Origin of the sequence: Candidatus Poriferisocius sp. (genome assembly GCF_965208475.1) — a bacterium.
Lineage (GTDB): Bacteria > Actinomycetota > Acidimicrobiia > Acidimicrobiales > Bin134 > Poriferisocius.
Genome location: NZ_OZ242338.1, coordinates 229,786 through 287,456, shown reverse-complemented (window position 1 = coordinate 287,456; position 57,671 = coordinate 229,786). Strand labels below are relative to the sequence as shown.

General features: G+C 65.6%; 46 protein-coding genes, 1 tRNA gene and 2 pseudogenes (2 of these 49 only partly in view). 26 read left to right on the top strand and 23 right to left on the bottom strand.

All coding sequences use genetic code 11. The annotated features are described in order from the left end of the window. The 5 genes and pseudogenes from ACOGXA_RS01375 to ACOGXA_RS01355 all read left to right on the top strand — a co-directional run. On the top strand, positions 1-829 hold the 3' portion of the coding sequence (locus tag ACOGXA_RS01375; protein ID WP_419925502.1) for a LysR family transcriptional regulator. 74 nt of this gene lie to the left of the window's left edge; the window shows 829 of its 903 coding nt (coding positions 75-903); its start codon lies beyond the left edge, outside the window; its stop codon occupies positions 827-829. Between the two features lie 27 nt (positions 830-856). Continuing rightward, positions 857-2,236, top strand: a complete 1,380-nt coding sequence (locus ACOGXA_RS01370) for an acyl-CoA carboxylase subunit beta (protein WP_419925501.1) — start codon at positions 857-859, stop codon at positions 2,234-2,236. Positions 2,237-2,337: 101 nt separating this feature from the next. Then, positions 2,338-3,606 carry a citrate synthase gene (locus tag ACOGXA_RS01365; RefSeq protein WP_419925500.1) on the top strand — a complete coding sequence of 423 codons (1,269 nt, stop codon included), beginning with the start codon at positions 2,338-2,340 and terminating at the stop codon, positions 3,604-3,606. A 66-nt stretch (positions 3,607-3,672) separates the two neighbouring features. Continuing rightward, a pseudogene (locus ACOGXA_RS01360) lies at positions 3,673-4,002 on the top strand (type II toxin-antitoxin system RelE/ParE family toxin). A gap of 1 nt (position 4,003) precedes the next feature. After that, positions 4,004-4,321: a DNA-binding protein gene (locus ACOGXA_RS01355; RefSeq protein ID WP_419925499.1), complete on the top strand. Its 318-nt coding sequence runs from the start codon at positions 4,004-4,006 to the stop codon at positions 4,319-4,321. 7 nt (positions 4,322-4,328) lie between these two features. On the opposite strand, the gene ACOGXA_RS01350 is transcribed toward ACOGXA_RS01355, so the two are convergent. Genes ACOGXA_RS01350 through lepA form a run of 4 tightly spaced genes read right to left on the bottom strand, consistent with a single transcriptional unit; the run spans position 4,329 to position 9,035 of the window. Beyond that, the gene (locus tag ACOGXA_RS01350) at positions 4,329-5,024 is read right to left on the bottom strand and encodes an RsmE family RNA methyltransferase (RefSeq protein WP_419925498.1); all 696 of its coding nucleotides are present in this window, start codon (positions 5,022-5,024) and stop codon (positions 4,329-4,331) included. A gap of 20 nt (positions 5,025-5,044) precedes the next feature. Then, the gene (dnaJ, locus tag ACOGXA_RS01345) at positions 5,045-6,172 is read right to left on the bottom strand and encodes a molecular chaperone DnaJ (RefSeq protein WP_419925497.1); all 1,128 of its coding nucleotides are present in this window, start codon (positions 6,170-6,172) and stop codon (positions 5,045-5,047) included. Positions 6,173-6,175: 3 nt separating this feature from the next. Continuing rightward, entirely contained in the window at positions 6,176-7,255 is a 1,080-nt protein-coding gene (hrcA, locus tag ACOGXA_RS01340; protein WP_419925496.1) for a heat-inducible transcriptional repressor HrcA, read from the bottom strand. Next, positions 7,245-9,035, bottom strand: a complete 1,791-nt coding sequence (lepA, locus tag ACOGXA_RS01335; RefSeq protein ID WP_419925495.1) for a translation elongation factor 4 — start codon at positions 9,033-9,035, stop codon at positions 7,245-7,247. Before lepA ends, hrcA begins: the two co-directional genes overlap by 11 nt. Before the next feature lie 130 nt (positions 9,036-9,165). On the opposite strand from lepA, the gene rpsT reads away from it, so the two are divergent. After that, the gene (rpsT, locus tag ACOGXA_RS01330) at positions 9,166-9,435 is read left to right on the top strand and encodes a 30S ribosomal protein S20 (protein WP_419925494.1); all 270 of its coding nucleotides are present in this window, start codon (positions 9,166-9,168) and stop codon (positions 9,433-9,435) included. A 4-nt stretch (positions 9,436-9,439) separates the two neighbouring features. Here rpsT and holA read toward each other — a convergent pair whose 3' ends face one another. The 5 genes from holA to ACOGXA_RS01305 all read right to left on the bottom strand — a co-directional run bounded on the left by holA (position 9,440) and on the right by ACOGXA_RS01305 (position 14,694). Then, positions 9,440-10,453, bottom strand: a complete 1,014-nt coding sequence (gene holA / locus ACOGXA_RS01325; protein WP_419925493.1) for a DNA polymerase III subunit delta — start codon at positions 10,451-10,453, stop codon at positions 9,440-9,442. Positions 10,454-10,484: 31 nt separating this feature from the next. Then, positions 10,485-11,327 carry a dihydropteroate synthase gene (folP, locus tag ACOGXA_RS01320; RefSeq protein ID WP_419925492.1) on the bottom strand — a complete coding sequence of 281 codons (843 nt, stop codon included), beginning with the start codon at positions 11,325-11,327 and terminating at the stop codon, positions 10,485-10,487. A gap of 57 nt (positions 11,328-11,384) precedes the next feature. After that, on the bottom strand, positions 11,385-13,166 hold the full coding sequence (locus ACOGXA_RS01315; RefSeq protein ID WP_419925491.1) for a ComEC/Rec2 family competence protein: 1,782 nt from the start codon (positions 13,164-13,166) through the stop codon (positions 11,385-11,387). Between the two features lie 13 nt (positions 13,167-13,179). Next, on the bottom strand, positions 13,180-13,863 hold the full coding sequence (locus ACOGXA_RS01310) for a helix-hairpin-helix domain-containing protein (protein WP_419925490.1): 684 nt from the start codon (positions 13,861-13,863) through the stop codon (positions 13,180-13,182). A gap of 126 nt (positions 13,864-13,989) precedes the next feature. Continuing rightward, positions 13,990-14,694, bottom strand: coding sequence for a tetratricopeptide repeat protein (locus ACOGXA_RS01305; RefSeq protein ID WP_419925489.1), 705 nt, complete (start codon positions 14,692-14,694; stop codon positions 13,990-13,992). A 125-nt stretch (positions 14,695-14,819) separates the two neighbouring features. Here ACOGXA_RS01305 and ACOGXA_RS01300 point away from each other — a divergent pair, with 125 nt between their 5' ends. The 4 genes from ACOGXA_RS01300 to ACOGXA_RS01285 are packed head-to-tail and all read left to right on the top strand — an operon-like array spanning position 14,820 to position 19,180. Continuing rightward, positions 14,820-15,866 (top strand): phosphotransferase family protein, encoded by a 1,047-nt coding sequence (locus ACOGXA_RS01300; protein WP_419925488.1) that lies wholly within the window; start codon positions 14,820-14,822, stop codon positions 15,864-15,866. Further along, positions 15,863-16,741 carry a proteasome assembly chaperone family protein gene (locus ACOGXA_RS01295; RefSeq protein WP_419925487.1) on the top strand — a complete coding sequence of 293 codons (879 nt, stop codon included), beginning with the start codon at positions 15,863-15,865 and terminating at the stop codon, positions 16,739-16,741. The genes ACOGXA_RS01300 and ACOGXA_RS01295 overlap by 4 nt, the downstream gene beginning before the upstream one ends. 28 nt (positions 16,742-16,769) lie before the next feature. Further along, entirely contained in the window at positions 16,770-17,822 is a 1,053-nt protein-coding gene (locus ACOGXA_RS01290) for a TIGR03617 family F420-dependent LLM class oxidoreductase (RefSeq protein WP_419925486.1), read from the top strand. A gap of 53 nt (positions 17,823-17,875) precedes the next feature. Further along, positions 17,876-19,180 carry an ATP-binding protein gene (locus ACOGXA_RS01285; protein ID WP_419925485.1) on the top strand — a complete coding sequence of 435 codons (1,305 nt, stop codon included), beginning with the start codon at positions 17,876-17,878 and terminating at the stop codon, positions 19,178-19,180. Between the two features lie 43 nt (positions 19,181-19,223). On the opposite strand, the gene leuS is transcribed toward ACOGXA_RS01285, so the two are convergent. Continuing rightward, positions 19,224-21,695 (bottom strand): leucine--tRNA ligase, encoded by a 2,472-nt coding sequence (leuS, locus tag ACOGXA_RS01280; protein WP_419925484.1) that lies wholly within the window; start codon positions 21,693-21,695, stop codon positions 19,224-19,226. 92 nt (positions 21,696-21,787) lie between these two features. On the opposite strand from leuS, the gene ACOGXA_RS01275 reads away from it, so the two are divergent. The 4 genes and pseudogenes from ACOGXA_RS01275 to ACOGXA_RS01260 all read left to right on the top strand — a co-directional run bounded on the left by ACOGXA_RS01275 (position 21,788) and on the right by ACOGXA_RS01260 (position 28,351). Continuing rightward, positions 21,788-21,864: transfer RNA gene (locus ACOGXA_RS01275), tRNA-Ala, on the top strand. A 168-nt stretch (positions 21,865-22,032) separates the two neighbouring features. Then, positions 22,033-24,060, top strand: a complete 2,028-nt coding sequence (locus ACOGXA_RS01270) for a peroxidase family protein (protein WP_419925483.1) — start codon at positions 22,033-22,035, stop codon at positions 24,058-24,060. A 416-nt stretch (positions 24,061-24,476) separates the two neighbouring features. Then, positions 24,477-26,282 (top strand): annotated as a pseudogene (locus ACOGXA_RS01265) (DNA methyltransferase); the annotation flags it as partial. After that, entirely contained in the window at positions 26,279-28,351 is a 2,073-nt protein-coding gene (locus ACOGXA_RS01260) for an N-6 DNA methylase (protein WP_419925482.1), read from the top strand. The pseudogene ACOGXA_RS01265 and the gene ACOGXA_RS01260, both read left to right, overlap by 4 nt. A gap of 13 nt (positions 28,352-28,364) precedes the next feature. Here ACOGXA_RS01260 and ACOGXA_RS01255 read toward each other — a convergent pair whose 3' ends face one another. The 5 genes from ACOGXA_RS01255 to ACOGXA_RS01235 form a co-directional block, all read right to left on the bottom strand. Further along, positions 28,365-29,417, bottom strand: a complete 1,053-nt coding sequence (locus ACOGXA_RS01255) for a hypothetical protein (RefSeq protein ID WP_419925481.1) — start codon at positions 29,415-29,417, stop codon at positions 28,365-28,367. Positions 29,418-29,548: 131 nt separating this feature from the next. Next, positions 29,549-32,083, bottom strand: coding sequence for a glycoside hydrolase family 3 protein (locus tag ACOGXA_RS01250; RefSeq protein WP_419925480.1), 2,535 nt, complete (start codon positions 32,081-32,083; stop codon positions 29,549-29,551). Between the two features lie 21 nt (positions 32,084-32,104). Then, positions 32,105-32,521: a type II toxin-antitoxin system VapC family toxin gene (locus tag ACOGXA_RS01245; protein WP_419925479.1), complete on the bottom strand. Its 417-nt coding sequence runs from the start codon at positions 32,519-32,521 to the stop codon at positions 32,105-32,107. Then, positions 32,521-32,814, bottom strand: coding sequence for a type II toxin-antitoxin system Phd/YefM family antitoxin (locus ACOGXA_RS01240; RefSeq protein WP_419925478.1), 294 nt, complete (start codon positions 32,812-32,814; stop codon positions 32,521-32,523). Before ACOGXA_RS01240 ends, ACOGXA_RS01245 begins: the two co-directional genes overlap by 1 nt. A 475-nt stretch (positions 32,815-33,289) precedes the next feature. Next, positions 33,290-34,684, bottom strand: a complete 1,395-nt coding sequence (locus ACOGXA_RS01235) for a DHA2 family efflux MFS transporter permease subunit (protein ID WP_419925477.1) — start codon at positions 34,682-34,684, stop codon at positions 33,290-33,292. A 96-nt stretch (positions 34,685-34,780) separates the two neighbouring features. Here ACOGXA_RS01235 and ACOGXA_RS01230 point away from each other — a divergent pair, with 96 nt between their 5' ends. Then, positions 34,781-36,478, top strand: a complete 1,698-nt coding sequence (locus ACOGXA_RS01230) for an N-acyl-D-amino-acid deacylase family protein (protein ID WP_419925476.1) — start codon at positions 34,781-34,783, stop codon at positions 36,476-36,478. 147 nt (positions 36,479-36,625) lie between these two features. On the opposite strand, the gene rsfS is transcribed toward ACOGXA_RS01230, so the two are convergent. From rsfS to nadD, 3 genes are all read right to left on the bottom strand, one after another. After that, positions 36,626-37,006, bottom strand: a complete 381-nt coding sequence (gene rsfS, locus ACOGXA_RS01225) for a ribosome silencing factor (protein WP_419925475.1) — start codon at positions 37,004-37,006, stop codon at positions 36,626-36,628. Between the two features lie 72 nt (positions 37,007-37,078). Then, positions 37,079-38,215: a LytR C-terminal domain-containing protein gene (locus ACOGXA_RS01220; RefSeq protein ID WP_419925474.1), complete on the bottom strand. Its 1,137-nt coding sequence runs from the start codon at positions 38,213-38,215 to the stop codon at positions 37,079-37,081. A gap of 53 nt (positions 38,216-38,268) precedes the next feature. Continuing rightward, positions 38,269-38,841 carry a nicotinate-nucleotide adenylyltransferase gene (gene nadD / locus ACOGXA_RS01215; RefSeq protein ID WP_419925473.1) on the bottom strand — a complete coding sequence of 191 codons (573 nt, stop codon included), beginning with the start codon at positions 38,839-38,841 and terminating at the stop codon, positions 38,269-38,271. 237 nt (positions 38,842-39,078) lie between these two features. Between nadD and ACOGXA_RS01210 the strand changes: the two genes are divergently transcribed. From ACOGXA_RS01210 to ACOGXA_RS01185, 6 genes are all read left to right on the top strand, one after another. After that, positions 39,079-39,912, top strand: a complete 834-nt coding sequence (locus ACOGXA_RS01210) for a sigma-70 family RNA polymerase sigma factor (RefSeq protein WP_419925472.1) — start codon at positions 39,079-39,081, stop codon at positions 39,910-39,912. 53 nt (positions 39,913-39,965) lie between these two features. Next, positions 39,966-41,339, top strand: a complete 1,374-nt coding sequence (locus ACOGXA_RS01205; protein ID WP_419925471.1) for a class II 3-deoxy-7-phosphoheptulonate synthase — start codon at positions 39,966-39,968, stop codon at positions 41,337-41,339. A 145-nt stretch (positions 41,340-41,484) separates the two neighbouring features. Then, positions 41,485-43,269, top strand: coding sequence for a nitrite/sulfite reductase (locus ACOGXA_RS01200; RefSeq protein WP_419925470.1), 1,785 nt, complete (start codon positions 41,485-41,487; stop codon positions 43,267-43,269). Then, positions 43,257-43,931 (top strand): phosphoadenylyl-sulfate reductase, encoded by a 675-nt coding sequence (locus ACOGXA_RS01195; protein ID WP_419925469.1) that lies wholly within the window; start codon positions 43,257-43,259, stop codon positions 43,929-43,931. Before ACOGXA_RS01200 ends, ACOGXA_RS01195 begins: the two co-directional genes overlap by 13 nt. A gap of 60 nt (positions 43,932-43,991) precedes the next feature. Further along, positions 43,992-44,759 carry an SDR family NAD(P)-dependent oxidoreductase gene (locus tag ACOGXA_RS01190; RefSeq protein WP_419925468.1) on the top strand — a complete coding sequence of 256 codons (768 nt, stop codon included), beginning with the start codon at positions 43,992-43,994 and terminating at the stop codon, positions 44,757-44,759. Between the two features lie 14 nt (positions 44,760-44,773). Beyond that, positions 44,774-46,420, top strand: coding sequence for an AMP-binding protein (locus tag ACOGXA_RS01185; protein WP_419925467.1), 1,647 nt, complete (start codon positions 44,774-44,776; stop codon positions 46,418-46,420). A 17-nt stretch (positions 46,421-46,437) separates the two neighbouring features. Here the strand turns inward: ACOGXA_RS01185 and ACOGXA_RS01180 are convergent, their stop codons facing one another. Beyond that, entirely contained in the window at positions 46,438-46,857 is a 420-nt protein-coding gene (locus ACOGXA_RS01180; RefSeq protein WP_419925466.1) for a hypothetical protein, read from the bottom strand. Beyond that, positions 46,854-47,096 (bottom strand): hypothetical protein, encoded by a 243-nt coding sequence (locus tag ACOGXA_RS01175; RefSeq protein ID WP_419925465.1) that lies wholly within the window; start codon positions 47,094-47,096, stop codon positions 46,854-46,856. Before ACOGXA_RS01175 ends, ACOGXA_RS01180 begins: the two co-directional genes overlap by 4 nt. A 442-nt stretch (positions 47,097-47,538) precedes the next feature. Here ACOGXA_RS01175 and ACOGXA_RS01170 point away from each other — a divergent pair, with 442 nt between their 5' ends. The 4 genes from ACOGXA_RS01170 to ACOGXA_RS01155 are packed head-to-tail and all read left to right on the top strand — an operon-like array spanning position 47,539 to position 52,342. Continuing rightward, entirely contained in the window at positions 47,539-47,784 is a 246-nt protein-coding gene (locus tag ACOGXA_RS01170) for a DUF2191 domain-containing protein (RefSeq protein ID WP_419925464.1), read from the top strand. After that, the gene (locus tag ACOGXA_RS01165) at positions 47,784-48,239 is read left to right on the top strand and encodes a type II toxin-antitoxin system VapC family toxin (protein WP_419925463.1); all 456 of its coding nucleotides are present in this window, start codon (positions 47,784-47,786) and stop codon (positions 48,237-48,239) included. The genes ACOGXA_RS01170 and ACOGXA_RS01165 overlap by 1 nt, the downstream gene beginning before the upstream one ends. A gap of 51 nt (positions 48,240-48,290) precedes the next feature. Continuing rightward, positions 48,291-51,098, top strand: a complete 2,808-nt coding sequence (locus ACOGXA_RS01160; protein ID WP_419925462.1) for an McrB family protein — start codon at positions 48,291-48,293, stop codon at positions 51,096-51,098. Further along, positions 51,095-52,342: an McrC family protein gene (locus tag ACOGXA_RS01155; RefSeq protein WP_419925461.1), complete on the top strand. Its 1,248-nt coding sequence runs from the start codon at positions 51,095-51,097 to the stop codon at positions 52,340-52,342. Before ACOGXA_RS01160 ends, ACOGXA_RS01155 begins: the two co-directional genes overlap by 4 nt. A 69-nt stretch (positions 52,343-52,411) precedes the next feature. Here ACOGXA_RS01155 and ACOGXA_RS01150 read toward each other — a convergent pair whose 3' ends face one another. From ACOGXA_RS01150 to ACOGXA_RS01140, 3 genes are all read right to left on the bottom strand, one after another. Next, a complete protein-coding gene (locus ACOGXA_RS01150) occupies positions 52,412-53,872 on the bottom strand; it encodes a VWA domain-containing protein (protein WP_419925460.1) in 1,461 nt (486 codons plus the stop codon). Positions 53,873-53,893: 21 nt separating this feature from the next. Then, positions 53,894-54,808 carry an AAA family ATPase gene (locus ACOGXA_RS01145; RefSeq protein WP_419925459.1) on the bottom strand — a complete coding sequence of 305 codons (915 nt, stop codon included), beginning with the start codon at positions 54,806-54,808 and terminating at the stop codon, positions 53,894-53,896. A gap of 61 nt (positions 54,809-54,869) precedes the next feature. Next, a complete protein-coding gene (locus ACOGXA_RS01140) occupies positions 54,870-56,126 on the bottom strand; it encodes a glutamate-5-semialdehyde dehydrogenase (RefSeq protein ID WP_419925458.1) in 1,257 nt (418 codons plus the stop codon). Here ACOGXA_RS01140 and murJ point away from each other — a divergent pair. Continuing rightward, positions 56,059-57,671, top strand: the 5' portion of a protein-coding gene (murJ, locus tag ACOGXA_RS01135) for a murein biosynthesis integral membrane protein MurJ (RefSeq protein WP_419925457.1). It continues 235 nt past the right edge of the window; the window shows 1,613 of its 1,848 coding nt (coding positions 1-1,613); it begins with the start codon at positions 56,059-56,061; its stop codon lies beyond the right edge, outside the window. The genes ACOGXA_RS01140 and murJ overlap by 68 nt on opposite strands.

The following is a 57,671-nucleotide window of genomic DNA, read 5'->3' as shown; positions in this document are numbered from 1 at the left end:
GCACACCGTGCAGTCCAATGTGTCCAAGCACATCGCCCGGCTCGAAGAAGAGCTGGGCGCCCGCCTGGTAGACCGCGACGCCGGCACCCTCACCCAGGAAGGGGAGGCGGTGGTGGCCCGGGCCCGGCGCATCCGGGCCGAAACCGATGCCATCGCCGACGACATGGCCGCCATGCGCGACGACATCTCCGGCGTCACCCGCCTGGGCACCATCGACTCCACCGCCCGCTGGCTGATCCCCATCGTGCTCCCCGCTTTGGAGGCCCAGTACCCCAACGTGCGGCTGGAGGTGCTGACCGCTACCACGACCAGCCTCCTTCCCCAGGTGGTATCGGGAGACCTCCACAGCGCGGTGGTTAACCTTCCCCTCCAAGATCCCGATATCCGCATAGAAGAGCTGTTCGAGGAGGATCGCCTGCTCATCGCCCCGCCCGACCATCCGCTGGCCCGAAAGTCTTCGGTCACTCCGGCCGAGCTGAGCCGCCACGAGCTGCTGCTGCCCCCTGTCGGAACCGCTTTTCGAGACGAAATCGACTCGGAGCTCAAGAACCAGGAGGTAAGGCTCACCACCCGGGCCGAGATAGACGGCATGAGGATGATCGCCGCCCTGGTGGTCACCGGATTCGGCGCGGCCATTCTCCCAGCCACCGCCGCCCCCGATGACGGCCCCTGGCGGCGCATACCCATCACCGGTTTGGTGCGGCGCTCGGTGGGAATGATCGTCAGCCGCCGAGTGGCGCCGTCGGCCGTCACCCGAGCGGTGCGCGACGTGATCTTCGAGGTGGTGGGCACCCACGGCTACGACCAAGCCGGGGTGTACCCGAGTTGACGTCGGTGCGCGAGACTGGGCCCAACCATGCCTGAAACCGCCACCGCCTCTGGGAACCGACCGAGCCGTGTACCGCTGCGGGCCGGATCGCCCGGGTCGGCCCGCGCCTGGCTAGATGCCTATGAGGGCCGGGATTGCGTGACCTTCAAAGTGGAGGACAACGACGCCGACCGGGGGGCGCTCAGCCCGGCCGACAGCGAAACCCTGGTGCGAGCCGCTCAGGAGGCCCTCTTGCGGCGGGTCCCCCTGGTAGGGTTCCTCGCCTCTTCGGGAGCCGACGTCGACTCGGGCATCGACGCCACCATGGGGTGGGGCCGGGTGGCCAAAGCGGTGGTTGACTGCTCGGGCCGGGTGCCCACCATCTTCTGCGCCGTCGGACCGGCGGTGTCGGGGCCCGCCCTTCTGCTGGGCCTGGCCGATATCGCCATCGCCACCGAGGACAGCTATGCCTTCGTGACCGGTCCTCGCATGGTCGGCCAGTACACCGGCGAGGTCATAAGCAACCAGACCTTGGGCGGGGCCGGGCAGCTCTCCCGGCGCAGCGGGGTAGCCGCCTTCTTGGTTGAGGACAAAGACGCCGCCTCCGACCTGGTGGGCGAGCTTTTGAGCCTGCTGCCCGCCCACGCCGACGAACTGCCTCCCCGGTGGGCGGTCGACGACCCCGCTGATCGCCCCACCCCAGAGCTCTGCGATCTCTTGCCCGACTCGCCGCTGGGCAGCTACGACGTGCGGGACGTGGCCCGGGCAGTGGCCGATAACGGCGACCTTTTGGAGTACAAGGCCGACTGGGCGGCCAACCTGGTGTGCGCCTTCGCCACCGTGGCCGGACGCCCAGTGGGAATGCTGGCCAACCAGCCCCAGAGCCTGGCCGGAACCCTCGATATCGCGTGCAGCCAGAAAGGCGCCCGGTTCGTGTCATTCTGCGACGCCTTCAACCTGCCTTTGGTCACATTCGTGGACACCTCGGGATTTCAGCCGGGCAAAGACCTGGAATGGCGGGGCATCATCCGCCACGGCGCCCAGCTGGCCTTTGCCTACGCCCGGGCCACGGTGGGCCGGGTGAACGTGACGCTGCGGAAGTCTTATGGCGGCGCCTACATAGTGATGGACTCCCGTCACATGGGCAACGACATCGCCCTGGCCTGGCCCTCGGCGGAGATCGCGGTGATGGGTGCCCGGGGAGCAGTGGAGATCGTCCACCGCCGAGCCGGCCCCGCCGAGCGGGCCGAGCTCGAGGCCGCCTACGAGGAGCGCTACCTGAACCCCTACATCGCGGCCGAGAGGGGCTCGATCGACGCGGTGATCGACCCGGCCGACACCCGGGCCGAGGTGGCCGCCGCCCTGGAGTTGCTGGAGTCCAAGCGGGAGACACTCCCCCGCCGCCGCCACGACAACACCCCCCTTTGACCACCACCCACCGACCAGCACAACGCGCTCTCTGTGGGGCTGGCCCGGCCTCCTGCGATAAGCTGCGGCCGCGCCGGAGGGTGCAGCGAAAGGAGCCGTGCGTGCCTGAGTCCATAACGATCACCGACAATCGGACCGGTGATTCAATAGAGGTTCCGATTGTCAACGGCGGTGTGGATGCCTCGCAGTGGCGCAAGCTCTTACCCAACGTCTGGTTCCTCGACCCTTCCTTCAGCACCACCGCGGCCACCACCAGCGCCATAAGCGAGGTGGATGGCGAGAACGGCATCCTCCGCTACCGGGGCTATCCCATAGAGCAACTGGCGGAGCACTCCACCTTCTTGGAGGTGGCCTACCTGCTTTTGCACGGCGAACTGCCCACCCCCTCGCAATACGACATGTGGGTGGGGGAGATCACCCATCACACATTCATCCACGAGCGCTTTCGCAAGCGGTTCATGGAGTCGTTCCTCCACGACGCCCACCCGATGGGCATGTTCGTGTCCACCATCGCCGCGTTGTCCACCTTCTACCCGGAGGCCAAAGACATCGAGGATCCCGAGAACCGCATGCACCAGATCGTGCGGCTCATCGCCAAGGTGCCCACGGTGGCGGCCGCCGGGGCCCGGTTCAACACCGGCATGCCGTTCGTGTACCCCGACAACGACCTGGACTTCGCCACCAACTTCCTGTCGATGATGTTCAAGATCGCCGAGCCCACCTACAAGTGCGAGCCGGCCTTCCGACGGGCGCTCGACCTGCTGCTGATCACCCACGCCGACCACGGCCAGAACTGCTCCACCAGCACCGCCCGGGTGGCGGGCAGCGCCCACACCGACCCCTACTCGGTGATCGCCGCCGCAGCCTGCTCCCTTTACGGACCCCGCCACGGCGGGGCCAACCAGGCCGTCATGGAGATGCTCCACGACATCGGCGGCTATGACGACATCGACCCGTTCATCAAGGCGGTAAAGGCCGGAGAGACCCGCCTGATGGGATTCGGCCACCGGGTGTACAAGAACTACGACCCCCGAGCCCGCATCATCAAAGAAGCCGCCTACGACGTGTTCGACGTGACCGGCTCCAACCCGCTGTTGGACATCGCCCTCAAGCTGGAAGAGGTGGCCCTAGCCGACGACTACTTCGTCAGCCGCAGCCTGTACCCCAATGTCGACTTCTACTCCGGGCTCATCTACCAGTCGATGGGCTTCCCCACCGAGATGTTCACCGTGCTGTTCGCCATCGCCCGCACCGCAGGCTGGCTGGCCCACTGGGTTGAGCTCCTCGAACAAGACAGCCGCATCGCCCGCCCCCGCCAGGTCTACACCGGCTCCGCCGAGCGCAGCTACGTACCCATCAACGAACGCTAGGCGGCGGCATCTAGATCGGCCGGTTGGCTGCTTGCCAAATAGTAACAATAGCGTTACCATTTATGCATTGCGCAAGCGAAGGAATACGTTGATGTCAGGGGCCGCAGCCCATTTCGCCGCTGATTCGACAGCCTGGATGCGACGGCGGCGGTAAAAGTGACCAGCGCCATCGCACGCATGGAAGCTGGGAATCTCTCCAATGTCGAGAGTGTCGGATGCGGTGTCTCAGAGTGCCGCATACACACTGGCCCCGGTTACAGGATCTACTTCGGCCAGGACGGTGAGACCTTGATCATCCTGCTTGGCGGTGGGACGAAGAGACGCCAGCAAGATGACATCGCACGAGCGCAGGGGCGCTGGCAGGAATACAAACGGCGCAAAGGCAAGGAGGCATAGCATGCCGCTCACTCGAGAATTCAAGGAGACAGTGCAGGCTCGTGCGAAGCGCGACCCGGATTTCCGGTCGGGCCTGTTGAAAGAAGGCGTGGAGTGCATGCTCGCCGGAGATATCGACACGGGCAAGACCATTTTGCGCGACTACATCAACGCAACTATTGGCTTCTCTGAGCTCGGCGAACTCACGAAGAAACAGCCCAAAAGCCTCATGCGGATGTTGGGCCCCCATGGCAACCCCCATGCACGCAACCTCTTTGAGATCATCGGCTGCATTCAACACCACGAGGGAATTCAGCTTGAAGTGAGAGCCACCCGATAGAGCTTGCTCAGCTCACTCCAGTCAGGCCACTCCGGAAAGCGGTGAGGATAGTTGCCGCAGCGATGGCCGCTGTTTCGGAGCGGAGAACTGAGGAACTGATGCGGATGGCGCCTAGTTGGGCGCGCTCGGCGGTGGACCAGCCGCCTTCGGGGCCGATCAAGACAGTTGGGTGATCCAGAGACGGGGGATCGCCGGTGATGTCGGCTCGGATGGCGCCGGGGTGGGTGGCCAGCGAGGCGAAGTCGGCCACTTCGCCGATCTCGGGGAGGCGCACTTGGCGGCTCTGCATGGCGGCCTCCCGGGCCACTCGGCGGAGGCGCTCGGTGTGGCGGACGGCCCGGTCAGGGCCCCAGCGCACCACGCTGTGCTCGGCCGTGAACGGGACGATGGCGTCTACTCCCAACTCGGTCAGCTTCTGAACCACCAGCTCCGGTCGGCCGCCTTTGATGAGGGCGAAGCCGATGGTGAGCTCTGGACGCGGTGCTTCGACGAATACCACCTCGCCGCCGGGATCGGCCTCGGCATCGGGTCCCACCCCCAGTCGGCACACCCGCCACGAACCCGTGCCATCAGAGGCGGTGAAAGTGTCCCCGGGCCGCAGCCGCAGCGACCGGGTCAGGTGGTGGCGATCTTCTTCGCGTAACTCGACGCGCTCTAGATCATCGACAAAGACGTGGGGTCCGTTTGCACCGGTGGGCTTCACAGCTTCTCCCGCGCATTTCGTCATTTCCGCCGGGCTTCGCGGCGTCGCTTCCTAGTGGTGGGCGCCACCTCTTCGCCCCGCAACTCGGCCAGTTGGCGGAGCAGGTCGATCTCGTCGTCGCTCAGCCCGGTGGGCGTCTCCACCACCGCCTGCACCAGCAGATCGCCCCGCCCCCGTCCCTCTAGGCGGGGCACGCCCCGGCCTCTGATGCGGAACACATCACCGCTCTGGGTGCCGGCGGGGATGTCCAAATCCTCCACGCTGTCGAGCGTCTCGTACTTGGAGTTCACCCCCAGGGCGGCTTGAACCATGGTCAGGTTCAGCGGAGCGACCAAATGGTCGCCCTCGCGCTCGAAGCGGGGGTGGGGCCGCACATCGATATGCACGTACAAGTCGCCGGGGGGGCCGCCCCGAGGGCCGGCCGCACCCCGCCGGGTCACCCGCAGCGTGGATCCGTGGCCCACACCAGCAGGCACGGTCACGGTGTAGTCGCGGTCGCCCACCACCCGACCGTCACCCCGGCAGTGGCGGCATGGGTCGGCGATCACCTCTCCGCTTCCCGAACACGCGTCACACGCCGTGCGGGTCACCATCTGGCCGAGGATCGACTGGCGCACCCGCTGCACCTGGCCCATGCCGTCGCACGTGCCGCAGGTAATCGGCTGAGTGCCCTTGGCCGCGCCCCGGCCCTCGCACGGCTCGCACACCGTGGCGGTGCGCACGGTCACCTCGGCCTCGGCACCCAGCACCGCCTCTTCGAAATCGAGGGTCAGCACCGCCTCGAGGTCGGTGCCCCGCTGGGGCCCGGTCCTGGCCCGGCCGGCAGCAGCGCCGAACGGGCTGCCGCCAAATGGACTCGAGCCCCCGAAAAAGGCGTCGAAGATGTCGTTCAGGTTCATGCCCGAGAAGGGATCGCCGCCGCCCGCCGCCCCCGGCGGGGTGCCGAATCGGTCGTAATGGGCCCGCTTCTGGGGGTCGCTCAGCGTCTCATAGGCCAGGGCTATCTCCTTGAAGCGGGCCTCGGCCTCGGCGTCGTCGGGGTTGGCATCGGGGTGGTATTGACGGGCCAGCTTGCGGAAAGCCTTCTTGAGGTCGTCCTCGGTGGCGTCGCGGCCCACGCCGAGCAGATCGTAGAAGTCGGCGGCCATGGGTTAGATGGACGACAGCCGGTCGCCCAGCTTCTGGCTGACCACCGCTACCGCGGCCAAAGCCTGGGGATAGTTCATGCGGGTGGGGCCCAGCACCCCGATGGAGCCCACCGGGCGGCCGGCGACCTCGTAGGGGGCCACGATCAGCGAGCATTCCGCCAAGGGGGCCACCCCGGTTTCCGAGCCGATGGCCACGGTCAGGCCCCGGTCCAAGATGTCTCTCACCAACGACACAACCACAAGCTGCTTCTCCAGTATTCCCAGAACCGACCGCACCGTGTCGGTGGCGTCGAACAGGCCGGCCACGCTGGCCGCCCCTCCCACATAGAGCTGCTCCTCGGCATCGCTCAAATCAGCCAACGAGCCCATGATTCGGGCGGCCAGCGGAGACAAACGGGCCGCGGCGCCCCGATCCCGCAAAGCGGAGGCCGGACGCCCGGCCAGAAACTCGGTGAGCGCGGCGGCGGCCCGGGCCAGGTCCACGACATCGGCGGGCCGGTCCATCTCGATGGTGCGCTTGTCCACCGATCCGTTCTCGTACACCACCAGGGCCAAGATCAACCGCTCCGACAGGTCCACCAGGTTCACCGACCTGATGGCGGTGCTGGAATGCTGAGGGGCCACCACCAAGGCGGCATACGCCGTGAGGTCGGCCAGCAGCGCGCTGGTGTCGGCCAGCATCTGCTCCAGCTCTTTGTGGGTGGTGTCAAAGAAGGCCCGCACCTGCTTGTGCTCGCTGCGGCCGAGAGTGCCGGACACGTCGGTGAGGGAGTCCACGAAGTGGCGATAGCCCTTCTGGGTGGGGATGCGACCTGCGCTGGTGTGGGGCTGGCTCAGATATCCGGCCTGCTCCAGGGCCAGCATCTCGTTGCGAACGGTGGCCGGAGACACCCCCAAATCGGCGATCTCCGAGACATGGGAGGAACCCACGGGCTGGGTGGTGGAGATGTATCCCTCCACCACAGCCCGCAACACCGCGGCCTTGCGGGCCGAGAGCGTTTCGCTGCTAGTACCGGTCAAATCCCGGATGCTCCCATGAACCTCGGATACTACAGCGGTACCGGTGATCGGCTCAGTCGTCAAGGCGGAGCGCGGATATGAACGCCTCTTGGGGGACGTCAACCCGGCCGATGGCCTTCATCTTCTTCTTGCCGGCCTTCTGGTTCTCCAACAGCTTGCGCTTGCGGGTCACATCGCCGCCGTACAGCTTGGCGGTGACGTCCTTGCGAAAGGCCTTCACCGTCTCCCGGGCGATGATCTTGCCGCCGATGGCCGCCTGGATGGGCACGTCGAATTGCTGGCGGGGGATCAGCTCTTTCAGCTTCTCGGTCATGCGCCGGCCATAGGAATAGGCCGAATCCCGGTGGACGATGGAGCTGAAGGCGTCCACCGGCTCGTGCTGGAGCAAGATGTCCACCTTGGTGAGGTCGGCGGCGGTGTAGCCGTCGGGCTCGTAGTCGAGGCTGGCATAGCCCTGGGTGCGGCTCTTGAGCTGGTCGAAGAAGTCCACCACCACCTCGGCCAGCGGCAGCCGGTAGGCCAGCTCCACCCGCTCGGGCGAAAGGTACTCGAGCTTCTTCATCTCCCCCCGGCGGGCCTGGCACAGCTCCATGAGGGTGCCGGTGTGAACGGCGGGGGCGATGATGGTGGCCGCCAGCATGGGCTCTTGAATGCCCCTCACTTCGGCGGCCGGGGGCATGGCGGAGGGATTGTCCACCTCCACCTCCTCGCCGTCGTCCAGCTCTACCCGGTAGGCCACCGAGGGAGCGGTGGCGATGAGGCTGAGGCCGAACTCCCGCTCGAGGCGCTCCCGCACGATCTCCATGTGGAGGAGTCCGAGGAACCCGCAGCGGAAGCCGAAGCCCAGCGCGCCCGACGACTCCGGCTGGTAGTTGAAGCTGGAGTCGCTTACCCGCAACCGCTCCAGCGAGTCGCGCAGCGCGGCGAACTCGTCGCCGTCGATGGGATATAGGCCGCAGAAAACCATCGACTTGGGCTCTTGATATCCCGCCAGGGGCTCGAGCGCGCCGTTGCGGGAGGTGGTGACCGTCTCGCCCGACCGGGCCTCGGCCACGTTCTTCATGCCGGCGATGAGGTAGCCCACCTCGCCCGGCCCCAGTTCGTCGATCGGTGCGGGCTGGGGGCGCCATACCCCGATCTCGTCGGCCTCCCGGTCGGTGCGGGCCTGCATAAACCGGATCTTGGCCCCCGAGCGAAGACGCCCGTCCATCACCCGCACCGAGCTGACCACTCCCCGGTACTGGTCGAAGTGGGAATCGAAGATCAGCGCCCGCAGCGAGCCGTCGGGATCGCCTGCCGGGGACGGAGTGCGGGCCACCACCGCGTCGAGCAGCTCGGCCACGCCCTCACCGGTTTTGGCGCTGATATGCAGCACGTCTTCCGCGGCGACGCCCAGCACCTGCTCGATCTCCTCCGCCCGGCGCTCGGGCTCGGCCGCGGGCAGGTCGATCTTGTTGAGGACGACCACCACCTCCAACTCGTTCTCTATGGCCAGGTAGCAGTTGGCCAGGGTCTGGGCCTCGATGCCCTGGGCCGCGTCCACCAGCAGGATCACCGACTCGCAGGCAGCCAGGGAGCGGCTTACCTCATAGCCGAAGTCGACATGGCCGGGGGTGTCGATGAGGTTGATCACATAGCCGTTGCGGTCCAAGCGGACGCTCTGGAGCTTGATGGTGATGCCCCGCTCCCGCTCCAGGTCCATCGAGTCGAGATACTGGGCCCGCATCTCCCGGGGGTCAACCGCCCGGCAAATCTCCAGCATGCGGTCGGCCAGCGTGGACTTGCCGTGGTCGATGTGGGCGATTATCGAGGTATTGCGGATTCGAGATAGGTCTATGGACACGACAACGAGAAACGCTATCGCCCTTCTCACAAGGTTGATGGATTGTGGCGCGGCGCTTGAACTGCGCGTCGGCGGCTACTGCCCTTCCCATGTGGTTGATGGGGTTGACGGGCGTTAGAGTTGCCGTTCTGTGGCAAACATCAAGAGCCAGATAAAGCGCAACCGCCAGAACGAGAAGCGCCGCCAGCGCAATCGGGCGGTGCGCTCGGAGATCAACACCCGCACCCGCAACGCGGTGGCCGCGGCGGAGCAGGGCGACGCGGCAGAAACGGACGAGGCCGCCCGCATCGCCGTCAAGCGGATCGACAAGGCGGCCAGCAAGGGCGTGTTGCACCCGAACACCGCCGCCCGGCGCAAGTCCCGCTTGATGAAGCAGCTAGCCCGTCTTCAAGCCGAGTAGTCGGCTAGCGGTTGAGGTGGGTCAAGCGGGCGACCAACACCTCCAACACTGCCTCGGGGGGCACCGCGGTGGCCCCCCGGAGGTCCAGGTCGGCTTGGGCTAGCAGCTCGATAGACCGGGCGACTCTGTTGGCCCCCAGCTTGCGGGCCTGCCGGAGCGCCTTGCGGGCCGGGAAGGTGGAGCCCTTGATGCCCAACAGCACAGCCGCCTCCTTCTCATCGGCCGCATTGGCGCCGTCGAGGCGCAGCAGGCGAGTGTGGTGGTTGTGGAGCGTGGCCAGCACCTGCATCTCATTGCGGCCCCCGGCATGGAGCATGCGGCGCAGCTTGTCCAACGCGTCGGCTATGTTGCCCGACTCCACCGCGTCAGTCAGCTCCCAGGGGGGCACCGATCCGGCCTCGCCGACAAAGGGGGCCACGTCACCGGCCTCCAGCGCCCGGCCCGGGCCATAGGCTGCGGCCAGGGTGGCGAGCACCGCGGGCAAGCGGCTCAAGTCCTCTCCCAGATGATCGGCCAGCAGCCGCTTGGCCCCAGCCCGCAGCTTCAGCCCCGCCGCGGCTATCTGCGTGTCCATCCACTGGGCGGCGCCATCACGCCCCCGGGGAACCCCGGCGCCGATCACCTCACCGCCGCAGGATGCCACCGCTTCCGACAGGCGCTTGGGCACCGCACCGAGTCTCTGAAGCGCCGGCCCCTTTTCCCACACCAGCACCAGATCGGTGGTGTCCAGCGGGTTCTCGAGATAGCCGAGCAGGGGGCCGAGGGAATCGCCGGTGGAGAATCGGCCCAGCTCCCGACCCACCACCACCCGTCGGGGGGTGAGGAACGGCGGGGTCTGGGCTGCGTCCACCAGCGGAGCGATCTCGTAGTCCTCCCCTTCTAGATAGGCGGCCTCGGTCAGCTCGGCCACCATTAGCAACCGGTCGCCGCCGCCCACCAACTCGGCCACCCGGTCGCGCACCGCCCCCGACAGCAGCACATCGTCACCTCCGTGCAACAAGACCACGGTGGCGCTCACCGGGACTCCCCTTGAAGCCGGAAGGCCGCGCTCACCTGGACTCCCCCTGATGGGCAAGAACCGCGCTCATGAAGTCGGCCACTCGGCGGGTGCCGGCTACATCGTGAGCCCTGAGGACTCGACAGCCCAAGCCGATGCCGAGGGCATGGGCCGCCAGCGTGGCGTCCCGGCGTCCCCCCACCTCGGTGCCGGTCAGCGCCCCCAAGAACCCCTTGTTGGACACCGACAAGAATAGCGGATAGCCCAACCCGGCCAGCTCGTCGGCCCGGCGCAGCAATTCCGCCGACATCGGTGGGGTCTTGCCCAGGTCGTGCCCCGCATCGAGCATGACCCGCTGCGGGGGAATGCCCGCCTCGACCGCCCACCGGGCCCGCTCCGACAAGAAGCGGCTCACCTCGCCCACCAAGTCGTCGTATTCCGGCGCCGGGTCAGCCACACGCGGGGCCAACCGCACGTGGCAGGCCACCACCGAGGCCCCGGCTTCGGAGGCGGCGCACAGATAGCCGGGGTCGGCGAATCCACTGATGTCGTTGCCCACCACTGCCCCGGCGGCGTAGCTCTCCCTGGCCACCGAGGCCCGCCAAGTGTCGGCTGATAGGGGCAAATCGAAACGCTCGCGCAACGCCGCGATGGCCGGCACCACCCGGTCCATCTCCTCGGCCTCGGTTACCTCCGGGCCAGGTCCGGCCTTGACCCCCCCGACGTCCAAGAAATCTGCCCCCTCGGCCACCAGCTTCTCCGCTTTGGCCAAGAAGGCGTCGAAATCCCAATACTGCCCGGCGTCGTAGAACGAATCGGGCGTGCGGTTCAAGATGCCCATCACCAGAGCCCGGGTGGTCACGTCATAGCGGTGGGGCCCCAGCTCCACGATCACGGGGGCGACGCCTCCATGGGGCTCAACTTGTGCTCTCAGATGGACCGAGCTCCACGATCACGGGGGCGACGCTACACCGCCTGCCGGGACAACCGTTACCACAAGGCCGGAGTCGTGGGACACCACCTCCGCTTCGAGGCCGCCGACCAGCACCCGCTGGCCAGTCCGAACGGTAGCGGCCCCGCCGATGCGGTGGCCGGGAGGGGCGATGATCGCCCCTACCCACATCCGCTCTTGCAGGGTTCGGATCTGGTCGCGTTGGGCCCGAGTGCCGCGGTCGGCTACGGCCAGGTCGACGGCGCCCACGCCGGCTCGCCGCAGATCCTCGAGCAGCCTCTCGGCAGACCGGTTGGAACCCAGCGCGATCACCACGGTCTGGCCTTCCCGCCACACTTCGACCCCGGAGTCGAGCACGGTGTAGAAGGGCGGTTCGGCGATCCGAAGAGCCACCGCGGGCAACAGCAGCACCACCGCCAGCGCGGCCGCCGCCACTGCCCGCAGCAGTCGTCGCCGGGCCAACCACCAGCCCCCGGCGACGATGGCCACGGCAACAAGATGGGGCGCCCGTATCTCTCCCAATCGAGCCGACGCGGCCCACCCGGCCACCGCCTGTATCCAGCCGATGCCCACCGCGGTGGGCCAGTGGATGGCGTGGGCCACCGGACCGCCCAAAAGCCCGGCGGCGACCCCGGCCGAAAGGCTCCACATCATGATCGGTCCGGCCACCGGAGCGGCCAGCAGGTTGGCCGGCAGCGACGCAATCGGCACCCCGCCAAAGGTGGCGACCAACAGCGGCGACACGGCCAACTGGGCCGAGATGGTCACCGCAAGCGCTGCGGCCAGGGTGGGGGGCCCGGGCAGGCGCTCGGCCAGTCGGGGGGCCCACAAGATGATGCCCGCCGAAGCGGCCACCGACAGCCGGAAGGCCACCGAATGCACCAACAGCGGGTCGACCAGCACCAACAGGGCCACCGCTAGGGCCAGCACCCGGCGGCTGGAGGCGTCGCGGCCCAACATGGTGGCGGTGGCCGCGATGGCCGCCATCACCGTGGCCCGCAGCACCGAGGGCTCAAACCGGGTGACCAGCGCAAAAAAACCGATCAGCCCCAGGGTGAGCACCCAGCGACCCCTGTAGTCGAAGCGCTCGATAACCGGGCGGGCCAGGATGAGCACGAAAGCCACGTTCTGTCCCGACACGGCCAGCAGATGGGTGAGGCCTGCGGCCCGGAAGTCGTCGGACACCACCGGCGATTGATAGCGGTCGTCGCCGTACGAAAGCCCGGTGAACAGAGCGTGGCGGTCGTTGTCCAGCGACTGCCCGCCCCGGGCGATGGTGCGACGCAGCCAGTTGGCCAGCCGGTAAGGCAGCGACCCGTCGCGATAGCTGTGGACGCGGTCGATGCTCAGCCGGTTGGCGATGTGGCGGGCCGCCTGGTAGTCGGGCAGCGGCTGGATCGGGCGGACGCGGCCCGAAATGCGAACCCGGTCCCCGGCCAACCGGTCACTCAGGTCGCGGGCGGCTCGGCCGTAGGCCCATGCCTCATAGCGCCGGCCGTCAATCCGCACATCTACCCGCGTCCCCTCGCCGACCGGAACCGGATCAGCCACCAGGGTTGCCTCGCTGTCAATGGCTGCGGGCTCGACGGGGTCTAGACCGGCCCAGGCCCGCGCCCCCAGCGACGAGCCCGTCAGCGCAACGGCGGCGATCAGCACCCACGGCATGCGGAAGGCCAGGGCAGCAATTCCCAGGGCCATCGCCGGGATCAGCGGAACCGCCGCCGACCACCAAGCACCCACTATTGCCGCCGCGGCCAGCACAACTGCGTGACGATCGCTCATCGCAGCCCGGCGCTCACAGGGATACCAGGTCGCGGATCTGCTCGAGCTTGGATGGGCCGATCCCGGACACGGCGAGCAGGCCGTGTACCGAGTCGAACCCGCCTATGCGCTGGCGGTGCTCGATGATGGCCGCCGCGATGGCCGGCCCCACCCCGGGGAGCGATTCGAGCTGCTCGGCAGTGGCGGTGTTGAGATTCAAGGGGCCGGATCGGGCAGCCTCCCCGCCGCCTGCCGGCCCGCTTCCCCCCAGCGGTGCGGGGATGGCGGTCTGGCCGACACGGGGGAAGTACACCCACTGCCCGTCGAACAGCGCGGCAGCCAGGTTCACCCGGTCGTGGTCGGCGTCGCTGGTCAGCCCCCCGGCTGCCTCTACCAGGTCGATGACGCGGGCATCGTCTCGAAATAGGTACACCCCCGGAATCTGGACCGCCCCGGCGGCGTGGACCAGGATCGGCACCGGCTCGGCGACGGAAGCGGGGGTGGTGGGCAGCGGCGTGGCCATTGGGATCACGGCCTCGGGACGGGGAGCAGCGCTAGGACCCACCATGAGGTAGGCCGCTATCCCGATGGCAGCCACGAGCCCGGCGCCCGCAATCACCAGCCGGGGACCGGTGATCAAGTGGCGATAGTCATCCAGCATCTCCCGGACCCGCTCTGCCGGGGTCGGCCGGGGAGGGGGCAGAGGGGGGTCTTCCATGAGCCGTTTCCGGGCGCGACGCGCCTTGTCAGCAACGGGGGAAGCAGCATCAGGGTATCAGCCCGGAATCAGAATCAACAGGGGCTGCGATATTGGGCAATCGCCCCGAACGCAGCTCGTTTCCCGTCAGTAGAGCTGGGTGGTGAGGCGGCGGCGGTAGACGGCAGTGCGGGGATCGTCGGAACCCATGATCTCCAGCAGGTCGACGAACTCCTGTCGGGCAGCCGGGTCGGCCTTCACCCGGCCGAGCAGATCCTCCAGCCGGGCTTCAGCATCGGCGTCGCCGGCCCGGCCGCCGGTGCGGGCCAATGCAGCCACCCGGCGCACTTCGGGGGTCTCGGGGATCCGCTCCAGCAGTTCCAGAGCCTCATCACCCCGCTGTTGGGCCACCAACAGGTCGGCCAATCCCACCACGGCGCCTTCATGGTCGGCGTCCAGTTCCAAGGCGCGCCGCAGAGAACCCTCGTCGCCCGCGGCCACCAACCCGGCCACCTCGCTCTCCAGCTCCGTGGGGAGCAGCCGCTGCACGAACTCGGCCACCGCGGCCTCGCCCTGGGCGCCGACAAACCCGTCCACCACCTTGCCGTCGCGCATGGCGTACACCGCGGGAATCCCCTGCACCTGGAACGCCTGGGCGGTCTGTGGGTTCTCGTCCACGTTTACCTTGGCCAGCTCCACAGAACCGCCGGTAGCTGCCACTGCCTGCTCCAGAATCGGCCCGAGCGTCTTGCACGGCCCGCACCACGGCGCCCACAGGTCAACCACCACGGGCACGGTGTGCGATCGCTCAGCCACCGCGGTCGCAAACGTCGCATCGGTCACATCAGCCATGGACTACCTCTCATTGATCGCTGGGGGAACGCCACCGGTTACCTCTCATTGATCGCTGGGGGAACGCCACCGGCTGCTGCTCGTCAGATGCCGGGGATCGCCACCCGCCCCCGAAGAAAGCTAGCGTGGCCCTTCGCATGGACCACATCCGAGGCATCCGCCACGACGCAGTCAGCGACTGGTTCAAGGCCAACGTGGCCGGCGCGGCCTTGCCGCTGACGTTCGAGCTGATCGCCGGCGGGCATTCCAACCTCACCTTCAAAGCCACCGATGCCCACGGGCGGTGCTATGTGTTGCGCCGGCCCCCGCTGCGCCAAGTCCTGGCCACCGCCCACGACATGGGCCGGGAGCACAAGGTCATCGCCGCGCTGGCCAACACCGACGTGCCGGTGCCCCGGGCGTTCGGTCTGTGCGAGGACGAAACCATAAACGAGCGCCCCTTCTATGTCATGGAATTCGTGGATGGACGGGTTGTGCGCACCCAAGAGCAGGCCTTCGGGCTCGCCCCTGAGCTGCGCCGGTCGGCCTCCCGGTCGATTGCCGACATCCTGGCCCGCATCCACGCCGTGGACGTCGGCCTAGTGGGGCTGGGCGACTTGGGGCGCAAGGAGGACTACATCGCCCGCCAGCTTCGGCGCTGGCTGCGCCAGTTCGAGGAGTCCAAGACCAGGGAGCGTCCCGAGATCCAACAAGTGCACGACCACCTGGTTGCCCGCATCCCTGAGCAGGGACCGGCTGGAATCGTCCACGGCGACTACCGCCTGGACAACTGCATCCTGGGTGAGAGCGGCCAGGTGGTGGCCGTGCTCGATTGGGAGCTGTGTACTCTGGGCGACCGCAACGCCGACATCGCCCAACTCCTGGTGTATTGGGCCGAGCCCAACGACCCCGATTTCGCGTTGGACAATCCCCCCACCTCGGTGCCCGGATTCGCCAGCCGGGCTGAGCTGCAAGACCGCTACCAGCAGGCGTCGGGGCGCGATCTGGACAACTTCGAGTTCTATCTGGCCTTTGCCTATTGGAAGGTGGCCTGCATCCTAGAAGGGGTGTATAGCCGGTACGTCGGCGGGGCGATGGGCGACAAGGCTCCGCCGCGAGGGGCCGACAGCTTCGCCGCCCGGGTAGACGCCCTCACCGAGATGGCCACAGCCGCGGCGGAGCAGGTGGCATGAGCAGCGGCCTGGTCACCGTCCACTTGGACCCCGACCAACTGGACATTGCCGATTCTGTGATGGTGATCGCCTTGGACGGATGGGTGGACGCCGGTTTTGGCATGCGCAGTGCTTCCGAGATCATGCTGAAAGACCACAGCGAGCGGCTGGTGGCCAGCTTCGACGCCGATCTGCTCATCGACCACCGGGCCCGCCGACCCACCATGACCGTGCGAGACGGCCGGGTGGACGACATCAACTGGCCGGCCATCCGACTCCTGGCGGTGAGCGACCTCGACCAGCGGGATTTCTTGATGCTCCACGGCCCTGAGCCCGACTTCCGCTGGCAGGCATTCTGTAGCGCGGTCGGCAGCCTGGTGCAGCAGTTGAGGGTGGCCCGGATCGTGTCGATCGGCGCCTACCCCGCGGCCGTGCCCCACACCCGGCCGGTACGGCTGATGGCTGCCGGCACCTCCCCAGAGCTGATCAAGGGGTTCGGCGCCCCCCAGAGGACCCTGGAGGTTCCCGCAGGCATAAGCGCAGTGTTGGCCAACCAGTTCGAGGCGTCGGGGTTGGAGACGGTGTCGGTGTGGGCCCAGGTGCCCCACTACGCGGCCGGTTCGCCGTTCCCGGCCGGCACCGCAGCCCTGTTCCAGGGATTGCGAGCAGCCGCCGACCTGCGGTTCGACCCGGCCCCGCTGATCGCCGAGGGCTTGGAGGTGTCGAGGCGGCTCGACACCATGATCGCCCAAAACGCCGGCCACCAGCGCCTGCTCGGACGGCTGGAAAGCGCCTACGACTCCGCGTTGAGGGAGCAGAGCACCGAGATCCCCAGCGGTGAAGAGCTGGTCAGGGAACTGGAGCGCTTTCTGCGCGACCAGGACGAGTCCAAATAACCACTGCCACCACCCGAGAGGACAGAGCATGAAGCTAGACGGCGGCCTCGTTACCAGAGCGGCCAGAAAAGGATCGGTTGGGCCACTTGGCGATGCCGCCGACAAAGCCCGCAGCTTGGAGGCGGCCGGCTACGACGGGGTGTGGTCGGCCGAGCTCGACCACGACCCGTTCCTGCCGCTGGTGCTGGCCGCCGAGCACACCAGCCGCATTCAGATCGGAACCTCGATTGCGGTGGCTTTCGCCCGCAACCCCATGGTCTTGGCCAACTTGGGGTGGGATCTCCAGGCCTATTCCGGCGGGCGCTTCATTCTCGGCCTGGGCTCGCAGATCAAGCCCCACATCACCAAGCGATTCTCCATGCCCTGGTCTCACCCCGCCGCACGGATGAAGGAGTTGGTCGACGCGGTCAAGGCGATATGGGATTGCTGGGAGACCGGCGAGCGCCTGTCGTTTCGGGGACAGTTCTACAGCCACACGCTGATGACCCCGATGTTCAGCCCCGGCGCCAATCCCTTCGGCCCGCCACCGATTCATTTGGCCGCGGTGGGCGACCTCATGACCGAGGTGGCCGGCGCGTCGGCCGACGGCTGGATCAGCCACGGATTTACCACACCCAGCTACGTGCGGGAAGTGTCGCTGCCCGCCCTCGAGCGGGGGGCCGCCAGCGCAGGCCGCGATCCCAAGGACATTGAGGTTTCGATGCCCGTGTTCATTGTCACCGGCGAATCAGAGGAGGAAATGGAGTCGGCGGCCCGAGCGGCCCGCCGGCAACTGGCCTTCTATGGCTCGACACCCGCATATCGCCCGGTGCTTGAGCACCACGGCTGGGGCGACGCCCAAGACGAGCTGAACCGCATGTCCAAACAGGGCCAGTGGGCTGAGATGGCCGACGTGATCGACGACACCATGCTGGGAACGTTCGGGGTTGTGGCCGAGCCCCAGAACCTGGCCGGTGCCGTGGCGACCAGCTATGGAGGGCTGATCGACCGCATGACGTTCGGTCAAGGCCTTCGCCCCGACGGACCCTGGGCCAAGGTGCGCGAGGCGCTCCGAGCGATTCCGGGACGATCTTCAGTGTAATCATTATACCAGATTTGGTATAATGATTACACCAAAAATAGTATATTGAGGCCATGGCAGACGAGCCAGGCCGCACCCCTGACGACACGACCCTCACTCCTGCGGGATACCGGAAGCGCATCGCCGAAGCAGAGGCGGACGCTGCCCTGCGAACGGCCCGGGCACTGCTGGTGGAGGGCCCCAAGGGATGCGGCAAGACGTGGTTCGCCAAACGATTCGCTCGCAGCGAGGTGCTCCTAGAGCAAGACCATGCCGCGCTGACGCTGGCTCAGGCCGTGCCCGACCGGGTGCTCGAGGGCGCAACGCCCCGCCTCCTCGATGAGTGGCAGCGAGCCCCGGGGCTGTGGGGGGCCGTCAGGGGGGCCTGCGACGCCCGGGGGGCGCCGGGCCAGTTCATCCTCACCGGGTCTGCTGCCCCCGCTGATGACCTCACCAGGCACTCGGGGGCGCTGCGGGTGCAGAGGCTCGCCCTGCGCACGATGTCGCTCGCTGAACAGGGGCTCTCCTCGCAAGCCGTATCCTTGGCCGGGCTCTTGGACGGCATACCGTGTGAGGCGTCGCCGACGGGCCAGCACCTGCCCGAGGCGGTAGACGCCATCTGCCGAGGCGGCTGGCCCGGCCTGGACTCCATGACACCTCTCCTGGACACCTCCCGGGCTCTGCGCAGCTATCTCGACGACATCGCCCGCACCGACATCCGCCAAGTCGACGGCATAGAGCGCGATCCAGTGCGGGTGTCGGCGCTTATCAGGTCGCTTGCCAGAAATTCGGCCACCGCAGCGAGCCTGAACAAGCTCGCCAATGAGGCCAGCGCCGACGCCCCGCTGAGCCGCCACACCGCACGCTCCTACCTCGACGCACTCCAGCGGCTGCACATCTTGGAACCCCTCCTTGCCTGGCCGACCCACCTGCGCTCCCGCTCGCCGCTGCTCACCAGCCCCAAGCACCACTTCTGCGACCCCTCCCTGGCAACCGCGGCCCTCCGAGCCTCCCCGCAATCCCTCCTCGCCGACCCCAAGGCGCTCGGGTTCCTCTTCGAATCGCTGGTGATCAAAGAGCTGCGCACATACGCCCAAGCGGCTGACGCCGCTGTCTACTCATTCACCGACGCCGCTGGCGCCGAGGCCGATGCCATCGTGGACGCCGGAGACGGCCGGTGGATTGCCGTAGAGGTCAAACTAGGCGGCGACGAGCAAATCCAAGCCGCAGCCCGCTCCCTTTTGGCCGCCACCAAGAAAATAGACGAAACCCGCATGGGGAAGGCCGCGGCGCTCGTCGTGATCACCGCTGCCGACGGATACGCCTACCGCCGAAGCGACGGCATATCAATCGTCCCCATATTCACCCTCGGCCCCTAAGCGACCAATCCGCACAACGCGAAGCGACGGCCTGGGTTGCCCTCTACACCACCACGTTGACCAGTTTGGGGGGGCGGGCGATGACTCGTCGGGGTTCGCCGCCATCGAGGTAGGCCTGCACCCTCTCTGACGCCAGGGCCAGTGCCTCAGCCTCAGCGTCGGCGATGTCGGCAGCCACTTCGATGCGGTCGCGCACCTTGCCGTTGACCTGCACCACCATGGTGACCGTCTCCAGCACCAGCTTGGCCTCGTCGGCGGTGGGCCACGGCTCAGTGTGGATGTTGCCCCCCCGGTGCATCTCCCACAGCTCGGCGCAGATGTGGGGCACCATGGGCGCCATCACCAGCAGCAGCGAGTCGATGGCGAAGGCCAGCGTGTCGTGGCGGGGGCCGTCGTCGGCCTGCACGTAGCGGTAGAGATCGTTGGTGAACTCCATGCAGCCGGCCACCGCGGTGTTGTACGACCAGCGGTCGAACTCCGAGGTGAGGCGATCGATCAGCCGGTGGGTGGCGGCGTCGATGGCCTGGTCGGCTTGGGTAACCGGGCCGATGCGGGCCGGGTTGGCCCGCTCGGCGGTGCCGGCGGCCAGGCGCCATAGCCGGCCCAAGAACCGGGCGCAGCCCTCGAGGCCGAAGTCCTCCCAGTCCACGTCTTCGGCGGGCGGCTTCACCTGCAAGATGGCCAAGCGCAGGGCGTCGGCCCCGTGGGCGTCGATGATCTCCTCGGGCGCCACCAGATTGCCCCGAGACTTGGACATCTTGCCCCCGCCCATCCGCACCATGCCCTGGGTGAACAGCCGCTGGAAGGGCTCTCGCAGCCCGGCGGGGGCCACGCCCAGATCGGCCAGCGCCCGGGTGAAGAACCGGGCATACATCAAATGCAAGATGGCGTGCTCCACCCCGCCGATGTACTGGTCCACCGGCAACCAGCGCTCCAGCGCCTCTTGGCTGAACGGCATCTCGGAGTTGTCGGGATCGGCGAAGCGCAAGAAGTACCACGAGGAGTCCACGAAGGTGTCCATGGTGTCGGTCTCCCGCCGGGCCGAGCCGCCACAGGCAGGGCAGGCGGTGTGCAAAAAGCCGGGATGGTCCACCAGCGGGGACCGCCCAGTGGGCATGAAGGCCACGTCGTCAGGCAGGGCCACTGGCAATTGGTCGTAGGGCACCGGCACCGTCCCGCACCCTTCGCAGTACACCACCGGTATGGGGCATCCCCAGTAGCGCTGGCGGGACAGCAGCCAGTCGCGCAGACGGTAGTTCACTTTGCGCTGGCCGATGCCCTCGCGTTCCAGCCAGTCGATGGCCGCGGCCTTGGCCTCGTCCATCCACAGGCCATTCAGCCATTGGCTGTTGATGGATGGCCCGTCGCCGGTGTAGGCCTCGCCGTCGAAGTCCTCGGAGGGCTCAACGGTGCGGATGATGGGCAGGCCGTAGGCGGTGGCGAAGTCCCAGTCGCGCTGGTCCTCGCCGGGCACGGCCATAATCGCCCCGGTGCCGTAGGTGGTGAGCACGTAGTCGGCCAAAAACAGTGGGATCGCCTCGCCAGAGAACGGGTTGACCACCCGGGTGCCGGTGTCCACCCCCCGCTTGTCGGCCGGGCCGCCTGTCGACAGCCGCTCGATCTCGCTGCGCTCGGCCACCGCGGCGATGAACGCCTCCACCTCTGCTCGGCGATCCTCGGCCACCAGCTCCGCAACCCGGGGGTGCTCGGGGGACATGACGGCGAACGTCATGCCGAAGCTGGTGTCGGGCCGGGTGGTGAACACCGGGATCCCGTCGACGTCGTCGCGGGGCCGGCCAGCGTCATCGGCGATGGGCAGGGTGAACTCGGCCCCCTCAGAGCGCCCGATCCAGTTGCGCTGCATGACCTTCACCCGGTTGGGCCAGTCCAGGCCGTCGAGCCCGTCGAGCAGTTCCTCGGCGTAGGCGGTGATGCGGTAGAACCACTGCTCCAGCTCGCGCTGCTGCGCCATATCACCGGAGCGCTCACAGGTGCCGTCGGCCAGCACCTGCTCGTTGGCCAGCACCGTCTGGCAGCCACCGCACCAGTTCACCGGAGCGGTGGCCCGGTACACCAGGCCGGCCTCATAGAACTTCAAGAAGATCCACTGGGTGAAGCGGATGTAGTCGGGGTCGTGGCTGCTCAGCGTGCGGCGCCAGTCGTACACCGCGCCGATGCGGCGCAGCGAAGACGACAGCCGCTCGATGTTGGCGTCGGTGTGCTCTCGGGGGTGGGTGCCGGTCTTGATGGCGGCGTTCTCCGCCGGCAGGCCGAAGCTGTCGAAGCCGATGGGCGACAGCACCCCGTCGCCGCACATGGTGCGGTATCGCACCAGCAGATCGCCGAAGGTGTAGTTGCGTACGTGGCCGATGTGGGCCGGGCCGCTGGGGTAGGGGTACATCGACAATACGTAGTAGGGCGGCCGGGGATCGTCGTTGTCGATGTCGTAGGTGGTGTCGACGATCCAGCGCTGCTGCCATTTGGGCTCGATGGCCGCGGGGTCGTAGCCGTCCATGGCCGCTCAATCTACCGAGCGCCCGGTCGGGGGCAATAACCGTTATCCCATGTGGGTCAACACTTCGACGGCTGTTAGAGTTCCCTGTTCGCGGGGCTGTAGCTCAGTTGGCTAGAGCGCTTGCATGGCATGCAAGAGGTCGTGGGTTCGAGTCCCATCAGCTCCACCATTTGGCGTCGCCAGCCGGGTGGTGTGGTTGTAGTGGGGGCCTGCCCGGCAAGTTGGCCCTTGACTCATACCCTCACGCCGTGGGAGCATAGTTGGCCGGGCGGAGGGTGCCTTTCACCGCACTGTTTGATGAGGTGAAACCCGGATGCTCAAGAAACTGCCCCTCGCTATGGTTGCAACCGCATTGGCCTGCTCCCTGCTAGCCACTTCCGGGGCGGGTGCCAGCCAGCAGCCCCAAGCCATGGTGAAGATCGCCGCTCGCTGGATTGACAGCGGGCAAATCGAGATCAACCTAGAGCAGATGTCAGACGGCAATTGGCTCAGCATGGCCCAACCCAGCCAGATCCACCTCGCGGGCGACTGGGTCAACAGTTCGACAATCTCGCTTGGCGCGGTAGGCGATGTGCGGATTTCCTCTCGGATGGCCAGCGACAACGCGGAGCTAGCCGTGCAGCAACAGCGCACCGACGGCTCCTGGGGCTGGCGAGTCCTGCCGGCAGACCGTCGCTTGCCGACCGGCTACGAGACCGGCCAATGGATGTTCACTTCACCGCTGATGCTCAAAGCCACCGGGCCTCCCAGCTCAACGCCCGGCGCAGCATCTGGGCGACCCTCCTCCACGACAAGCATCGAACCCTCATACACCCCGTTCAGCATGCACTTGAGCATTTCCGACAGGTCGTTCGACGGCACGGGCAACAACATCGAGAATCCGTCTTGGGGATCGACGGGCACGGCCCTTTTGAAGAAGGCCCCAGTCTCCTACGCCGACGCCGTGTCCGTGCCTACAAGCTCACGCCCCAACCCCCGGCTGATCAGCAATCTCGTGTTATCCCAAAGTGGGCCGTTTCCCAACTCCCGAGGTGCCAGCGACATCACCTGGCAGTGGGGCCAGTTCATCGACCACGACATCACCCTGAGCCTCGACAACGACCAGGAGCCATTCCCGGTCTCGGTTCCCCAAGGAGACCCCCATTTCGACCCTGGCGGCAGCGGCGCCAAGTTCATCCACGTGGACCGCTCTCAGTTCGACTCCGAGACAGGCACAGGCCCGGACAACCCACGAAGGCAGGCCAACGAATTGACGGCCTTCATCGACGCCTCTCAGGTATACGGATCAGACGAGGCCCGGGCCCGGGCGCTTCGCACCGAAGACGGAACGGGCAGGCTCAAGACCTCCCAAAGCGGGCGCTTTCTGCCCTACAACGAGCAGGGACTCGCAAACGAAGGCGGCAGCAACCGCGCCGATCTGTTCGTGGCCGGCGATGTGCGCGTCAACGAGCAGATCGGGCTGATCGCCATTCACACCCTGTTCGTGCGAGAGCACAACCGCCTAGCCGGCATAATCGCCGAGCAGCACCCGGGCGTCGGCGGCGATGAGATCTACCAGATGGCCCGCAAAATCGTAGGGGCGCACATCCAGGCCATCACCTTCAAAGATTTCTTGCCACAGCTCTTGGGCCCCGACGCGATCGCCGCCTATTCGGGCTACGACCCGGGCGTGGACCCCACCATCGCCAGCGAGTTCTCCGCGGCCGCCTATCGGGTGGGCCACACCTTGCTGTCTCCCAGCCTTCTCATCGCAGGCGCCGACGGACAAACCGATTCGGTGAGCCTGGCGCGCGCCTTCTTCAACCCGGCAATGGTCACCGAGCACGGCGTCTCTGCGATCCTCCGGGGCCTGGCGTCCCAGAGGGCCCAAGAGGTTGACTCCAAAGTCATCAACGAGGTCAGGAACATGCTCATTCGGGGGCCGGGCGGCCCTACCTTCGATCTCGTGTCCCTCAACATCCAGCGGGGCCGCGACCACGGGTTGGGCGACTACAACACCGTGCGCACGGCCTACGGCCTGCCTCCCGCGGAGAGCTTCGCCGACATAACCTCCGATCCGGGCATTCAACAGGCACTCGAGCTTGCCTACGGAGACATTCACGACATGGACTTGTGGCCCGCGGCCCTGGCCGAAGACAACCTGCCCGGGGCGATGGTCGGCGAGACCTTGCGAGCCATCATCTCCGATCAGTTCCGCCGACTGCGCGACGGCGACCGCTACTGGTACGAGAACGACCCCTACTTCTTGGTCAACCCGGCCCTGCTGGAGGACATCCGCAACACCACCCTGGCCGACATCATCCGCCGCAACACCCCCCTAGAAGGCGAGATCCAAGACAACGTGTTCATCGTCAAGGAAAATTGAGCCCGACTGGCCCTGTTCAGTCTGTGAGGTCAACCTCTGAGGAGCGGACCATGCTGGCGAGTTTGGTCAGCAGATACTCAATACCCCCATCTGCGAGCAAGGGTTGACGAGGGGGCAGGTACGGGGCACCCTCAGGGTTCGATCGTCCAAGTCGGCCTAGCGACCAGGATCGGAGTACCTCGGGGCGGTTCTCTGGGACGACAAGATCTCGCCGAATGCTTGCTGTCACACCCAGAGGCGATAATGATGGCGAAGTACACCTCTGTAATTTGAGCGCGCAGTAAATCGCACAATCTGGAGTACGGCCATGAGTACAATCTTCTACTGCTTCCCCCCAAGGATGGCCCCAGAGCAGCTGAGTCGGTCCCCGCTAGGCATGGTGGCTCTCCAGGGCGAAAAGTCAGTTTTGGGATTCTTGCATGAACGAGCCTGAACGAGAAGCAGCTGCGACTCAGGCCACCGCACTCTACAAGCGGCCTATAAGGGCTCGTCGGTCCGGTGCCCTATTCAACGCGTTTTCGTACCCAACCAAGATTGATCCCGAGGCCATTGCGTTGTTCATCGCGGCTCATACGAAGCCAGGAGATCGAGTACTGGACGTCTTTGCCGGTAGCGGGACCACAGGGCTTGCCGCCCGCCTGTGCGAAAGCCCAACAGAAGCCATGCTCGCACAGGCCCATGAACTGGACCTGCCGGTGCAGTGGGGCCCACGCTCCGTCGTCCTGTACGAGATCAGTGCCATCGGCTCCCTTCTGTCAGACGTCATGTGCAACCCGCCAGACCCAGATCGATTCGTTCCGGCAGCAGTCGCAGTCGTGAATTCTGCCAAGGAAAAACTCGGGTGGATGTACGAATCGGAAGATCCTGAAGGCAACCTAGGGTCGGTTCGCCACACAATTTGGTCCGAAATCCTTGTCTGTTCATCGTGTCATCAGCAAACGACCTTCTGGGATGCTGCGGTAACCATGGAACCACTTGAGATCGCCAAGGATGCGCGTTGCCCGAACTGCCGCACTCATATGTGGTTGGGCGAAGCGGAGCGATTGACGGCTATGCGCTGCGACCCGCTCAGCGGTGAACCAACCTCACAGAGGGTGAGGGCACCTGTGTTCGTTTATGGGCGAACTGGGAAGATGACGTGGAGGCGACCTCCATCAACAAGAGACAGAGAGTACCTAGAACGAGTAAGCGCGGAACCGCTCCCGGCAACCGTGCCCAATCACTCATTGAAGTGGGGTGACTTGTATCGAGCGGGCTATCACCATGGGATCAGTCAGCTCCACCATCTGTACACCAGGCGGAATCTCCTAGCTGTGGGCTCGCTATGGCAAGAAATTGGAAACCAACCCCGTGAACTTCGCCCCGCACTCAAGCTGTTGATTCTGAGCTACAACGCCACCCACTCGACGCTTATGACCAGGGTGGTGGTCAAGAAGGGAATGAAGGACTTCGTCTTGACTGGCGCGCAGTCGGGGGTGATGTACGTGAGCAGTCTCCCCATAGAGAAGAACGTGTTTGCCGGGGCAGCGCGAAAGATCAAGACCTTCGCCGACGCATTCCAAGTAGGACACGGAGCAGCGGGTGATGTGAGCGTCGTGAATGCCTCGAGCACGAGTCTGAACCTCCCCGACTCGAGTGTCGACTATGTCTTCACCGACCCGCCGTTTGGAGACTTCATCCCGTACTCCGAGATCAACCAGGTCAACGAAGCTTGGCTCGGCTCTCTGACCGATTCCGCAGAGGAAGCCATCATCAGCCGGTCACAGTGCAAAGGCGTTCAAGACTACGAGACGCTCATGAGCAGGGTTTTCTCAGAGGTCGGCCGGGTTCTCAAACCTACTGGCACCGCGACTGTTGTCTTCCATTCCTCCAAACCCGAGGTGTGGGCCGCCCTCGGTACAGCTTTCGGATCAGCGAACTTGAAGGTTCAGCGATCAAGCATCCTCAATAAGACTCAAGTGAGCTTCAAGCAGGTGGTTTCCGAGGGTTCGACGCGAGGGGACGCGGTGTTCCTCCTCGCCCGCGACCAAGGAAAGAACGGTTCGGATACTCGGCGCGCCTCCACCATGGAGTCCTTCCGCCAAAGACAGGATCGCGGTGAATCGCCACAACACCTCTACGCACGGTACGTCGCCGAGTGTACCGAGTTGGAAAGACCGGTTGAGCTGTCAACCCGACAGTTCTACGGCGAATTGCAGCGGGACCATCAGGTGGTCACATGACCGTTACCCATCCTGGGCCCACCCAAGACCGGCGTAAGCGGCTAGGACAGTATTTCACCGGCGTGCCCCTGGCACGACTGCTAGCAGCGCTCGCTTCGGCTCAGGATGCGCAAACGATCATCGACCCGATGGCAGGGTCTGGCGACATGTTGGTTGCTGCTCATTCGCTGGCTGCCCCCCATGCTGACCTCACAGCCGTTGAGATCGATCCTGAGGCGGCGGCCAAATGCTGCGAGCGACTGGCGTCAGTCGACCCTCACGGCCCATCCATGAGGGTCGGCAACGCGTTTGACCCGTCGACCTGGTTCGGGTTCGAAGAAAAGACCTGGGATCTCGTAATCACAAATCCACCATATGTTCGGTACCAGCTTGCTAGTAGCAAGGCCGAAGGGCCCATCGCCGTGCCGAGCGCCCAAGAAGTCCGCAGTGGGCTAGCGGCGATCCTCACCAGCCGTTCGGGGGTGCCTCGATCAGAGCGCGACCTTTTTCAGGTGCTCGCTGAACACCACAGCGGACTTGCCGATCTAGCGGTCCCCTCCTGGATACTCTGTGCCTCTCTCGTCCGCCGTGGCGGACGTCTCGCGATGGTTGTGCCTGATACATGGCTCTCCCGAGACTATGCGCTACCGGTGCAGTACCTGCTCCATCGCTTATTCGAGGTCGAATCCGTGATCGAGGACGGCGAAGCGCAGTGGTTTCCCGAGGTTCTCGTAAGGACCACACTGGTGGTAGCGCGACGGGTACCGGATCGCGGACCCGGTCAGTTGGACAGCATACGAAAACACATCCATATTCGCCTCTGTTCAAAGTCGTCAATGGGCAGCATCGTGGGAAACATGTATCCCTACTCCGAACAGCCCGATGTTGAATTCGCCTCTGACGTTGCCGCCCTTGCGGCATCGCCTTCGACACCTGTGCTCAAGGAGAAGCTGCGAACTCGGTGGGTCGCGCCGTTAGACGCCAGTTCTCTTGGCACCCGCCCGGGCGATTCCAAATGGCTTCAAGACTGCGAACCGGGCCTTGTGCCGCGGCGCCCGAATGCCGTTGGCAGAGCGCCAGCGCTGCCCACAGCGGTGCGCGACATCGTTGGGGATTTGAGCCAAACCTGGAATCTTGAGTCGATGGGCTGGAATGTAGGCCAAGGTCTGAGAACTGGGGCCAACCGCTTCTTTTACGGTGACCTGGTCGATGAGCGGCCCGATGAGATCCTCGTCCGAGTTGATCCTGAGATCAGTCCGAGACCTATCCCGGTACCGTTAGACGCCGTAGCGACCGTCGTGCGCAAGCAAAGCGACCTAGTAGGAGGCAAGCGACCAGAAGATTCACTTGGTCGCCTTCTGCTCCTGAACTGTTACGCGCTCCCGGAGGATCTCGACCTCGCTGCACCCCTATTCGGACCTCCGACATATCATGCAATGACAGAACCGCTGGCAGAGCATGTGCGTCGCGCGTCTACATTGAACGTCGGGACAGACGAAAACCTGAAGACAATCCCCGAGTTGTCAGCAGTCAGGACAAACATTCGCACGATGGACCCGAAGAGACCGCTCCGACCACCTCGGTTTTGGTACCAACTCCCGCCACTGGCTCCCCGGCATACTCCTCAACTGTTAATCTCTCGTGTAAACCACGGCCATCCAATAGCGATGCGGAACCCAACTGGAACGATCATCGATGCCAACTTCTCGACTTTGTGGCCAGCCAAGGAGCATTCTCTGCCTGGCAATGCACTTCTGGCCCTACTCCACAGCACTTGGGCGATTGCCGTTCTTGAGAGCACTGGCACAGTCTTAGGTGGCGGTGCGCTGAAGATCGAAGCAACTCACCTGAGGAAGTTGGCCTTCCCTCCACTCAATTCTGAGCAGATCACTGCTTTGACAGGGATCGGAGAGCAGTTGATCCATGCCGCTGCACCGCAGGAACAGGCCAGAGCGAGTGTCGATAACATACTCACACGAGCCTTGGCAAGACGCGGGTTGGGCCGTTCAAACATGCACAGACTCGACCAACTCGCTGCGGAACTTCGAGGTCGCCGTACGCGGCAACTCGGCAACGGCAGAGCCGAGTGACTCCGCGGGCGGGCTAGATCAAGCCGCAGCGGCGCGTGCTGTTTGCGCTGACCCGAAAGAGTGTCCCACTGGCTGTTGACTCTTCGATCCACCGGGCGGCACGCGCGCTCTTGGGTGCTGCAACCGAAATCTCAAAGGCGGTACCTGAACGCTGGAACAGTATGATCCGATGCGCGTATTCGAGTCCGCTCTGAGCCGTGGTCGGCAAATTGATTCGTTCCATTCTGTTGTGCCCGTGCCAGGTCAATGGCCTTGGCCACGATTCTGCATTGGCCATTAGAATTGGCTCGCCGATCTTTCGCTGCTCGTCGTCGTAGTTGTCGAACTGGAAGCCGAAGAACCGCTGGGCAAGCCGTGGTAACTCAAGTTGACTACCCGACCCGCCACTCGTCCCACCAGCCTCTACCCAGAGTGCTTGGTGTTCATTGAGATTGACCACACAGTCTTCGACAGCCCTTCTGAAGATCGGGAGGTCGTCTGGCTCACCTTGTCTTGGAATGGGGGGTTCATCTAGACGTGCGGCTGCCCGTTGTCGAGGACGACTCTCCCTGTAGTCATTGAGCATTTCGTCCGATAACAAGACGGAGCCAGCTTCGAGGGCTGTCCAGATCACCTCGGCCTCCTGAAGGTCTAGATCCACCACACTCACCGCCTCGACATTCACGCTCAAGGCTCTTCGCGAAAGGTTCGCCGACCCAACCACGGCTTGTACTCGCTCAGGCCGGTAGGCAAGATAGAGCTTCGGATGAAAGCTCGATGGGTTCGATCGGAGGCGGATCTTGCCATCGGCCTCAAGATTCGCAATCCGCACCTCGAACCCATTCTCCTGTAGTAGTTCGATCGCTACCGGTTCCGTGTGCCCAAAGTCAAAGCAAGTAATCACGGTCTTAGGAATTGCCGACCAATTCTCGCCGACCTGATCTGCAATCGCGGCAACCAGTGTCCGCACGCCCTCCCTCGTCGCATACGCCACGGCCACCCGGTAGGCCGTCGTCTCAATGTTGACGCAATCTGAGATTGCCTCAAGGACCGAGTTCGCATGCACCGGACTCTGATAAATCAGCAACTCTGCTCGCCTCCAACCTGCAATACCCTGATCAGCGCAGGTCAACAGTACACATGAGCTTCACCCTCATCGAAGGTGAGGTCCAAGACGACATGCCAATCGTCAAGAACACCTGCCAAGGGATGCCGCCGTCAGCCGCTGAGTTGAACCTCGACGGCATCGACGAGGTCGGCGCTGGAGCGGGCGGTCCAGATGGTGTAGGTGCCGGGGTCGACGTACCAACCGGCGTCGGTGCGCTTCTGTGATTCGCCGGCGGGAACCGGGTTGCCGATTTGGAGCCCGGGCGGTGACTGGTCGCCGGAGTCGTAGTAGGCGAAGGCCCGGCGGTTGAGCACGATGCGGGCGGTGGTGGCCTCGCCGGGGGCCAGGTGGACCTTTGCGAATCCCTTCAGCTCCCGCACCGGGCGGTGCAGCAGCGACGGAGGGGGCTCCACGAACACCTGCACCACGTCGCTTCCCGGCCGATCGCTTGTGTTGACCACGTCCACCTCCACCACCACCGGGTCGGCCACCTCGGCGTCGCCCCCTCCCGACACTCGGGGCTGCGACCACTCGAAAGAGGCGTATGACAGGCCATGGCCGAAGGGCACGGCTGGCTCTATGGCCCGGGCGTCGAACCAGCGATGGCCGATGTAGAGGCCCTCGCCGTAACGGACGACGCCGTTCTCGCCGGGATAGTTCAGGTAGGCCGGGCTGTGCTCGTAGCGGGCCGGCACCGTCATCGTCATCCGCCCGCCGGGGTCGGCCTGGCCGAACAGCACATCAGCCACCGCGTAGCCCATCTCCTGGCCGCCGAACCCGGCCACCAGCACTCCAGCCACATCGTCGGCCCAATCGAGGTTGCAAGCGCCGCCGGTGTTGACCACCACCACGGTGTTGGGGTTGGCCGCGGCCACTCGGCGGATCAGCTCGGGCTGGTCGCCGGGCAGGTCAAAGGAGTCGCGGTCGCGCCCCTCGGTCTCCCAGTCGGCGTTGGTGCCCACCACCACCACGGCGGCGTCGGCGTCGGCCGCGGCTTCCACCGCCTCGGCGAGCAGATCTCTCTTCACCTGCGATTTCAACCCCACCCGAACTCCGCACAACATGAAGCTGTCCCGGCTGGAGTACTCGATGACGATGGGCGTCTCGCGGCCCTCGGTTAGCTGCACCGGCGCGGAGATCAACTCCGAGCCCATCCCGAAGAAGTCGTCGCCCCGGTCGTAGTCGCCCTCGGTGGCGTCCAGCACCACCTCGCCGTCGAGCTGTACCCGGCAGCGTCCGAGCTGCACCAGCCCCAGGGTGTGCTCGCCGGTGCTCTCGGCCACCAGCACACCCGATGCCCTCACCGAGAACGCCTCGGGGTTCACCCCCGGCCCCGGTTCGCCGAAGAACACCAACTCGGCCGACGCCGACTCATTGGCATGCACTACCGGCCCCGACCAGTCGTGGCCGTTGTAGAACTCCAACTGGAGCTTGCCCTTCAGCATCGGGGCGGCCAGCGCCACCAGCGAGCGCTCGATATCGCAGCCCTGGGCGTAGCTCACGTCGAGGTGGCCGTGCTCATCGCCGAGCGCATCCATCAGGCTCACATTGCGATACCCCTGCACGGTGGCTGATCCCCCGCCCATGATCTGGGCCTTGCGGGCATTGGGGCCGATCACCGCCAGCGTTCCCGACATGGCTGAATCCAGCGGCAACACCCCGTTGTTGGCCACCAACACCGTCCCCGCGGCGGCGGCTTGGCGGATGAGCGCTCGATCCTCGAGACGATCCAACTTGTCCTCTTGGCCGGGCACGCACCTGTCGTCTCCGTCGAAGGCCCCGGTGCGCTCCAGCAGACGCACCACATCACCGGCGATCCGGTCGAGATGGCCCTCGTCCATCTCCCCCGCGGCCAGCGCCTCGCCGATCGGTCCGCGGTTGTACCACTGGCCCGGCCCGGGCATCTCCAGGCTCAACCCGGCTCGGGCCGACGCCGCGGTCGACCGGGCCGCGAACCAGTCGGAGATCACGAACCCGTCGAAGCCCCACTCGTGGCGCAGCACCTGGGTGAGCAGCCACTCGTTCTCGGAGCAGAAGGTGCCGTTGAGCCGGTTGTAGGCACTCATCACTCCCCAGGTGCAGCCTTCGAGCACTGCGTACTCGAAAGGAACCAGATACAGCTCCCGCAGAGTGCGCTCGTCCACTTGGGAGTCGATGGAGTTGCGCTCAAACTCGGAGTCGTTGGCCACGAAATGCTTGGGGGTGGTGGCTACGCCCCGGGACTGCACGCCCCGCACAAACGCGGCGGCCACCCGGCCCGACAGGATCGGATCCTCGCTGTAGCACTCGAAGTTGCGCCCGCCCAGCGGGTTGCGATGCAGGTTGATGGTGGGGGCCAACAGCACCCGGCAGCCCTTGGCCCGAGCCTCGTCGCCCAGCACCCCGCCCAGCCGCTCGACCAGCTCGGGATCCCACGTCGCCCCCAGCACCGCCCCGGCCGGGATGCAGGCCGTGGCCGTGCCGGTGCCCAGCAGCCCCCCGCCCCGAGCCCCGTTGGGCCCATCGGTGACCCCAATAGCGGGAATGCCCGCCGAATCGAAGCCCTTGGTGGTCCAGATAGCCTCACCGGCCACCAGATCGGCCTTCTCCTCGGTGCTCAGTGCAGCCAACCGCCCCGCCACCCGATCTTCCCCGCTTGCTCCCATGCCCCGAAACCTACAACCCCCTTACCTGCGGGGGTCCACTAAACGCAGCTCCGGGTTGTGTTCTGCCCACTCGATGATGTCGCTATCAAAAGTGGCGAGTTTGTGCCCGCAAACGATGGCTGTGGCCGCGATCACCTGATCCATAGGGTCGGGATGGAAGCCCCTGTCGGCCAGCAGCACAGCTTCAGCGGCAATGCGGTAATCGACGGGGATGTCGACAACCCCGGTGTCCAGCAGGTTGCGGCACCAGGCCATCGGGGGCATTCCCATATAGACCGCCCCGTGTTGATTGAGCCGCACCATCTCCAATATCACGGCGGAGGACACCCCCAGCCTCCGCTCTGTGGCCAAGTCCTCTGCCTGAGCCCTGAACCGCGGGCCCAACCGGCCATCATCGAGGGTGATGCCGATGAGCACGTTGGTGTCGAGCGTGAGCATCAACCGCTTCTCGGCTTAGGGTCGATCACCTGACCTGGGTTGGAGAACACCTCCCATTCTTCGATGGGAATGGCGGGCTTGTCGATGTCGCCCGGCACCGTCATCACGTCCTTGAACAGGCCGACGATTCCACCGGGCGCGGGCATCGGCACCAGTTTCGCCACCGGTTTGCGGTGCTTGGTGACAACCACCGCCATGCCGGTCTCAGCCACCTCGTCCATGACCCGCAGACAGTGGGTCTTGAACTCATTGGCCGGCATGGTCCTGACATCGTCCTTCGAAGTGCTTTCCATCACCCATCAACACTAGTCGTAAATTCCGGTCATCTCGACCGGGTACGGCCAACAAGTGCGGATTGCGCCAAGATTTCCCGCTATGAGACCAGCTTCGGCGGCGGGAAAACCCACGGCCTGATTGCCCTGTACCACCTGGCCAGCAGTGCCCGGCCCCCCTTTACGTTGTTGGGTGGCTCTGACCGTGGCAGTGTTGGGGCTGGTTGATCGCCGGGGCAGAGCTTGATCGTCTCCTAATCCTCAGCCCTGAGAAAGCCGCGGAGACAGGGGTCGGCTCCATGTCAGCAGTCTGCCACTGCATTCATGGCGGCACAGATCTCATAACGCCGCCGCCGAACTGTGCCCACATAGCGGGTGAGCGACGATTTCGGGATCACTCGAAGATTGTCGAAGCTGGCCGCACATTGGCCATACACTTAGCATAGAGATTTGTAATGCAAAAACAATGACTGAGTTATCTGAAACAGACCGGCCATCAGTCCCACTGGGCTCGGCGGCTGGCGGTTCCGGAGGGGAAGGTGGCCATGATGATCGCTGCCGAGGCGCCAAACGCGGCGATGACCCAGATCCAGGCCCGCTGGAATCCCACCAGCAGGTCACCGGCGGGCGCAGAGCTGAACAGCGCCACCGCCACCGCGATGCCGAGGGCGAAGCACACCTGCTGGACGGTGCGGGTGGTGGCGTTGGCGATGGCAAAACGAGACGGTGCGATATCGCACATGGCCGCGCTGACGAACGTGGCTATGGACAGCCCCACTCCTATGCCCAAAGCAATATTGGCGGGCAAGAACACCGCGAAGTAGGCCGACGACTCCCCCGCCATCACCAGCAGCCACACATACGACAGGGCGCAAAGCACCACCCCGGCCGTTAGCAGCCAGCGGTGCCCCCACCGGTCGGCCATCCGTCCGATGGGGACTGACAGAGCCGACGCCATGATCGGCCCCGGCGTGAGCCCGAGCCCGGCTTCGAGAACCGAGAGCCCCCACAGGTCTTGCAGCAGCAACGAGCTCATCAAGAACCCGGGCACGAACCCCAGCGCATACAAGCCGAACGAGGCGGTCGCCGACGAGAACGACCGATAGCTGAACAAACCCAAGTCGAGCAGCGGGTTGGGGTGCGAGCGCGATCGCCAGATGACGAAGGGCAGCAGCACCACGCCCACCACCGCGAAGACAATGATGCGGGTATCGCCATAGCCCCACCCCTCGCCTTGCACGATGGCCACCATGACGAGGGCCAGGGCCAGCGTGCCCATCGGCACCCCCACGATGTCGAGGCGGCCCTCGGTGGTTTCGTCGCGCGACTCCCGCACCAACCGCAGGGAGGCCAAGAACACCAGGGCTGCGATGGGCAGGTTGATGTAGAAGATCCACCGCCAGCCGAGGCCGTTGATCAACAGCGCCCCGATGGACGGGCCGAACGCCGCCCCCAGCGCTCCCATCGCCCCCCACATCCCGATGGCCGCCGACCGACGCGACACCGGGAACTCCGGCAACACCATGGCCAATGACGACGGCATGATGAGCGACCCGCCTACGGCCTGCACCACCCGGGCGGCGATCAGCACCTCTACGCGGGGTGCGATACCGCTGAACAGCGATCCGACGGCGAAGATGGCCAACCCGAGATTGAACATCTTGCGGCGGCCATGGCGGTCGGCCATTCGACCCGAGAGCAGCAGAAACGACCCCACTGTTATGGAGTAGCCGCTCACGATCCACGACAGCGCGGCGTTCGACGCATCCAGGGAACTCTGAATCGACGGGAAGGCCACGTTGACGACGGATACGTCCACCACCACCAAGAACGCCGCCGCGGTGGCCGCCCCCAACGCCAACCACGAGCGGCGGTCTACCGGCTCAACCATGGGCGGCTTCCATCGGGGCCACGCTAGTGGTCTGACCATTAAGCGGTGCGTTCCCTCTTCACTATGCTGGGTTCACCGCATAACCAGGGGGACGAGATGGCGACGTACGACACGATCATTGCCGGTGGAATGGTGGTCGACGGGACCAGAGCCCAGCGGCTCCGAGCCGATGTGGGCATCAAGGACGGTAAGATCGCCAAGATCGGTCGGCTCAAGGCCTCTGATGCCGACGAGGTATTGGACGCCGACGGGATGATCGTGGCCCCGGGCCACATCGACCTCCACACCCACTATGACGCCCAGCTCTTCTGGGACCCGTACTGCACGCTGTCGGGCTGGCACGGGGTGACCTCGGTCGTCATCGGCAACTGCGGCTTCGGGTTCGCCCCGGTGGCCCCCGATGACCGGGAGCGGGCCATGCTGACCATGACCCGCACTGAGGCCATTCCGTTCGACGCTATGGCCGCGGGCATGCCCTGGGACTGGGTCACCTACCCGGAGTTCTTGGACGCGGTGGACCGCGCGCCCAAGGCGGTCAACATGCGGTCGTTTTTCCCGCTGAACCCAGCCCTCAACTGGGTGCTGGGCTACGAGCGGGCCAAGGCCGGTGAGATGCCCACCGATGAGGAGCACGCCCAGCTACGGGCGCTGCTGAACGAGGCCATGGACGCCGGTGCCGGCGGCTGGTCGGTGCAGCGGCTTCGGGACTCCAACGTGCAGCGCGATCACGACGGCAACCCCATGAACACCGACGTGATGCCCAACGAGACCCTGTTCCAGTTGGCCGAGGTGCTGGCCGAGCGCAACCACGGGTTCATCCAGGCCACCTTCGCCCCCGACCCCGCCGATGAGACCCGCACCGAGCATCGCCGCACCTATGAGCGTTTGGCCGACATCAGCGGCCGGCCGGTGCTGTTCAACGTGATCACCCCCAACGCCCAGCGCCCCGAGCAGCACCTCAAGCAGATCGAATGGGTGGAGGATTGCCGCATGCGGGGTCTGCCCATCTACGGCCAGGCTGTGACCACCGACGTGGGGCTGGCCTTCACCTTCGAGGAGTGGAACCTCTGGGACGACATGGACGCCTGGAGGGAGGCCACGCTGGGCACCGTTGAGGAGCGCATGGCCAAGCTGGCCGACCCGGCCCGCCGCCCGGCCCTGCGGGACTCGGAGTCGCTGGCGGTCACCTGCCCGATTGCCGACATCGTGCTGCTCGAGACGGCCAGCCCTCAGTACCAGCGCTACGCCGAGACCCGGGTGGGCGACATTGCCGCCAACCTAGGGGTGCATCCGGTGGACGCCATGCTTGACGTGGCGGTGGCCGACAACCTAGCCGCCACGTTCTACGCCTCGGGCTCGTTCAACAACCCCGACCATCTGGTGGACCTGCTCAACTACCAATGGGCCTTGCCCGGAGTGTCCGACGGCGGTGCCCACACCCGCTTTTTGACCGCAGGCCGGTGGCCTACCGAGCTGCTCATCAACGGGGTGCGCGACCGCGAGATCATCTCTCTGGAGGACGCCCACTGGCGCATGGCCGGGCTGCCCGCCCAATGCGCCGGCTTCACCGACCGGGGAACACTGACTGAAGGCAAGGCGGCCGACGTGATCGTCTACGACCTAAACAGCCTGGATATCGGTGCCAGCGAGAAGGTCCACGACATGCCCGCGGGCGAGTGGCGCCGAGTCCAGCGAGCCTCCGGCTACCACTACGTGCTGGTCAACGGCGAGGTCACCATCCAAGAGGACAAGGAAACCGGCACCTCCCCCGGTCGCCTCCTCCGCGATCAATAATTGACTGAAACTCACTGACAGCAGTTGAAACGCCAGTTTTCCCGGTAGGGTTCAGACGCGCTGCGGGTCCCCACCCGGCGTCCTACGGGACCAAATGCTCTGACCAGAGCCGGGCTGGGGACCCGTGGCCACTGTATCGGGCTGTGTCTACGATGGCAACGGGTTGGCAGCCAAGGTCGGACAGTCTTTCCAGAGGAGGTCGAGGGCGTAGTAATCGCGGGCTGAAGCGGTGAAGATGTGGACCACGAAGTCGCCGTAGTCCATCAGCACCCACTCATAGTCGGAGAGGCCCTCGATGCAGATGGGTTTCGGACCCCCGCAGAGGTCAACCGCCTCTTCGATTCGCTCGGCCAGCGCCCGGGCCGCTCGAGTGTTGGCCCCGCTGGTGATAACGAAGTAGTCGGTGATGACCAGCACATCGCCAACATCAATGATTACCGTGTCGGCGCCGGGGCCCTCTTCCGCCGCAGCCGCTGCGGCCTTTGCCCAATCCCCCACGACCGCTGTGCCGGCAGTGCCGACGCTCATGCGGCCATCACGTCGTTGCCCGCATGGCTCGCGGGGCGGGTATTGCGCTCATGCGGCGATCACGCCGACACTTTACCCGCCTCCCCCCGGAACGGGGGCGAAATCCGCTCCGAACGTGACGGTGATGTCGATGGAAGAGGCGGGCTGCTCCTCGGCCACCACCGAACCGGCACCCAGGGCGTCTCTATAGCCCTCGGCGTAGGAGGCGAACCCGACGTGGTGATAGGCGATTTTGGTGGTCTCCCAACCGAACTCGGAGGCGTTCCCAATGATCGTGATCTGGGCCCCCGCCCGGCTGAGGGAGCGGGCCGCATTAGGGATGAGGGCAGGGTCGCCGGTGCCATTCAGCAGCCGGACCCTGGCCGAGTTGCCGCCCGAGGCCGAGTTCGGGAACGGGATAACCTCGTTGACCATCTCGCCGACCGCGGCGGCATCCAAGACCACCGCCCCGCCGGCGTCGACGATGACGGGCAACGCTTCCAAACGGACCCGTCCCTTGGCCAAGGCCCGCCCGAATCGGCCCACGCCCCGATCATCCTCGCCGGGAAACACGTCGGGAGATGCCGAAAGAGCCGCCTTCTCCAGCCAGACCCCCCAGAACAGCTCATGGCGGAACAGGGCCGCCACCGGCGACTCGCCCGGGTTGCGCCACCCCAGGTATGGGCCGACATCGGCCGCAGCCAGGGCTAGCGCCCCGGACTCGAAGCGGGCCTCTCCGGTGGCGGAGACCAGCACATCGGGGTTGTCGAATGAGATGGGGGCGACGGCTGAAACCAACGCGGCCCAGCCGCCGTCGTCGGCCACTTGCAATTCGCCGGCCCGGACGCCCAGCAGCTCTGCTACTCCATCGGCCACCCCGGAGCTGCCCGCTTGGTCCCAGCGCACGCTGAGCGGCCCAGCAGGAGTCGAGGTCTCAGGGGCGAGAAACAGGACAGCGCCCTCAACTCCGGGGTCGGTCAGCGCCAATAGCGTCACACCTTCTAGTCCGTCGCCATCACCGTGGATGAGCAGCAGCGTGGGCGTCGGATCCACATATGCCTGGTATCCGGGTGCCGAGGGGTCGACCGGCCCCCCCACATCGGTGCCGTCGCTGCTGCCCGAGATGGCCGACCACCCCAGCCAAACCAACAGCGGCACCGCTGCGGCCAGTCCGAGGAGCATCACCGGCCAACCCCAGCGCCACCGGCCTTGAAGGCCGCGCTCACCCATAGAGGCCCTGCCAACCCAGCCGACGCCGCCGAGCCGCAAACCTACGGCCGCGCTCACCCATAGAGGCCTTTTTGGCGGGCGTAAGCCAGCGCGGCCGGGGGCACCAAACCGTCCAGCGGCCAGCCGGCATCAGCCCACTCCCGCACATGGGTGCTGGACAGATCGAGAAGCGGGCAATCAACCACCCGGTGGGGCACCGGCGGACGCTGCCCCATCGAGCCGGGCCGGTCAACCACCACGATCTCGGCCATCTCGGCGATCTCCCGATGGCGGTGCCAGCTTTGGAGCCCTGCGGCCGCATCGCTGCCCAGGATCAAGAACAGCGAGCCACCGGGATCGCCGGCCCGGGCCGCCGCCAAGGTGTCAGCGGTATAGGTAAGGCCGCCTCGGTCGATCTCTGACGATGAGGCCGCCACCCCGTCCACCCCGTCCACCGCGGCTTGCACCATGGCCAAGCGGTCCCGAGCCGGACTCAGGCGGGAGCGGTCCAGCTTCTGCCATGGCTCGTTGGCCACCACGAGCTCGACCATGTCGAGACCGAGCGCAGCCCGCACCCGCACGGCCACCGCCAAGTGGCCGACATGTACCGGGTCGAACGTGCCCCCGAATATCCCTACGCGACTCACTGCCCGCAGTGTACGAAATGAAGCTCCCTATACTGCGCCGCCCGACAGCCTCGGTTGAAGAGGCCGGGAAATCACGGTCCGGTACAGGGGTGCCGCCCGAACCGGGCCACTGGCCAATAAATAAGGCGACATCGGCGATGTACGCCGGTAGATTTGCCACAGAACCGCGGGCTGCGCCTGGGAACAAAATCAGCGGCGGAATGGTTGCAGCCCAAAGAGACGATAAGACGGGAACCCATGGACGACTCAACAGGCCAGTACCTGAATGCCATCGGCTTGGTACCGCTCCTCACCAAAGACGACGAGCGAAGACTTGCCCAGACCATCGAGCGGGGCCGCGAGGCCCAGGCCCGCCTAGACGCCGGAGAGCGCGGTCCCCGGCTCAGGTCCCAAATCCGGGAAGCGGCCGCGGCCAAGGATCGCTTCATCCGGGCCAATCTGCGCTTGGTGGTCAGCGTGGCCAAGAAATACCCCCTGCCCACCGGCATGGAGCTGCTGGATCTGGTGCAAGAGGGAAACCTGGGGTTGGATCGAGCGGTGGACAAGTTCGACTGGCGCAAGGGATTCAAGTTCTCCACCTACGCCACGTTCTGGATCCGCCAGTCCATCGGCCGGGCCCTCGATCAGAAGGCCAATCTGATCCGGCTTCCCGGCGAGCGGGCCGCCAGCCTGCGGGCTGCGATGCGCCAGGCCACCGGAGGCGGCGAAGAGCTGGACACCGAGCAGGCGCTGCTCCATCGACTGACTTCGCTCACCTCCTTGAACGCCACCGTGGGGGAGGACAACAGCAGCGAGCTGATGGACCTTCAGGCCGACACCGGCCCCGGCCCCGAAGAGCTGGCCCTGGCCGCCGATCAGACAGCCATGCTGGCCGGGCTGCTGGAGGAGCTCGATGGCCGGTCCCGCTTCGCGGTGGAAATGCGCTACGGGCTCATCGACGGCCAAAAACACAGCTACCGGGAGATCGGCGATGCCCTAGGCCTCACCTCCGAGGCCATACGCCGGATTATCGGGCGGTCGCTGGACTCGGTTCGGGCTCGAGCCGAGCTTCTGGACATCGACGCCGCGTAGCCGTCTCCTTTAACCGGTTTGCCCCGAACTCGGCGACAAGCGACGATCTTGCCATGAGTTCGGCCCCCGCAGAAGCGGCCAGCACACTCCAGACCGCCTGGCATCCCTCTTCGTGGCGAGATCAGCCGGCTGCCCAACAGCCCCAGTGGCCCGACCAGGCGTCGCTGGAGCATGTGCGCAAGACCTTGGCCCAGCTCCCCCCGCTGGTGTTCGCCGGGGAGGCCCGTCAACTCAAGAGCCAGCTCGCCGAAGCCTGCGCCGGGCGGGCCTTCGTCCTCCAGGCCGGCGACTGCGCCGAGTCATTCGATGGGGTCACCGCCGACAGCATCCGAGACAAGCTCAAGGTAATCCTGCAAATGGCGGTGGTGATGGCATTCTCGGCCGGTGTGCCCACGGTGAAGATAGGCCGGATCGCCGGGCAGTTCGCCAAGCCCCGATCCTCGTCAACCGAAGTGGTAGACGATGTGGAGCTGCCCTCGTTCCGGGGGCACATGGTCAACGACATCAGCTTCTCCGAGCACTCTCGCACCGCCGACCCCGAGCGCCTGGTGCAGGCCTATCACCAGTCGGCGTCCACCCTCAACCTGCTTCGGGCGTTCACCAAAGGGGGCTATGCCGACCTCCGCCAGGTTCACCTATGGAATCAGGAGTTCATCGCGGCCAGCCCCGAGGGGCGGCGCTACGAGAAGGTGGCCGAGGGAATCGACTCCGCGCTCAGGTTCATGGCCGCCTGCGGAATCGCCATCGATGCCCCTGAGCTGCACCAGGTGGACTTCTACACCAGCCACGAGGCGCTGGTGCTCGACTACGAAGAAGCCCTCACCCGCCAAGACTCCATCAGCGGCCAGTGGTATGACTGCTCAGCCCACATGCTGTGGATCGGCGAGCGGACCCGCCAGCTCGATGGCGCCCATCTGGAGTTCATGCGAGGCATCAAGAACCCGCTCGGCTGCAAGCTCGGACCCACCGCGTCGCCGGCCGACGTACTGGGGCTGTGCGAGACCCTCAATCCCGATCGCGTCCCCGGCCGGCTTACCCTCATCAGCCGCATGGGGGCCGACAAGGTGTCTGAAGCGCTGCCTCCGCTGCTGGCCGCGGCCCGAGACGCCGGCCATCCGGTGCTGTGGGAGTGCGACCCGATGCACGGCAACACCTACACCACCGCCGGCGGGCGCAAAACCCGCAACTTCGAGGATGTGGTGGCCGAGATCGACGGATACTTCCGCGCCCATAGCGGGGCGGGGACTTGGCCGGGCGGCGTTCATCTGGAGATCACCGGCGATGACGTGACCGAGTGCGTGGGCGGTGCCGAGGCCATCAGCGATGACGATCTGGAACGGCGCTACGAGACCATGTGCGACCCCCGCCTCAACGGCGCCCAGAGCCTGGAGCTGGCGTTCCGAGTCGCCGAGCGGCTCAGCGTCTGACTCCGGGCTCAGATTCTTTTTCGGACCAAGGCACTCGGAATTGATTTCAGGCCGCTATCCTGATAGACAAGTAATTGGATCAAAGTAGTCCGATTTAGTTGCTGCCTGAACCCCACTCCTCATCCAACACCCCAAAGTAGGTCCGATGGTCACGGTCCAAATCGACAACACCGAGGTAGTCGACCCCTCACAGCAGGCCGACATCGACAAGTTCGAGCGGATGCTGGTCCGCTACAAGGCCGGCGAGATACCCGAGGACGTCATGCGGGTGTTCCGCTTGAACAACGGCGTCTATGGCCAGCGCCAGGGGGGCACCCGCCAGATGGTGCGGGTCAAGATCCCCGCCGGCATCATCGGTCCCGAGCACTTCGAGGCTCTGGCCCACATCGCCCGCACCTACTCCCGGGGCTGGGGGCACATCACCACCCGCCAGAACATCCAATTCCACTTCGTGGAGCTAGACGAAGTGCCCGACGTGATGCGGACCCTGGCCTCGGTCGGGCTCACCACCCGGGAGGCCTGCGGCGACACCGTCCGCAATGTGCAGGGCTGCCACCTCGCCGGCGCCTGCCCCCACGAAGTGCTCGACATCACCGCCTGGGCCCGGGCCACCGCCCTGCACTTCCTCCGCCACCCCTACGCCCAGCGGCTTCCCCGCAAGTTCAAGATCAACTTCTCGGGGTGCGCCACCGACTGCGGCCAGGCCCTGTTCAACGACGTGGGCATTATCGCGGCCACCCGGGAGGTGGACGGCGGCGTTGAGGCCGGTTTCCGGGTGTACATTGCCGGCGGTCTGGGGGCCACTCCCCATCCGGCGCTGGCGCTGGAGGAGTTCACCTCCCGCGAGGACCTGCTGCCCACCATCGAGGCCTGCCTGCGGGTGTTCGACCACGACGGCTACCGGGACAACAAGCTCCGGGCCCGCATGAAGTGGCTGGTGGAGAAGCTGGGCTTCGAGGAGCTCCAGCGCCGCATCTTCAGAGAGCGCAAGTTCCTATTGGCCTCCTCGAGTTGGCCCGGCGGGATTCCCGACCTGGTGAGGCTCCACGGCGATGCCCCCGCCGGCCGCCACGCCGAGATCGAGGCCACTCCGGTGGGCCAGGGCGTCTCGGTGTCCATCGGCGGGCGGGCGCCGTACCAGCGCTGGGAGCAGGCCAACGTGGTGCGCGGCGCGGCCAAGGGCACCGTCTCGGCCTACGCCTGGGCCCGGCTGGGCGACATCACCGCCGGCCAGTTCGACGCCCTGGCCGACATCCAGCGGGAGCTGGGCGCGGAGTGCCGGGTGACCAACCGCCAGAACATCGTTTTCCGCGACCTCACCGAGAGCCAGCTCTCCCGGCTGTTCGAGGCCTTGGCGGCCATCGGCATGGCCGAGCCCGGCGCGGAGCTGCTGCGCGACGTGGTGGCCTGCCCCGGCGCCGACACCTGCAACCTGGCCGTGACCCAGTCTCGGGGGCTGGCCGACGCCATCGGCGCCCGCTTGGACGAGGAGGGGCTGGCCGAGGTGGGTGGCCTGCGGATCAACATCTCCGGCTGCACCAACTCCTGCGGTCAACACCACGCCTCCGACATCGGCTTCTTCGGCGCCGAGCGCCGGGCCCACGGCCGCTCCGCGCCGGGCTACCAGATGCTGCTCGGCGGCTATGTGGGCGACTCGCAGATCCACTTCGGCACCAAAGCCTTGCGCCTGCCCGCCCGCAACGCTCCCGAGGCCGTTGCGCGGGTGGTGCGCTCGTTCACCGCCGAGCGGGAGGCCGGCGAGGAGTTCCGCCATTGGCTGGAGCGCAAGGGCGGATCCCGAGAGGTGGGCAAGGGCCTCGCCGACCTAGACGAGTTCCCCGCCCCTGGGGACGGCCCCGATTTCTACGTCGACTACGACGAGACCGGCCCCTACGAAGCTGTGATCGGCGACTCCGAATGCGCAACCTGACCATCCCGTCCTACTCCGACGCCGAGCTGGCCGCCCTCAACGAGGAGTTCGAGCACCTCGCCGCGGAGAAGATCATCCAATGGGGGGTGGACAACTTCTCCCCCCACCTGTCGCTGGCCGCGTCGATGACCGATGCGGTGATGATCGATCTGGCCGTGAAGGTGGACCCGGCCATCGAGGTGGTGTTCATCGACACCGGATTCCACTTCCCCGAAACGCTGGAAACGGTGGAACGGGTGCGCCGCCACTACGGCCTGAACCTGAGGCTGATGACAGTGGCCCGCCACGACCCCGAACTGTGGAACATGGATCCGGAGAACTGCTGCTCGGCGGTAAAGGCCGGCCAGCTCGACCGGGCGCTGGCCGGAAAAGCGGCCTGGATGAGCGGTCTGCGCCGAGCTGAGGCCGCAACCCGGGTATCGGCCCCCATCGTGGTGCGCGACCTGCGGGGCCTGGTGAAGCTGAACCCCATCGCCACCTGGACCGATGAGCAAGTGGCCGACTACATGGCCGAGCACCGGGTGCCGTTCAACCCCTTGCTGGAGCGGGGCTACCCCTCCATCGGCTGCATGCCCTGCACCAAGCCGGTGGCCCCCGGCAACGACCCCCGCTCCGGCCGCTGGGCCGGCTCCGACAAAACCGAGTGCGGCCTGCACGACTAGCTCCGGCCTGACAGCCGGGCGAGATCAACTCCTAGCCCGCCACCGCGTAGGGTTGCCGGCATGTCTGTTTTGGAGATGTCGCCGGATACAGGAGTGGTGGTCACGGGAGGGGGTTCGGGGATCGGTCGGGCCTGTGCTCGGGCGCTGGCCGAAGTGGGGCGGCCGGTGTCGCTGTGGGACCTCAATGCCGAGGGGGCAGCAGAGGCGGCGGCCTCCATAGCGGCCAACTGCGGGGTGGCAACCCACTCTCTGGGATTGGATGTGACCGACGGCGCGGCGGTTGCCGAGGCGGTGGACGGTGCCCGAGAGGCGCTGGGCACCATCGGCGGGCTGGTCCACGCGGCGGGGATCGTGGCTTCGATGGATATCGACCACCTCACCGAGGAGACCTGGGACTCGGTGCTGGGCGTCAACCTGCGAGCCGAGGCGTTCGTGGCGCAAGCCCTGCTGGGCGATCTTCGCAGTCATGAGGGGTCGGCCATTGTGGGTATCGGCTCGATCATGTCGGTGGTGGGCAGTGCGTCGATCCCGTCGTACACCGCCTCCAAGCACGGGGTGGTGGGCCTCACCAAGTCGCTGGCCAATCACCTCGGCCCCGACAGCATAAGGGTGAACGCCGTGTGCCCCGGCTACATCGAGACGCCGATGACGGCCGCGATGATGGACGACGCCCCGAGCAAGGCCGCCTGTGTGGAAAAGGCCCCGCTGGGCCGGGTGGGCACCCCCACCGACATCGCCAGGGCGGTCCGCTTCCTCATGTCGGATCAGGCCGGCTTCGTAACCGGCACCACCCTCATCGTCGACGGGGGCGTCACCAGCCACGACTGAGGCTGCGCTCCGACATGCACGAGGCAACGCTGTCATCGGCTTTGGGGCCGACCGATATACCTCTGTTGGAGGAGACCATCTCGGCCAACTTGGCCCGAACGGTGGCTGCCCACGGCGATCGGGATGCGCTGGTGTCCGTCGAACAGGGTCTGCGGTACAGCTATCGGGAGTTTGCGGCGGCAGTCGATGAGGTGGCTGCGGGGCTGATGGCGCTGGATGTGCAGGCGGGCGACCGGGTGGGGATCTGGAGTCCGAACTGCGCGGAGTGGGTGCTGGTGCAGTACGCCACTGCCCGGATCGGCGCGATCTTGGTGACGATCAATCCGGCGTATCGGGTAGCCGAGTTGGAGTATGTGCTGAACCAGTCGGGCATCAGCGTCCTGGTAGCAGCGGAGTCGTTCCCTCACAGCGACTACCGGGGCATGGTCGCCGAGGCATGGGAGCGGGTGCCAGCCCGGCAGGTGGTGTATCTCCAGACCTCTGATTGGGAGGACCTGTTGGCCGGAGGGGCCGCGGTGTCTGCTGATCGGCTTGCGGCGCGCTCCGCGGGGCTTCGCCCGGGCGACGCCATCAACATCCAGTACACCAGCGGGACCACTGGGTTCCCCAAGGGCACCACCCTGAGCCACCGGAACATATTGAACAACGGCTTTTTCGTGGGCGAGGCCTGCGGCTACACCACCGCCGACCGGGTGTGCATCCCGGTGCCGTTCTACCACTGCTTCGGCATGGTGCTGGGCAACCTGGCCTGCACCACCCACGGGTCGGCCATGGTGATCCCCTCGGCGGGGTTCGACGCCGCGGCCGCGCTGCGGGCTTGCCAAAAGGAGCGCTGCACCAGCCTGTACGGGGTGCCCACCATGTTCATCGCCGAGTTGGGCGAACCCGACCTCGACGAATACGACCTGTCTTCGCTGCGCACCGGGATCATGGCCGGCTCGCCGTGCCCGGTGGAGGTGATGAAGCAGGTGGTGGACCGGATGAACATGGCCGAGGTGACCATCGCCTCCGGCATGACCGAGACCTCGCCGGTGTCCACCCAGACGTCGGTGGACGACTCGCTGGACAAGCGGGTGTCCACCGTGGGCCGGGCCCATCCGCATGTGGAGGTCCGCATTGTGGACCCCGAGACCGGCGACACTGTGCCCCGGGGCCAAGCCGGCGAGTTCATGACCCGGGGCTACTCGGTGATGCTGGGCTACTGGGACGACGAAGCCCGCACCGCCGAGGCCATCGACAACCAGGGCTGGATGCACACCGGCGACCTCGCCACCATCGACGACGACGGCTACATAAACATCGTCGGGCGCATCAAGGACATGATCATCCGCGGCGGCGAGAACGTCTATCCCCGGGAGATCGAGGAGTACCTCTACCGCCACCCCGATGTGGTGGAAGTGCAGGTGATCGGCGTGCCCGATGCCCGCTACGGCGAGGAGATCATGGCCTGGATCCAGTTGCGGGACGGGGCAGAACTGGAAGCCGACGACATCAGGGAGTTCTGCCGGGGCCAGATCGCCCACTACAAGATCCCCCGCTACATCAAGTTCACCGCCGAGTTCCCCATGACCATCACCGGCAAGATCCAGAAATACCTCATGCGGAAGCAGTCGATCGAGGAACTCGGTTTGGGCGAGGCGGCCCAAGAGCGGCACGCTTGACGGCGACCCGCTGAGCCTTAGCCGACAATTTCGACGCAGCAGTTCTCTGCGGTCAATGCTTCTTGGAGTCGGGGAGATGGGGCCGAAAGGTAGACATCAGCTTCTAGGCAGACCGCGGCGGCGAGAGCCTCGATGCCAAGTGCATTGAGTTGATGGTGCCGGCTGAGCTGCCCTATGACCGGGGCGAGAGTTCTAAGGCTCACCAGTCCGATCTCATCGGGCAATTCCAAGAGTGCCTGCATGGCCTGATCGTGCATGGCCTTCGGCAGAGCAGCAAACGATGCCGATAGAACGCCATGAGAACCGGACGAATTCAGAACCGCCCGGCACAGTCTCACGTACCAATAGCCGGTGGTATAGGCCAGCTCCTGAGACTCGGGCGGATCGCCTCCTCCAAGCCGCGCGGCAAGAAGCCGGTCGTCAATTAGCTGCGTCACTCGCTGGCCAGTTCTGGATCACCAAAACCGGCCTGAGCTGCGGCCCACTCTTGGTCAGAAACAGAATCCAAGAGCTCCCGACGCAGTTCCTCGATCCCATCGGGAACCAGCAACACCCCATCGCCCAAATCAAGACACCCGACCCTGCCGCCATCAACAAGCCCCCACCGGCGACGAGCCGACACTGGCAGGCTCATCTGCCCCCGTTTCGACACTTTCAGGTTGTTGACTCTGCCCACGCCCCTTAGCTTACAAGGCACAAATGTAAATTGCCTTGTGTACGCATGAGATACTCCGCACTTGCTACCACCTGACTCCCACAACTAGGACCAAAAGACAGGGCACGCATCAGGCGGACCAACCACAGGGGGGTCACGCCACCCCCACCCGGAGCGGACGCGGCAGGAAGGACCGACAATGAAGGGGAATCTGAAACCTAACCCCCGGTTCGGACTGAGTATCGCACTCGGCGTCGGGATTGGAGCAGGCATAGGCGCGGCGCTCGGTGACGTCGGTGTCGGCGTCGCAATAGGAGCTGGCGTGGGCGTGGCGCTAGGCAGCGCCTTCATCAGACGCCCCGCAAAGGGCTAGGTGTCGCTTGGGCTGAAGTTGATGGCAGCTGCCGCTGAGTACCTTGGAATATTGCTCGCCCATATTTTGAGATATGGGTAGTATGGGCAAATGAAGACAACAATCGACATCCACGATGTGCTGCTGGAACGGGCCAAGCGCCATGCCAAAACCAGAGGTTGCACGCTGCGCTCGGTGGTGGAAGACGGATTGCGGCGGGTGCTGGACGAACCGGCACCGGCCGTTCCCTACAAACTCGAGGATGGCAGCGTGGGCGATCCCGACGGGGAAGACCCGCTGAAGCACTACACATGGCCCGAACTGCGGGACCTCATCTATGAGGGCAGAGGAGCCTGATGCTGGCCGTCGACTCCAACATCTTGGTATACGCGCATCGCCGTGAATCTGAGCCCTATGCCCAAGCGCGCCGAACACTTGAAGAATTGGCCAAAGGAGCCCGGCCCTGGGCAATCCCTTGGCCATGCTGCCACGAGTTCCTCAGCGTGGTGACAAACCGGAAGATCTGGAAGGAGGCTGCCTCCACTCCTGAAGAAGCCTGGCACCAGTTGCGAATTTGGGAGGCGTCGCCGATGTGTCGCATGATCGGCGAGACCGACGGGTTCATGGACGTCCTCGAGGGATTCGTCAACCGCCCCAACATCACCGGCGCGATCGTCCACGATGCCCGCATCGCCGCCATCTGCGCCGCCAACGGTGTCGAGACCCTGCTCACCCGCGACCGCGATTTCTCCCTGTTCCCCCAGCTGCCTACCCGCGATCCGCTCTCGGGCAGCGGCTTGAGAACCGAATAGGGACACTCAGGCAAAGACAAGCTGTCACACCTCGCAAGTAGAGTGCCTGGCGTGACTGAGACTGAGTTCCGCCGACAGTGGCACAAGGCGCATCTGAAGCGGCTTGTCGCCAACCAGGACCGCTACCGGGAGGCCAGAGTTGGTACCGACGGATTTGCGGCAAGTGCGGCTGAAGCGCTTGGTCTGCTTGCCGACCTCCGCCGAACCGGGGACCTCAACTCGTTCCACAAGCAGATGAAGGAGTGGGCAGTGAAGCCGGGGACGTTGGCCTTCAACCGATTCAGCGGTCAAGGGATGTTGAATCAGCTCGTCAAGCGGACCGAGGACCCGGAACCTCTCGCCATGCTGCTAGCGGAGTCCCTGACCGCTCCCGGCTCTGACGATGATGCCGCATCCAAGATCCAGTCAGTCGTCGACCACGCGAAGAGGATCCGGGTAGGCGCGCACCCACAGTCGGGGCATGTGCCGTTTCTGTTGTCGTATTTCTGGGGACTCGCTGATCAGAGTCGCTGGCCAGTGATGTGGCCCAGCGCAGCCGCCTATATCGAATTCTCCACCGGGGAAAGCCTGCCCGCCGACCCCGCAGAGCGTTACAGAGTCTTTGTGGAGCGTGTTCAGGAGCTTGATACTGAATTGGTCGACTTTGAGATCACTGCTATGTGGTGGCACAGCCGACGGCCCGTATTCCTTGACGAAGTGCTGGCGGATCGTGCTGCGTTTGGGCTCGACACAGAGGCCGCGAGTGATGAAGACGAGGAAGACCTAAAGATCAATGCCCGAGCCCTGGTGAGCATCGCTGATTATTGGGGAAAACAGCTTGCCGACGACGTGGAGAAAGCGCTCGGCCACCCAATCAAAGTGAATTTGCCGAAAGCCAATAGTCCCAGACCCGACCTATGGGTGGACTGGCGAATCAACGAGGCATCTGAGAATGGGCTCAGCATGAGGGTGTGGGTAAACGACCAGGGTGCAGCCGTTGCCCTGCGCCCAGGAGTAAACCCTCAAGGGTGGATGGACACGGTTGCGCCGATACTCTCTTCAGCCGAACACGTCGGCTGTCGAGTTCTCAGCGGTTCTATTGCCAAAATCGGCGAGGACGTCGGACTCCTTGGGGCCCACTGGGCAGAATTCGTCTACGGGCGATGGTTCAACCGGGAAGAGTTCAAGAATGTCGACTTGGCGGCAACGGTTGTCGAAACGGCTACGCAACTGAAGCCCCTCTTCGACGAGCTCTTGGCACTTGCAACGGGAGCAGCGCCGGAGCCAACTGGAATCGGCGACGATCCGATCGCCTCATTTGTCGAAAGATTCCGATCTGAGGAGGGATATCCCAGGAATCAGGATGCAGACCACAAAGCCGAACAGCGTCACTTCGCGGAGATTCTTGCCCCCGAGTCGATGGCTTTGGCTGAACGCACTGAAATACGCCGGATCTGGAACGGAGGCGGATACGGAAGTACAGGGCCTATGCCATTGCTGAATAAGTCGCTCAACGAAGCCGACGAAGCCGAGCATGACCGCATGATGGAGTCCTTCCGCTATCTGTGCTGGGGCGACGACTCAGACGCAGAACGCATCGACCGGCTTCTCACCGACGATCAGTATAAGTTCAGAGGTCTAGGCGAATCGGTAATCATGAAGCTGCTGGCCATCACACACCCCGAAAAATACCTCTGCGTCTACCCCCAAGGCGGGAACGCAGGCAAGCGGGCGATGCTCGCCCTACTTGAGCTAGACGAACCCACTGGTTCACGCGGCGAGGTTCATGTGGAATCCAACAGAATTCTACGCGATCGCCTTGAGCCATTCTTTCCTGATGACCCTTGGGGAATGTCGCAGTTCTTCTATTGGCTTCGCTGGCAGACGACTTTGAAGACGGATGACCCTCCGGAGAAGGGTGACTTAGAGTCTGCGACCGACCCGTTAGGCACGTTGTCAGAGGAACTGCTGGTTGACCGGAACTTCTTGGAGGACATCGTCAATTTGCTGAAGGACAAGGGGCAGGTGGTCTTCTACGGGCCGCCGGGGACGGGGAAGACTTACCTGGCTCGGGAGCTTGCCAGGGTATTGGCGCCTGATCCGGGGCAGAGGGCGCTAGTGCAATTCCACCCCTCGAGCTCCTATGAGGACTTCTTCGAGGGGTACCGACCCCAAGCTGACGGCGGCGACATGGTCTACGAGCTCACACCCGGTCCCTTAGCGGACATGGCACAGAGGGCCGCAGATGCCCCCGGCCGACGGCATGTGATGATCATCGACGAGATCAACCGGGCCAATTTGCCCAAGGTGTTCGGCGAGCTGCTGTTTCTGTTGGAGTACCGCGACGAGAGCGTGCGCACGCTCTACCGCTCCGACGATGCGTTTGAGCTACCCCGAAATCTGTGGTTCATCGGCACCATGAACACCGCCGATCGCTCCATCGCCCTCGTCGACGCCGCACTGAGGCGCCGGTTCCACTTCATCCCGTTCTTCCCCAATCGGTGGCCGATGGAAGGACTGCTTGAGCGTTGGCTGGACGCGAACGACGAGCCGGACTGGATCGGCGAGCTCGTGGCCCAAGTCAACGACGAACTCGACCGAGAGCTGGGCGGGCCTCACTTACTTCTGGGACCAAGCCACTTCATGAAACAAGGCCTCGACGAGGAGGCGATGCGTCGCATTTGGAAGTACAACACCGAGCCGTTCATCGAAGACCAGTTCTTCGGCGACCGCGAGCAGATCGACTACTTCAGCTTCGATCAGGTTTACAAGCGCTACCTCGACCTGTCGGGGCGGGCTGAGATGGCCGAGCAGGAGGCTGCCCTCCAACGAGCCGCGACCGATCCCGAGGAAACCACGGAGTCGAGTCCAGATCTGTGAGCAACATCATCGAGCTCATTGAGTACGAGACGGCCACCGTCGAACTCGCTCAGGGCCAAGCACAACGCCTCGCCGCCAGAGGAAGAGGCGTCGTCACGGTACAGCCCGCCGGCCAAACCAACCACTATTCGATCACCGCTCAGAACCTCGTGGGGACTTTGGTAGTCGACGATCTCCGGGTGCTGATCCGCCCGAAGATCCGTCCAGAGAACCTGTTTCTGCTGCTGGAAGTGGGGCTCGACGAACACGCATGGAGGCAGGAAGCCTTCGACTATGCAAACAAGGCCGACCTCCTGCCGTCGGTGATTGCGTTCTTTGCCCGGACTCTGGAGACCACCCTGGCCCGCGGGCTGCTGCGGTCTTACCGACCCGAGGAAGACCGGCTCGTCGCGCTACGGGGCCGCATCAACACGGCAGCCCAGTTCCGCCAAGCAGGGGTCGCCTTGCCGGTGGCGTGCCGATATGACGAGTACACGCCGGACATCGCCGAGAACCGCTACCTGAAGGCGGCAACGCGGCGGGCGCTGCGCGTGCCCAGAATCGATCCAGAGGACCGGCGACGGCTGCTCCAGCAGGTGGCCTCCCTCGAAGATGTGGCCGACGGTTTCATGCGGGCTGACTACTTGGACCGAATACCGATAACCCGTTTGAACATCCACTACCAGCCGGTACTGCGACTAGCCCGGCTGCTGCTGGAGAATCTGACCCTGGCTGACCAGCGTGGCCAACACGCCGCCTCATCTTTCGTAGTGGACATGAACCGGCTGTTCGAGAACTTCGTCACCCAGCGGCTGCGCCGCGCCTTGAGAGGGCACCTAGAAGTGTGGGATCAGGTCAGCAGCCACTTAGACACTCGCCAACAGGTGCCGATCCGCCCCGACTTGGTGTTCCGCAGGCAAGGCCACGAGGTCTATGTGGCCGACATCAAGTACAAGCTCACCGAAGACGCCCGGGCCCGAACAAGCGACTACTACCAGCTACTGGCCTATGCCACTGCGCTAGACCTACCCGAGGGGGTGCTGATTTACTGCCTTGCCGACGGCGGGCAGCCAGAACGGACGGTCACCGTCCGGCACTCCGACAAGCTGCTTCACACCCTGGCCATCGACCTCAGCGGTCCGCCTGCCGAAGTGACCGCAGAAATCGCCAAGGCTGCCTTATGGATCAGACAGCGAGTCCGGGCAATCCGCCCTCTGCCTGCCCCTGTTCGACAAGAGCCCGCACGTTCACCCGCCCTCGTGTGACCGCTCTCTAAATCTGAAGTGGGACGAAGTTAGCTGCCGATCAGCTGGGCAGCCCTCGACCACTTGGGTCTACACCAGATTCTCGACGAAGCCCTCTAGCTGGCGGAGGTTGCGGACTTCGAAGACGCCGTCGCAGTGGACGCCGTATTCGGAGACGATGGAGTCGCCGGTGTCCCAATAGGCGCCGGGCTCGGGATTGAGCCAGAACACTTTGCGGGCCCGGTGCTCTACCTCTTTGAGGATCCAGGCCTGGGAGGCGTGGTAGTTGTTGCGGGCATCTCCCAGGATCATCACCGTGGTCTTGGGGCCTACGTCTTTTCCGTAGCGCTCCCAGAACACCTCGAAGGCGTGGCCGTAGTCGGAGTGGCCGTCCACCCACACCACGTCGGCTTCGGCGTTCACCCGGTGGACGGCCTCGCCGATGTCGTCCACTCCCTCGAAATAGCTGGTCACCTCGTCGAGGCCGTCGATGAACACGAAGGAGCGCACCTTGGAGAACTGGTTGCTTATGGCGTACACCAAATGCAGGGTGAACCGGGCGAAGGCGGCCACCGACCCGCTCACGTCGGCCACCACCATGATCTCGGGCTTGGCCGGTCGGGGATAGCGGAACTTGGGCTCCGCCGGCACCCCGCCGTACGACAGCGAGTGGCGCATGGTGTTGCGGAAGTCCAAAGGGCCTTTGCGGCCGTGGCGGCGCTTGCGGGCCAGGCGCACGGCCAGCTTGCGGGTGAGCGGGTAGATGGCCCGGCGCAGGGCCATCATCTCCTCCCGGCTGGCGTGCATGAAGTCGACGTCCTCGGGCAGCGGCTTGCGGAGCGTTTTGGCCATGGCCTCCACTCCCCGGTCGGCCACCAGCCGGCGGCGTATCTCGGCCTCCACCTCCTTGCGGAGCTGATCGACGCGAGCCTCGAACTCGTCTCGTTCCAAACGCTCCTCCAGTGGCGTCAGGTCGCCGGGCGCATCCTGGCGAGCCTGGCCCATCAGGCGCTCCAGCACGCCGTCGAGGTCCAGGTTTCGCAGCGTGCGGTACAGGTAATAGGTGCCCCCCACCGGGCGGCCGGGCTCCATGCCGGCGTAGCGCTGCACCGCCTGGCGGGCAATGGCCCGCATCAGGGCGTCGTCGCCCCTCATGAGGGCCTGGAACAGCATCTCGGCCAGTTGCTCGGCCGACATGGCCTCGCCGCCCCCCCCTCCCTGGCGGCGCTGCTGGCCGTCCAACCCGTCTATGAGGTCGGACAGGTCCATGCCCTCGGGCCACTCGCCGTCCACCAGGTCGTACTCGGCCCCCCGCAGCGAGAAGTACACCTCGAACACCGTCTCGAATGCCCGCCAGTGGGCGTGGTTCTTCACCAGCGTGGCGGCCAGGGCGTACTTGAACGCATCCCGGTCCTCGATGGGGATGTGCTGGATGGCCTCCATGGCATCGAGGTTCTCGGTGAGGCTGACCGGCAGCCCGGCAGCCCGCAGCTCGGAGATGAACCCGGCCAGAAGCGCCAACAGAGGCGAGGTGGCGGGCTCGACTTTCATGGCCTGGCTAGCTGAGAAGCGTCACGAGGTCGCCGCCGGCACGGCGAAGTCCTCGTCGGAGGTGGCGAACTCCTTGAGCGCCTTCTCGATGTCGCTGCGGTACTTCAAGAGGATGTTAACCGTCTCGGCCGCGGTGTCGGCGTCGATGTGCTCCACTCCCAACAGCACCAGCGTGCGGGCCCAGTCCAGGGTCTCCGACACCGACGGGGCCTTCTTGAGCTCGATCTGGCGCACCGAGCGAACGATGCGGGCCACCTGGTCGGCCAGGCTCTCGCCCACGCCGGGAACCTTGGCCAACACGATCTCCTTCTCCCGGTCCAGGTCGGGGTAGTCGATGTGCAAGAACAGGCACCGTCGCTTGAGGGCCTCCGACAGCTCCCGGGTGTTGTTGGACGTGAGGAACACCAGCGGGATCTGGCTGGCGGCCACCGTGCCCAACTCGGGGATGGACACCTGGTAGTCGGACAGGATCTCCAACAGCAGCGCCTCGGTCTCGATCTCCACCCGATCGACCTCGTCGATGAGCAGCACCACCGGGTCGGGAGAGCGGATGGCCTCCAGCAGGGGCCGGGTCAAGAGGAACTCCTCGGAGAACAGGTCGTCCTCGATCTGCTGCCACATGCCCTCGCCCTCGGGGTCTTCGCCCTGGCGCTCGGCCTGGATTCTCAGGAGCTGCTTCTTGTAGTTCCACTCGTATAGCGCCTTCGACTCATCGAGGCCCTCGTAGCACTGGAGGCGGATGAGGCGGGCTCCGGTGGCCTCGGCCACGCTCTTGGCCAGCTGGGTCTTGCCGGTGCCCGCCGGGCCTTCCACCAGAACCGGCTTCTGCAAGCGCTCGGCCAGATAGACCACCCCGGCGATGCCCTCGTCGGCCAGATACTGCACACCGCTCAGGCCCTGGCGTACCGAGTCGACGTCAGCAAAGGAATAACTCATGGTTGAAGGGTATGCCCAGCCCGTTCAAGCTCCGAAATCAGCAGGATGCCCGGATCGGGCACTAGCCCCGCACCTGCCCCTCGCCGCGGACCACGTACTTGGTGGTGGTGAGCTGGCGCAGACCCATGGGCCCCCGAGCATGCAGTTTCTGGGTGCTTATGCCGATCTCGGCACCGAAGCCGAACTCCTCACCGTCCACGAACCGGGTGGAAGCATTGACCAGCACCGCGGCGGCGTCCACCTCAGTGCAGAAGCGGTCGGCGGCCTCCAGATCGGCGGTGATGATGGCCTCGCTGTGGCCGCTGCCGGTCTCGTTCACATGGGCGATGGCCTCGTCGAGGCTGTTCACCACCTTCACCGACAGCTTCAAGTCGAGAAACTCCGTGAAGTAGTCGGCCTCGGTCGCCTCGCCGATGCGGTCCGGCCCCAGGATGGCCCGGGCCGATTCGTCGCCCACCAGCTCGACACCGGCCAGGTCGTCGGCCAGCGGCGGCAGCAACTCTTGGGCCACCGAGCGATGCACCACCAAAGACTCCGCCGCGTTGCACACCGACGGGCGCTGGGTCTTGGCGTTAACCACGATGCGCCGAGCCATGTCCAAATCGGCCGAGGCGTCGACGTACACGTGGCAGTTGCCGTCGCCGTCGATCACATAGGGCACGGTGGCGTTCTCCAGGATGGAGGCGATCAGGCCAGGGCCCCCTCGGGGGATGAGACAGTCGATGCTGTCTCGGAGCTGCATGAACTCGGCGGCGGCGCCATGGCTGGTGTCGGCCACCAGCACCAGGGCATCGCTGGGCAGGCCGGCCTTTTCGTAGGCGTCCCGCATCACCCCGGCAATGGCCAGGTTGGACCCCAACGCGCTGGACGACCCCCGCAAGAAGGCGGCATTGCCCGACTTGAGGCAGAGTCCCGCCGCGTCGCTGGTCACATTGGGGCGGCTCTCGTACACAATGGCCACCACGCCCAGGGGTGCCCGCACCTGGCTGATCCGCAGGCCGGAGGGCACCACCCAACCCCCGACGATCTCCCCCACCGGGTCGGCCAGCCCGGCCACCTTGCGCAAACCCCCGGCCATTGCCTCCAGCCGGGAGTCGGTGAGGCGGAGGCGGTCCACCAGTGTGGCGCTCATGCCCGATGCGGCAGCCGACTCCGCATCGGCCTGGTTGGCCTCCAACAAGTCGTCTCGGGCCTGCTCAAGCTGGTCGGCGGCCAGCCGCAGCGCATGGTTCTTGGTATCGGTGTCGGCAGTGGCCAGAACCCGGGCCGCCGTCTTGGCCCGGTCGGCCAGCTCAGCCATGGGGGTGTCAGCGCTCACCGCCCGAGCGTACCCGACTGCACCATCGGCTCCGGTAGCGTGTTTTGGCATTCCACCCGTTGAACAACAACTCGGCGGCCCCGACGATGCCCCGCGCCCCGGCGGCAAGGGGGCAATCCTGGTAGGGGCGGGAATATTCCTGTCCCGCATCTCCGGTATCGGCCGGGAGGCGGCCGTGGCCGCGTTCATCGGCGGGGGCCGCATCGGCGACGCCTATCGGGCCGCCCTGACCATCCCCCGCCTGCTTCAGAACCTGTTGGGCGAAGGCGTGCTGTCGGCCTCGTTCATTCCGATCTATTCGCAATTGGCCGAGCAGGACCGCCGCAAAGACGCCGGTCGGCTGGCCGGCGCGGTATTCGGACTGCTGGCCGTGGTCACCGGGCTGGTCGTGCTGGCCGGATGGATGCTGGCCAAGCCGCTGGTGTCGGTGCTGCTGTGGCGGCTGTCAGACGACACCGCCGACCTCACCGTGGAGTTGGTGCGGGTCATGTTCGCCGGGGTCGGATTCATCGTGCTGGCCGCGTGGGCGCTGGGGGTTCTGAACGCCCACCGCCGGTTCTTTCTGTCCTATGCCGCCCCGGTTATCTGGAATGCGGCCCAGGTGGCGTTCATGGTGGGGGCCTGGCTGGTGTGGCACAGCGTAGATCCCGCGACACGGGCTTCCGACATAGCCAGAATGGCCGCCTGGGGGGTGGTGTTGGGCGGGGCCCTCCAGTTCTTGGTGCAGGTGCCCCTGGTGCTCCGGCTGGTTCCATCGCTGCGGCTCAGCCTGAACTGGCGGCGCCCCGACGTGCGGATCGTGCTCAACCGGTTCGGGCCCGCGCTGATCGGGCGGGGCGTGGTGCAGGTGTCGGCCTATGTCGACTTGATCTTGGCCGGGCTGCTGGCCGGGGGGGCGATCGCCGCATTGGGGTTCGCCCAGGTTGTCTACTTCCTGCCCATCAGCCTGTTCGCCATGAGCGTGGCGGCCAGCGACCTGCCGGAGATGGCCAGAGAACAGGGCGACCCCGAGGCGCTGGCGCGCCGTCTGCAAACCGGGCTGGACCGCATCGGCTTCTACGTTCTGTACTCCGCGGTGGCGTTCATCACCCTGGGCGGGCTGATCGTGGGCGCGCTGCTGGAGCGGGGGCAGTTCAACGGCGACCACACCGTGCAGGTGTGGTGGATCCTGGCCGCCTACAGCCTGGGGCTGGTGGCCTCTGCGTCGTCCCGCCTGCTGCAAAACGCCTGCTTCGCGGCCGGCGACGCCAAAGGCCCGGCCCGGGTGGCGGCAGTGCGGGTGGTGCTGGCCGCCGCGGTGGGGGTGGTGCTCATGTTCAGCTTCGACTCCTATGCGGTGGTCAACGGCAGCGTGGAGCGACTGGGCGACTTCCAGGTGCTGTCGCCGCTGGCAGATGCCGAGCGGGCCGACGGTGCGGTGCGGTTGGGAGCGGTGGGCCTGGCCCTGGGAAGCACGGTAGCCGCCTGGGTGGAATACGGAATCCTGCGGCATCGGGTCCGATACCTGCTGCGCCGGCGCCGGGCGCTGCGGGGACCGGCAGGCCG

Coding starts and splice junctions, on each gene's coding strand:
- ACOGXA_RS01370 (WP_419925501.1), top strand. CDS start 857: ATGCCTGAAACCGCCACCGCCTCTGGGAACCGACCGAGCCGTGTACCG.
- ACOGXA_RS01355 (WP_419925499.1), top strand. CDS start 4,004: ATGCCGCTCACTCGAGAATTCAAGGAGACAGTGCAGGCTCGTGCGAAG.
- dnaJ (WP_419925497.1), bottom strand. CDS start 6,172: ATGGCCGCCGACTTCTACGATCTGCTCGGCGTGGGCCGCGACGCCACC.
- ACOGXA_RS01315 (WP_419925491.1), bottom strand. CDS start 13,166: ATGAGCGATCGTCACGCAGTTGTGCTGGCCGCGGCGGCAATAGTGGGT.
- ACOGXA_RS01310 (WP_419925490.1), bottom strand. CDS start 13,863: ATGGAAGACCCCCCTCTGCCCCCTCCCCGGCCGACCCCGGCAGAGCGG.
- ACOGXA_RS01305 (WP_419925489.1), bottom strand. CDS start 14,694: ATGGCTGATGTGACCGATGCGACGTTTGCGACCGCGGTGGCTGAGCGA.
- ACOGXA_RS01295 (WP_419925487.1), top strand. CDS start 15,863: ATGAGCAGCGGCCTGGTCACCGTCCACTTGGACCCCGACCAACTGGAC.
- ACOGXA_RS01290 (WP_419925486.1), top strand. CDS start 16,770: ATGAAGCTAGACGGCGGCCTCGTTACCAGAGCGGCCAGAAAAGGATCG.
- ACOGXA_RS01285 (WP_419925485.1), top strand. CDS start 17,876: ATGGCAGACGAGCCAGGCCGCACCCCTGACGACACGACCCTCACTCCT.
- leuS (WP_419925484.1), bottom strand. CDS start 21,695: ATGGACGGCTACGACCCCGCGGCCATCGAGCCCAAATGGCAGCAGCGC.
- ACOGXA_RS01270 (WP_419925483.1), top strand. CDS start 22,033: ATGGTTGCAACCGCATTGGCCTGCTCCCTGCTAGCCACTTCCGGGGCG.
- ACOGXA_RS01260 (WP_419925482.1), top strand. CDS start 26,279: ATGACCGTTACCCATCCTGGGCCCACCCAAGACCGGCGTAAGCGGCTA.
- ACOGXA_RS01250 (WP_419925480.1), bottom strand. CDS start 32,083: ATGGGAGCAAGCGGGGAAGATCGGGTGGCGGGGCGGTTGGCTGCACTG.
- ACOGXA_RS01245 (WP_419925479.1), bottom strand. CDS start 32,521: ATGCTCACGCTCGACACCAACGTGCTCATCGGCATCACCCTCGATGAT.
- ACOGXA_RS01240 (WP_419925478.1), bottom strand. CDS start 32,814: ATGGAAAGCACTTCGAAGGACGATGTCAGGACCATGCCGGCCAATGAG.
- ACOGXA_RS01235 (WP_419925477.1), bottom strand. CDS start 34,684: ATGGTTGAGCCGGTAGACCGCCGCTCGTGGTTGGCGTTGGGGGCGGCC.
- ACOGXA_RS01230 (WP_419925476.1), top strand. CDS start 34,781: ATGGCGACGTACGACACGATCATTGCCGGTGGAATGGTGGTCGACGGG.
- rsfS (WP_419925475.1), bottom strand. CDS start 37,006: ATGAGCGTCGGCACTGCCGGCACAGCGGTCGTGGGGGATTGGGCAAAG.
- ACOGXA_RS01220 (WP_419925474.1), bottom strand. CDS start 38,215: ATGGGTGAGCGCGGCCTTCAAGGCCGGTGGCGCTGGGGTTGGCCGGTG.
- ACOGXA_RS01210 (WP_419925472.1), top strand. CDS start 39,079: ATGGACGACTCAACAGGCCAGTACCTGAATGCCATCGGCTTGGTACCG.
- ACOGXA_RS01205 (WP_419925471.1), top strand. CDS start 39,966: ATGAGTTCGGCCCCCGCAGAAGCGGCCAGCACACTCCAGACCGCCTGG.
- ACOGXA_RS01200 (WP_419925470.1), top strand. CDS start 41,485: ATGGTCACGGTCCAAATCGACAACACCGAGGTAGTCGACCCCTCACAG.
- ACOGXA_RS01195 (WP_419925469.1), top strand. CDS start 43,257: ATGCGCAACCTGACCATCCCGTCCTACTCCGACGCCGAGCTGGCCGCC.
- ACOGXA_RS01190 (WP_419925468.1), top strand. CDS start 43,992: ATGTCTGTTTTGGAGATGTCGCCGGATACAGGAGTGGTGGTCACGGGA.
- ACOGXA_RS01185 (WP_419925467.1), top strand. CDS start 44,774: ATGCACGAGGCAACGCTGTCATCGGCTTTGGGGCCGACCGATATACCT.
- ACOGXA_RS01170 (WP_419925464.1), top strand. CDS start 47,539: ATGAAGACAACAATCGACATCCACGATGTGCTGCTGGAACGGGCCAAG.
- ACOGXA_RS01165 (WP_419925463.1), top strand. CDS start 47,784: ATGCTGGCCGTCGACTCCAACATCTTGGTATACGCGCATCGCCGTGAA.
- ACOGXA_RS01150 (WP_419925460.1), bottom strand. CDS start 53,872: ATGAAAGTCGAGCCCGCCACCTCGCCTCTGTTGGCGCTTCTGGCCGGG.
- ACOGXA_RS01145 (WP_419925459.1), bottom strand. CDS start 54,808: ATGAGTTATTCCTTTGCTGACGTCGACTCGGTACGCCAGGGCCTGAGC.